We start from the raw sequence: 57,671 nt of genomic DNA, 5'->3' as shown, positions 1-57,671 counted from the left end.
TGAGTCAATGTCCATGTATTTTGGTACAACTAAGCCGATTTTTACACCTTCCATACTGATGGCTATGTCTTCAAATTTCCCTTCAAACTTTGCAGCATAATCAGCATGTGTTACAGGAAGCCATCCAGCTAAGAAGAAATCAACACTCCCGTCTGCTACTCCCGTCCACATCGGTCCAGCCTCAACCTGTCTTTGTGTAACTTTATAGCCTAAATCTTCTAACACACTGGAAATGACAGCAGAACTTGCGATATTACTATCCCATGCAACAAGTCCCATCGTTACTTCTTCACCATTTCCTTCTTCAACGCCTTCAGTCCATTTTGCAACCTTATCGGAATTTGCTTCGATCCACTTTGCAGCTGCATCTTCTGGCTTTTCACCATCTTGGATATCAACCATGATACCTTCCATATCCGCTGCTTCCCATTTAAATTGAGTGAGAAGCTGATTCACACCCGGAAAATCTTCTTTTAGACCAAGTCTGCCAATACTATGAATAAACTCCTCCCCACCATATACGCCTTTTGGGTCCTCTAGATATTTTAGATCAAAGGCTGAGAATTTCCAGTGTGGAGTCCAACCAGTAATGATAATCGGTTCTTCCTTGTCGTATGCCTTCTTAAGTGCTGCTGTCATCGCTGCACCAGAACCCTCAACTAATGTCCAATCCTCAAGACCGTATTCTTCAATTGCTGAAGCTGTTGCCTTCATGATTCCTGCACCTGGGTCAATTCCGACAATCTCATAATCTACACTTTTTCCAACAGAAGCTGCTGTAGAATCTGTTGTAGTTCCTGCTTCCTCAGAATCTCCACCACATGCAGCAAGTCCTAGAGTTAATCCAATTGCTAATGATGTTGTTAATACTTTTTTAAACATTAAGCTGTTCCCCCTTGTTTTTTATTTCCTATATTTTGAGTAATCCGGTCAAGGATGATTGCAACAATGACAATCGCTAGACCAGCTTCAAAACCAGTTCCTGTTTGCAGCTGTGTAACTGCTCGGTATACATCTGCTCCTAATCCTGGCGCACCTACCATTGAGGCAATTACCACCATGGATAGTGCAAGCATGATGCTTTGGTTAATACCAGCCATAATTGTTGGCATGGCTAGTGGTATTTGAACTTTTAACAGTCTTTGTTTTGTTGTTGACCCGAAGGCCTCGGTTGCTTCAATTAAATCCTTAGGCACCTGTGTGATTCCCAGAATTGTAAGTCGAATTGTGGGAGGCATGGCGAAAATAACGGATGCCACAACCCCTGGTACAACACCGATATTAAAGAAAAAGATCGCCGGTAATAAATAAACAAAGGCTGGCATAGTCTGCATGAAATCTAGAATCGGTGTGACGATACTGCCCACTGTCTTACTTTGTGATGCCCATATTCCTAAAGGAATCCCAAGGATGATGGATATTCCGACAGAGGTTATTACAAGGGCAATGGTTTGAAGCATATTGTCCCAGTAACCTAAATTATCGATTAATAGTAATCCTATTAAAGTAAATAAAGCAATTTTCCAATTGCAAATCTTCCAGGCTACAGCGCCTAAAATAAGTGCTAATAAAATAGATGGAATAAATCCTAATCCTAAAACAATTCCTTCTACAAAACCTTCAAGTCCATTTGCAATACCTTCAAATAAGAATTCGAAGTTATTGACTAACCAGTCTGTTAAACGATCAATCCAATCAGCTATTGGCAGCTTTGGTAATAAACCTTCCATTATAATGCCTCCCTTTCGTTACTCGGTGGGAGTTTTTCAGCCCCAAAGTCATTAATATAAGTGTCATTACCAGCGAGTGCACCAATCACTGCACCTCGAATGACGATTCCCTTGAGTCGATTTTTCTCATCAACAACAGCAACTGGAATCTGCGCTTGTGAAACATCATCAAATAAATCGACAAGTAATGTATTCGTATCAACGGTTTTAAGATTTGTTTCCATTACATCCGCTAAGGTCAGACTTTGCTCAACCGCCTTTGATGCTTCCATAGCGCTAACTGCGCCAACCAGTTTATGCTGTTTGTCTACTACATAAACAGTGGATAAACCGCTGTCCTTCATAATTTTAAGAGCAAGTCTTGCTCCTTTATCAACCTGAACAATCTCAGCGCGTTTGACGATATGTCCTGCAGTTAACACCTTGGATAAATCAACATCCTCCACAAATCTTTCTACATATTCATTAGATGGATTCATAAGAATTTCTTCGGGAGTACCGATTTGTACGATGTTTCCGTCCTTCATTAAGGCAATACGGTCACCGATTCGTAATGCTTCATCAAGGTCATGCGTGATAAAGACGATTGTTTTTTCCATTTTGCTTTGTAACTCAATAAGTTCATCCTGCATGTCCTTTCGAATCAATGGATCCAAAGCACTAAATGCTTCATCCATTAATAAAATATCCGGGTCATTTGCTAAAGCTCTCGCGAGGCCTACCCTCTGCTGCATACCACCGCTAAGTTGTTCAGGATATTGATTTTCATAGCCTTCAAGTCCTACTAGATTAAGAGCTTCTAATGCTTTTTGTGAACGTTCTTGCTTTGCTACACCTTGGATTTCCAGGCCATATTCAGTATTTTGAAGAACGGTCTTATGTGGGAATAAAGCGAAGCGTTGAAACACCATGCTCATTTTTTTCCTGCGAACTTCACGAATTTCTTCTTTATTCATGGAGACTACTTCTTTTCCATCGATTAATACTTGGCCGGCAGTTGGTTCTATTAATCTATTTAAAAGACGAACCAAGGTAGATTTCCCACTTCCAGACAAGCCCATAATGACAAAGATTTCACCGGGATATACCTCAAAGCTTGCTTGATTCACACCCACTGTGGATCCCGTACTCTTTAGGATTTCTTGCTTTGTTTTTCCTTCTTTTAATAGTTGAATTGCCTTTTTGTGTTGACGCCCAAATATTTTCGTTACATTGGACACCTTTATTTTTGCTTGCTTTTCACTATCCATTCTGTCACCTCAAATTTCTTGATGATTTAACCCGTGCCTTTATTTGTTATTTATTCAAAACCAATAAAATACCGTTGCAGGAAGCAATTAGTAACTATGACCTATTAATTGTATAAATGATTTCCAAATTACACAAAGCGGAGAAAACGTGATATTCATCCGTAAAGTTTGTAAAGTTAAAACTGTACGTACTTTACATACTTTATGCTTAAAATTCCTCCAAGATGCTCCAATATCCTTTTATCAGCTCCCCTTTACATTCAATGTGCAAATATGTAGGCTATATATATTAAACACTTTGTGTAGGATGTGAATCTATTTGCAAGACATTGACAAACTAGAAAAAGCCCGAGAACGTGTAATTGATGCAATTGCTCAAAATATGAATTTATATGGGGTAACTCCTTCGGTAGGACGACTTTGGGGTCTCATGTATTTTCATGATGAGCCAATGACGTTGGATGATATGAAACAAGAGCTAGGTATGAGTAAAACAAGCATGAGTACGTCTGTTCGCAATTTAGTGGAGTTAAAAATGGTCGACAAGGTGTGGAAAAAAGGGACTCGAAAAGATCTTTATGAGGTTGAGGAAGATTGGTATCAAACCTTTATTGATTTTTTTACAATAAAATGGAGAAACGGTATTTCAATGAATGTTAGTGCCATTCAAAAATCATTATCGGAACTGAAGGAACTTATAGAAAACGAACAAACCACCGATGACATAAAAACCGAAGCCAAGAGCGACATTGTAAAGTTAAACAGTGCGTTAGAATATTATTTCTGGCTCGACCGGTTAGTAGACAGCTTCGAATCACATGAAATCTTTACATTTATTCCAAAAAAGTAACGTTTATGAACGTTGCTTTTTTTCATTTAAAAAGAGATTACATTTTACCTGAACACTTCATCGATTTTGTCCGATTCACATACCCTACAATATGGGGGTGAAATTATGCCGTTATGGGGCTGGCTTTTAGTCTTTTTTGGCGGGCTACTTCTCGTAGGGTTTGTTGCTGATCGGATCTCAAAAAAGAATCGTCCTTCCGACTCCCGCAAAATTCAAAAACAAGTCGATGAAGTGAAGAACAACCATTCTGATTATCATCATTTCTTATAATAATAATAATAATAATAATTAAAGCAGCCCAGAATTTCAATTGGGCTGCTTTCTCATAATATAGTTCTAGGTGTCTTACACTTTGAATATTACACCTGAGCTTCTTGTGATTCTGGGTAGTCATTGTCTACCCATGCAGTATCTTCCGTTAATTGATAACCTGCAATTGTCACTAATCCAAGCATGAATAACAGCATTAATTTTTTCATTTTCTCAGCTCCTTTTTGAAGTTCTTTTTTATTGATTTAAATGACTATGTTCTTTCAAAGCCGAAAATGCCTTTGAAAAATAATAGCTTGCTAACTTATATTTATGATTCTCTTGATAGATTTTCCCGAGTTTCTCCGCATAATAAGCTACAAGGAGATGATGTCCAATGCCTTCAAAATATGGCAATGCATCTTTTTCGATAAATTTCGAAAGGTTTTCGGATTTTTGAAGTAAATAATCATAATAGATGAAATGAATTTTAAAATCGGGAAGGTCTTGATGCTTCTCTAGCATTGTAAATCCATCAATCAGCCAATTTCTACAACTATCATAATCCTGGATTTTATAATATTCTTCGATTAAACCATGGATTGAGCGCAGCCGCCCAATGACCATATCTTCTTCTTTATTCTCAAGGCTACTTAAAAACTGTGCTATAGCTTCATTAGACTTCCCTAGTTTTGAATTCAGGACACCCTGGTTATGATAAATCAGACCCAATAAGGACTGGTCATTAATCCCTTCCGCTAACTTAGTTGCAAGCATATAATTCTCTTCTGCCATTTCAAACTCATCAATTTTTTCATAACAAATGCCTAGTAAGATTTGACATTCGGCACTTCTTTTTAAATCGTAAAGAGATTGATAGATAGCAAGTGCTTTCTGTATATACACAATACTTAAGGCTAATTTCCCCATTCGATTATTATTTAGTCCTTTATAGTAATACAGATCAGCCGTTTCCCAACCTTCAAAGTGAACACTGCTTGTTAAAATCTCTTCCGCTATCTTGAAATGTTCCATAGCAACGGAAAACTTGCTTTTAAAATAATAAAATTGACCCACAATTTTTTCATAAAAATAATTCATCCGGATATCAAATATATCTTTGTATAATTCAATTTTCTTTATTTGCTCTTCGGCTTTGCTTAATTGTTTTAAAAAAATAAAATATCTTAGCTCAAAGAGTACGAAAAAAATGGCAACTCGTGAATCATTAGTATTCTTGCATTCATATGATTCATAAAACGTTATGGCTTGCTCACGTTTCCTGGCAACCATTAGGTGATACCAATCATAAAGCTCCTTTAATTGTTCATATTCTTCACTTTCTATCAGCTTGATACCCAATCGATTACATAATAATTCGAGAACTTCAATACTTGCAGAGGTTTGGTTATTTTCAATTTTTGAAAGATAAGAAATTGAGATAATTTCCTGTGCTAGCTCTTCTTGTGTCATATTGTTTTGAATTCGAAAGAATCGTATTCTGCTTCCTATCTCCATATTTCATACCCTCTCATAACTGGTTATATACTTCTTTCTAGAAATATGGAAAAAACCCTTTTTTAAAAAATAGGTAAAAAGACTCATTTTTTCGATATGATGTGGCTAAAAAAGAGGGTGCAGTAGTGAGTGGCGTTCTTAATCTTTAACTAATCCACTAAAATACTATGCTCTATATTTCCTATATATGTAAAACCACGACTAATTAAACAATAAGTACTATATGAAAAAACGGCCCCAAATCGGGACCGTCAGCTTATTTTTTCTTTACTTTGGCAAGTTCAGTTGAAGCGGCAGTTGCCTGTCCGCTTCCAATCTTCTCAAATGTTTCAACAGCATCAAAATTAGTAATGACAATTGGTGTGATGGTACTAGCCGCTTTTTCTTTCACTAAATCTAAATCAAAGGTAACAAGATTCGTTCCAACTTCAACCTTGTCTCCTTCTTTTACATGAGTTGTGAAGCCTTCACCTTTCATGTTCACTGTCTCTAGACCGATATGAATAAGTAGTTCTAAACCAATTTCTGTTTTGATTCCAATCGCGTGTTTCGTTGGAAAAACCTGAATGATTTCACCATTTACAGGCGAAACAATTTTTCCTTCTGACGGCTCAATCGCAAGTCCATCCCCCATCATTTTTTGTGAAAATACTGGGTCTGGTACTTCTTCTAAAGCAAGGATTTTACCAGTTGCTGGAGCAATTAATACTTCTTCAATTTTTTTATCTTTACCACCAAATAATTTCTTAAACATAATAAGCCTCCAAAATAAAAGATATGTTTAGTTGTATCATACCCAGAACAAGAAAAAAAGAATAATGAATCGTATCAATTACTTTTACATTTTTCCGAAATATTATTTAAATGCCAGTTATCATGATGAAGGATTATTGAAGATAATGTCGAAATATACAAAGTAGTATTCAGAGAATTTTGATTAAGGGGGTGTTGCAAAATTGCTTGATCATATTGGACATGTTCTCTATCATGTTTTGATCGTTATTTTTCCTATTCTTCTATATTATTTGCTTGTTATTCAGGATCAAAGCTCTACACCAAAGCTCCACTCGAATAAATTACTTGGAATGATTATCGTTATCCTTCTATTAACAATGTCATTTCCAGTATCCTATGCGAATGGATTTTCGTATGATTTCCGGATTATCCCAATCTTCGTCACATTATTTTACATTGGGTTATTTCGCGGAATGGCTGTTATTTTGATTATGCTAATTTATTCACAAATTCTTGGGGATTCTGGATTATTCATCATTTCAATGAATTACGTAATTATTGCAATCATTTTTTATTTTCTATTAAAAAAATATCATTCTCTTCTATTAAATAAAAAACTGATGGTCCTTTCGGCAATATACGGTTTTATTGTCGTAACGAGAACAATCACCCTTGTAAAAAATAATCAATCTGATCAAATCCTAGTGATGTTCATTTTCTCAACAATCACATGGATTACATTACTATTGGTAGTATTGTTAATTGAAAACGTAAACCAACAAATCCTATTACAGAAAGAACTCAGACACTCAGAAAAAATGAATGTGATTAGCCAGCTTGCGGCTTCCGTTGCCCATGAAGTTCGCAATCCATTAACAACAGTAAATGGTTTTTTACAGTTAATTATGCGCGATGATAATATAACTGAAAAACAGCGAAATTACATTGATATTACCCTCTCTGAATTATATCGTGCGCAATCGATTATTAATGATTATTTATCCCTTGCAAAGCCCAATAACAGTAGTACTCAATTGATAAACATCAGTGAAGAACTTGCTAAAACCGTGGAACTAATGACATCCTATTCAAATATCCAAAACATTGAGGTTAAAACCTCAATTGAAAACTTTTTGTTTATCAACGGAAGTAAAGATGAAATAAAACAGGTTCTAATTAATATTATCAAAAACGCAATTGAAGCAATTGGTAATGACGGACTACTAACAATTGACGCTTTTTCAAAAGATCATGAAGTTGTCGTAGAAATAACTGATAATGGTCAAGGGATGACGAAGGAACAACTTTCAAAAATAGGTACACCCTTTTATTCAACCAAAGATAAAGGAACTGGTGTTGGACTTACGATTTGTTTTCAGATCATTGAACAATTAAAAGGCTCTATTGAAGTTGAAAGTGCCGTTGGCAAAGGTACGTCCTTTATAATAAAGCTTCCAACATATCATACACCTTCAAATTCAAAATAATATGTTATAAATACCGACTGTAATCCAATTGGATTCAGTCGTTTTTTTGCTTGTCTATCCTCATAAATTCCCCTTATTTGGAGAAAACTAAAATGATTTACCATCACTGGATAGGAGTATATGTAAATGAAGTTTGGCCATTTGACATTCGAGCTCATTCTTGGCTTTTTCCTATTATTTATTATCGTTAAGATTGTTGGGCGTAAAATGATCAACCAAATTACCCCGTTCACCTTTATTGCTGGAATTGTCTTAGGCGAATTATTAGGGAATGCCTTATACGACCGCAATATTAATGCGTTATATATTGTTTACTCGATGTGCCTGTGGGGTTTTCTTTTATTCATCGTAGAGTTCCTTGGCCAAAAGGTGTTATTTATTCGTGGGATTTTTGAAGGAAAACCGATTGCCCTAATCAATAATGGAGTGGTTGATAAGCAAGCCCTTAAAAAAGCTCGGATGAATATTAACCAATTACAGAGCCTCCTTCGTCAAAGCGAAACCTTTTCCGTACGTGAGGTTGCCTTTTGTTATCTTGAGGGAAACGGTTCTTTAAGTATTTTAAAGAAGACAAAGTATCAAAAAACCGTACAAGAAGATTTTAACCTTCCTGAAAAGCCAGTTTTCGTTCCAGTTACAGTCATACGTGATGGGAAGGTGCTGTGGGATGAAATAAAGGATCTAGGATTTAATGAATCTTGGTTAATGAATCAACTTCACTCACAAAGCGTTTCAGATTATAAAGATGTCTTCTTAGCAGAATGGCTAGAAGGCGACGGCATTTTTGTACAAACCTATATATAAAGATATGGAGGGATTTGTTTGAAGAAACGATTAATCACATTACTTATTCTTTTCATCACAGGTACATTAATTGGCTGTGCACCTCCAAAAGATAAATCCACTCACGAGAATACGAAGCAATCCGAAGAGGATAAAGAAGATAAAAAAATAAAAGTCAAGGTAGCTGACGAAGAAGATGACAGAAAGGAAAAAAAGGAAAAATAACCTGTTGAGGTGATTTTACATGGATTTCCCTACAATACATACAAATTTTTGGGATGCAGTACTCGCGGTGCCTCTCGTTATGGTCATAACACAAATTGTAAAGGTCATTTTTAAAATACCAAAAAAATACATCCCCACTCTCGCAGTTATTTTTGGATTGTTAATTTCTGTTTTTTATAGTCATAGACACGACTTAGCTGCTGGTTTATTCATGGGATGGTTTTACGGATCTGCCGCAATCGGCTCATATGCTTCCTTAAAAACAACTATTTTGGCATATCGAAAAACAAGGGAATAACTGCTAGTGTTTTAACATTCTAATAGCATACAAAAATTGAAACTCTATGTTAAAATAAAGTCTATATACCCATAAATATAGGCTTTTTTTGTGTTTCTTTCCATTAACAGTAAAGAAAAGGTTTTTGCCTCATTCAGCAATTTTTATTTAATTGAACATTTTCCTAATAAAATTATTTCCATCTTTTAAAATTAATACACAATTGACAATTTTCGTGTTAAACTAACAAATATTATATTATTCTTATAATATTCATTTTAAGCAGCAAAGGCTGTGGGCAACCATGAAAAAGGGGGAAAGACTATGAAAGAAATGTTTCATAAATGGAATCAAATTAGTCTTGTCAAACGTATACTTGTCGGTATCGCCGTAGGTATTCTATTGGCTTTACTGGTTCCAGAAGGAGCTAAATGGGTTTCCATCTTCGGTTCTTTATTTGTAGGTGCATTAAAAGCAGTTGCACCAGTACTGGTCTTATTCTTAGTTATTGATGCAATCGCTAAACACCGAAGTGGAACCAAAACGAATATCAAATCAATTATTGGGTTATATGCGATCGGAACATTCCTAGCAGGACTTATTGCAGTTGCGGCAAGCTTTATCTTCCCAATTCAGCTTACACTCGTAACAGGTGCAGAAAACTTAGCCCCGCCGAGTGGAATATTAGAGGTACTTCAAACATTGTTATTTAATGTAGTGGACAACCCTATAAGTGCATTAATGAATGCAAACTACATTGGAATTCTTGCCTGGGCAATTGTATTTGGTATCGCATTGAAAAATGCCAACGAAACAACAAAGACATTATTATCAAATGTTGCGGACGCGATTACGAAGGTTGTAAAATGGGTAATCAGCCTGGCTCCAATCGGAATCATGGGCTTGGTGTTCGATGCATTAGTCACAAGTGGACTTTCAGCATTAATGGAATACGGCAAAATCCTAGCACTCCTACTAGGCTGTATGTTCTTTATTGCATTAGTTGTGAATCCATTGATTGTTTACTTCTACATTCGCCAAAATCCTTATCCACTTGTTTTTAGGTGTTTAAGGGAAAGTGGAATTACAGCATTCTTCACACGTAGCTCGGCAGCTAATATTCCGATTAACATGAACCTATGTGAAAAGCTCGGTCTAGATAAAGATACGTATTCAGTATCGATTCCATTAGGCGGTACTGTTAACATGGCAGGTGCCGCGGTAACAATCTCTGTCTTAACCCTTGCAGCTGTTCACACTCTAGGAATAGAAGTTGATTTTGCAACTGCTCTGATCCTTAGCATTCTATCAGCAATTTCGGCTGCTGGTGCATCAGGTGTTGCGGGTGGATCCCTTTTACTTATTCCATTAGCAGCGAGCTTATTCGGAATTCCAAACGATGTTGCCATGCAAGTCGTTGGAGTTGGTTTCATCATCGGTGTCCTTCAAGACTCTTGTGAAACTGCCCTGAACTCATCATCTGATGTCCTATTTACAGCAACTGCTGAATACGCTAAAAAGCGGAAAGAAAAGAAGAATGTTGTGATTAAGTCAGCGTAAATACTTAGCAAAAAAGACAAAGGAGAAAATTCCTTTGTCTTTTTTACAGTTGTCATTTATTTTTTATTAACTTTTCTCTATCATCAGCCTGTGGAGGCAACTCCAACCACCCATGCTTAATCATAATTTTGGCCCCATCCTCGGCGTACAATGAGATTTCAGGAATTAACGATGCATATTTTAATGCTAAATCTCTTCTAGGGCTTGCTGCCATGGCCATTCCAAGATTTAAAAAATCCTGCTAACTTCAACACCAAAAGGAGCATTTGTTCTTCCATTAGGATTACCATTTCTATTCTTTATAAAAATCATATCTCTTAGCACCATTTTTGTTCTTTCAACTATAAAAAGCACATTTCATTTTGAAATGTGCTTTTACCCTATGATCCGAGAGGGATTCGAACCCCCGACCCCATCCCTGTCAAGGATGTATTCTCCCACTGAACTATCGGATCGTTATAGAAATACTCTACCCTGTCAAGGTAGCGCTCGCCCAGCTGAGCTACGGAATCACTATGTATGAATAATTTATAATATACATTCGTTTTAGTAGTTTGTCAATAAGGTTCTAGTATTTTATCGGGTTCGTTACAAAGTATATGTTCCGAAGGCAATAATCGTACCAAAGTATTATTTACAAAATGTCGAAATATATGGTATAAATATAATATTAAGGCAAATTACAACAAAATATTCGCTGAATTCCCAATTTGGGAAACGGGGGAACCATATTGTGCAATAGTAAATGCACTCGGGGTGAATCCTTTTCAACTTTATTCTGCTAGGCTGAATAAAGTTAAAACCTCTGACGGATGCCACGATTTTTTAACGGAAAGTTTTCGAGCTATCTCGAAAAAAATCGGGCGCAAATCCGCCAAGGCGAATTTGATAAGGTAGGATATTACTCTTCATCCGAATCCGACAGCTAACCCCGTAAGCATCAGGAGAGAGCATTGTTGCGCAAATCAACTTGTCGGCCACGAGCCCTACTCTCGTGGCTTTTTGTGCTCCAAAAGTATGCTTTTCATCGCAATTTTCGTATTTCCCTTAAGCTGCCAAATTACACAATCTACTACAACTTTAAGGAGGTTACTTATGTCATTAACTAAAAAGATTTTACTAGGTTTGGGTTTAGGTGCAATTGTTGGCCTTATTTTAAATTTAACATCACCTGCCGCTTTCGATGTCGCAAATACCTACGTATTTGTTCCATTGGGAAAAATCTTCTTGAATTTAATTAAAATGCTTGTTGTTCCAATTGTCTTAGTATCTATTACTCTAGGAGTTGCAGGACTAGGCGATCCTAAGAAGCTTGGAAGAATTGGAGCAAAAACAATCACTTACTTTTTAGCAACAACGACTATCGCCATTACAATCGCAATCGCGCTCGCTTCAATCTTTAAGCCAGGTGCCGGTGGAGGTTTTGATGTAGAGGGAGCCACCTATGATGGTGCAACTGAAGCACCTCCTGTTATGGAAACGTTAATAAATATCATTCCAACAAATCCATTTACTGCAATGAATAATGGAGATATGCTTCAAATTATTGCGTTTGCTATTTTTATAGGCTTAGCCTTAACTGTTTTAGGTGAAAAAACTAAAGGAATATTAAATCTGTTTGAACAAGCGAATGAAATCATGATGTATCTAGTTAATCTTGTAATGAAAACGGCTCCATACGGAACGTTCGGTTTGATTGCTACTGCAATCGGCAGCCAGGGGTATGCTGCAATTAAAGCCATGCTGGCATATTTCCTGATTGTGCTTGCTGCGCTACTGATTCATGCCGTTGTAACATATGGCGGTACGATTGCATTATTGGCTAAACGCAGTCCAATTGAGTTTTTTAAAGGTTTTGCACCCGCAATGACAGTTGCATTTAGTACATCTAGCAGTAATGCTACACTTCCAGTTTCAATGGAAACTGCTCAAAAAAATCTAAAGGTTCCTGAACCAATAAGTAGCTTTGTTCAACCATTAGGTGCAACAATAAATATGGATGGAACAGCCATTATGCAAGGTGTTGCAACCATCTTTATTGCCCAGGTATATGGGTTTGACCTTTCACTCTCTCAAATTTTAGTCGTTATCTTAACTGCCGTCCTTGCAAGTGTTGGTACTGCTGGTGTTCCAGGCGTTGGGTTAATCATGCTGGCGATGGTACTATCTGCGGTTGGATTACCACCAGAAGGGATTGGATTAATCATTGGTATCGACCGATTACTTGATATGACAAGAACAGCCATCAACATCACAGGCGATGCTGCATGTGCAGTATATGTTGCAGAATCCGAAAAGAAACATATGGATGAAGCAACTGCCTAATTAATTTTCGGAGCGGCAGGGATATTTCCTGTCGCTTTACTTTATTAAACGTTATAATGAGTGTGTAAATTGTTTATTTGGAGGATTTTTATAATGGCGATTAATAAAGGTACTGTTAGGGAAATGACTATACATAGTACTATTTTAGATGAAGAGCTTGAACTGATTATTTATTTGTCTGCATCTTTCTCCCCCCTTTATAAATACAATATTCTGATTGCCCAGGATGGACGCGATTATTTTAATCTTGGGAGAGTTGTCAGGGTCGCCGATAAGCTATTGGAAACTGGTGAAATCAGCAATACCATTATTGTTGGGGTTCCTTATAAAAGCGTAGCAGATCGCCGTAAAAAATACCACCCAGATGGTGAGCAGCATCATTTATATAAACGCTTTTTAGGGGAAGAATTGGTGCCATTTCTTGATCAGGAGTTCCCAACCTATCAAATCGGGCAAGGTCGTGCGTTAATTGGGGATTCACTGGCAGCGACTGTCTCGCTTTTAACAGCACTCGAATACCCGCATACTTTCGGAAAAGTGATCATGCAATCCCCGCTTGTGAATGAACATGTTTTAAGTCAAGTTGTGAATTTTGAGACACCACACCTTCTTGATTTATATCATGTCATTGGAACAGGTGAAACTGAAGTGAAAACGACAAAAGGTGATATTGAAGATTTTTTAACACCAAACCGAGAATTACATGAAATCATTCTAAAAAAGGGTTTTCCATATTTTTATGAGGAGTTTGTTGGCAACCATACATGGAAGTATTGGCAGCCTGATTTACCAAGAGCCCTTTCAAAGATGTTAAAATAACCAATTAGGCATTCTATCATTTTCAGATATTTGATATAATTGTGTTATTATTTTCGTAAAACCACATTAGGTACTTCAGGTTTTGATATATTAATCCATTAGGAGGGCAAAACAAATGAAATATGGCATTGTTATCTTCCCGTCTAAAAAACTTCAAGACACAGCTAATTCGTATCGCAAACGGTATGACCCGCATTATGCATTAATTCCACCACATATTACAGTAAAAAATGCATTTGAAGCATCCGATGACGAGATTGTGGATATTACAAGGGAATTAGAAGCGGTTACGAACCAGGTTGAACCCTTTACATTAAAGGTATTAAAGGTTAGCTCCTTTTCCCCTGTTAATAATGTAATTTACTTGAAAGTAGACCCTAATGAAGAATTACAAAAACTACAAAATGCACTTCACTCTGGTTATTTTGCAGGAGAACCTGAGTATGCGTTTGTTCCCCATATTACAATCGGGCAAAAACTATCCAGTGATGAGCACTCAGATGTGTATGGTCAATTACGTATGTTAAAAATGAACCATGAGGAGCAGATAGACCGCATCCATCTCCTGTATCAGCTAGAGAACGGTTCTTGGACCGTTTATGAAACATTTCGATTAGGAAAGGAAAATTGAACACAGCATGGAAGTAAGAATTATAAATAACAACAAAGAACTAGACGATGCCTTCACCATTAGAAAAGTGGTCTTCGTCGATGAACAAAATGTACCACTTGAAGAAGAGATTGATCAATTTGAGGAAGAAGCTACACATGTGGTCCTTTATGATGACAATGAACCTGTTGGGGCTGGACGTTTTCGCGTGCTAGACGAATACGGAAAAGTGGAACGTATTTGTGTTCTCGCTTCACACCGTAAAAAAGGTGCAGGGAATCTGATTATGCATAAAATGGAGGACATTGCGAAAGAGCAAGGTATTTCAAAATTAAAGCTCAATGCCCAAACGCACGCCGAAAACTTCTATAAAAAAATCGGATATGAAACCGTATCTGGTTTATTTATGGATGCCGGTATACCTCATGTCACAATGATCAAAAAATTATAAATATTAAAAGGATGTCAAAAAATAGACATCCTTTTTTATATGGATAAAAAATTCAAAACCTGCTCATTCTACCATAGAGGGGTGAGTAGGTTTGGATTTTTTTAAAATTGCCATAGATTTAGTGGTTGGCCTTTTAGGGTTACTCATACTTACCAAAATCCTGGGAAAAACACAAATAACCCAAATTACTGCTTTTGATTTTATTTCTGCCTTGGTACTAGGTGAGTTGGTAGGAAATGCTGTTTTCGATCGAGAAATCGGGATTTTTCAAATTCTTTTTGCCATCTTAGTTTGGGGAATATTGATTTATGTGATTGAAATAGTCACGCAGAAAATTCGCAGGTCGAGGCCATTCCTTGAGGGGAAATCCTCCATTATTATTCATAAAGGAAAGATTATAAAAGATCATTTAAAGAAAAATAAACTGGATATTAACCAATTACAGCATCTTCTTCGATCGAAGGGTGTTTTTTCAATTAGAGAGGCCGAGTATGCCATTTTAGAAACGGATGGCTCCATCAGCGTCCTTAAAAAATCTGAATATGAACCACCAACCCGCCAGGACTATAACATGGCGGAATTAAAGGTACGTCTTCCGATTACTCTGGTAAGTGATGGTGTGTTAATTCAGGAAAATTTAAAGGAAAGTGGTTTTTCAGAAGACTGGTTACAATCTGAATTAAAAAGCCAAGGTGTAGCCACTTATAAGGATTTACTTTATGCGGAATGGCGTGAAGAGGAAGGCTTGTACGTTCAAGAATTCTAGCCTTCCTTTTTTAGATGGACTCGTTAAAAAGCAACCCTTTGCCAGTATATTGCGCGCGGATATTATCAATATATTGGCTTTGTTTTTTTGTGATTGTTTTTCGTTCTGTTTGGTGTAAGTCGTAAGAACGCTGACTAAAGTTCATTGACGTTGGATTCACTTGATGAAGTTTTACTTGGGTTGTCTTATAAGTAGTCGTACGATGTACATATTGATTGTATTGGTCATTATTGATGGGTAATATATAGCCCATATTTGTTCCCTCCTCTTTTTTATTACATATGTATCGTTTTGTTTTATTATTAATAAAATTCGGAGCATGCTTTGTTTATATTAGGGTAGGTATAGAAAAAGGTCTGACTATTGCGTCAGACCCTTTTCCTTATTTTTTGTTAATCATTTTTGAGATGGTGTTAAAGTCCATTTTTTCTTTGCCATTTACAATACTGTTCACAATTTTGTCTTCCATTTGTTTGGATACTGGCTTATTTGCAATTTTAGAGACCTTTCTAATTACATTACGAACTGTAGCCTCATCCTTGAAATTTGCGTTTTGCAAAGAGTTTGCTAGCTTGAATACCTCCTGCATATCAACGCCTGTTTTCTTTCCAATATTATTAAAAAAGTTATTATCCATTTCGAAGCCTCCTTACATTGTGATATATCGTATGACCCGCGCCTATAAGTGGTGCGCAGGTTATGGAAAAAACTATTTCTTGTTTAAAAAATGGCGAAAGTACGAGCCGATTGACTCGTACTTCTATTTGGAGAATGTTGTGATTAGTTGTAGAAAGAAGCACCTACAATAATTAATAGGATGAACAGTACGACGATTAATACAAAAGTTGATCCGCCGCCGTAGCCGCCACCACCATAACCATAGCCGCCATAGCCGCAACCACCGAATCCGTAGCCCATATTTAGCACCTCCTCTTAAAAAGAGTACATTATAAAATATGTTTTGAAGGTCAATTTGGTGAGGACAGGAACACAGGGCAAACGCGGAAATTCATGAGAAACTACCCCTCTAAGTTTTTGTCTAACTCTTTTTGTTTTTTAGAAAACCATTGTTCCATCTTTTCCATCCTTGTTTCAAGCTCTTTTTCAAATTTTCTAGCCTCAGTATCCAGCTGCCTTAACCCCTTTTCATTTTCTGCAGCCCATTTATCAAGATTTCCTTTTGCCTCATCATGATCTTTATAATAATCCGCAACAAATCGTTCAATTTCTTTTTCAAATTTACTCATGGCTACACCTCCTGAAAATCTCTCCTAACAAGATAAGTTAATCATTTTCATCTTATGCATTAACATAATTGTCGAGTGCAACATTTATATAATTATTAGCGTAAAAATAAACCCGAGAAGTTGGTGTTAACCAGTGAATAATTATGAAAATGAAATTATAAATAATATAAGGTTAGGATACTTTCAAACCGCAATCGAACTTCTAAATAGGTCAGAGAAACAAAATAAAAATACCCCAATCTTTTATGCATTGCATGCATGTGATTTTTTGCAAAAAGGAAATATTCAAAACTCATGGTTATGGACATGGAGAGGACTTGATCATTTCCCTAATGAACCGATTTTAACTGAGTTAATGGAAAGGATTTGTAAACAAGAATTTCATATAGTAGATGCAAAAACTCACTCAAATGTAAATTTGCGTGTCCTTCAGGGAAGCATGGAAATCGCTAACCAAATGAATACTTTATCTGAAGGTTTAAAAAAACAGGCAGTAGTCTCACATACAATTAATTATTATCCTTATTATTTAAATTACGATTCTAATTACACCTGGTCATTAATTGGACAGCGGAGCTCACCACCTATTAATGAGAAACTAAGAGAATTAACGAAGGAACTCCTTCCACATTATGACCTCTTTCACTTTCATTTTGGAACAAGTTTGACGCTAGACTGGTCAGATTTTCCCTTATATAAATCATCAGGAAAGCCGCTTCTTATGCAGCATTGGGGGAGTGATGTAAGGATGCTCTCTAAAGCTACTAAATTAAACCCTTATGCATTAGTAAAAAATAAAAATGAGCAACAAATAAAAACAAGTTTAACTCGACTATCTGAAAACATTCAAAATTGTGTAGTGTTTGATATGGAGCTTTACGAGTATGTTAAGGATTTCTATGAAAATGTCCATATCATTCCTTCAATGATTAATTTAGATAATTACCAACCTCAAACGAAATTAAGTCCAAATAAAAGGGTCCTAATTGTTCACGCCCCTACATCCCCAGAAATTAAAGGCACCCACTATATACTAAAAGCAATTGAATCATTAAAGGACCATTATAATTTCGAATTTCGACTTGTCAAGGGATTGTCCCATGAAGAGGCAATGCGAATTTATCAAGAAGCAGATCTAATTATTGACCAGCTTCATATAGGAAGTTATGGACTATTCGCTGTGGAGGCTATGGCAATGGGCAAACCGGTTATTTGCTGGATTAGCGACTTTATGAAAGATCATTATCCAAGCGACCTGCCCATTATTATTGCAAATCCTGATACTATAAAAGATACGATAGAAAATGCTCTCAAAAATATCGATATGCTGCAAGGAATTGGGTTGAAGGGGAGGCAATATGTTGAAACTAATCATGATATGGTAAAAAATAGTCAAAAAGTGCTATCACTTTACCAATCTTTATTGCATATATAAGCAGAGATTTCTTCATAATCAGTGGCTAGACATTGTCCAATCACTGATTATGAAGCAAATTTAAAAACATTTTTGGATGCCGTTCAAGCCCCTTTGTTGATTCCAAGTTTGTCTTCTAATAGCTTTTTATTATGAAGAATTCTATGATCATTTGGTCTATACTTGGATGCTTCTTGGTTATGAACATAGGATTTTTGGAGTTCACCTAAATTATAATAACAAACGCACATTTGAAGATGAGGATACCATGTATAATAGGCTGGATAGCTAAAACTCCATTTATTGGATTCTGGATGTAACCCAGTTGCAAGATTATACCAGAATATTGCTGCCTTATAATCTCGTTTTCTCTGATAGTTATATCCGATTCTGCTGCATGTTTCAGCGCGAGGGGTCTTCGAAAACTCGAATGATTGAAATAATGATCTTAATTCGTTTTCTAAATCTCCAATAAATCGGTAGCAATCTGCTTTATTTATACAAGCATATACTTTATCCTCTATCCAACCTTCTTTTAGTGCAATATTGTTATCGTAAGCCTCGATTGCTTTTTCATAATGTCCGTTTTCCCTAAGTTCATTTCCATAATAGAAGTAGTCTCTTGGAGAAAATGTATCACCACGATCAATTTTCATTTGATAAATGTTTAGGTTTCTTCCAACTGAATGTCTTATTTTTTTATGAGTAACAGATATCTCAGAATTAATAATGGTTCCATAAACCTCTAAATACTGGTGACAATCACCTTTCCATACATAGTTTTTTACTCTTTTCACAAGTCGGTTACGCCGGTAACGCAATGTTACATTACCAAATTCATCTGTACCTGCATCATAATACATAGAAACAGAATCAACGGCAGGATCCAATGTTTCTTTAAGTTCCATAAGTTTTTTTCGATCCTCTTCTAGCAATACATCATCTGCATCAAGATAAAGAATATATTCCTTTGTGGCATACTTAAATGATTCGTTTCGTGCAGCAGCAAAGTTTCCTATCCATTCAAAGAAAAATACGCGGTCTGTATACTGCTTTGCAATTTCGACCGTCCGATCCGTTGATCCGGTATCTACAATATTAATTTCATCCACTATGTCCTTTACCGTTTCTAGGCACCTTGCTAGCACTTCTTCTTCATTTTTAACAATCATACATAAGCTTATTGAAACCAATATAGGAATCCCCTTTCAAAAAAGAGATGCTTTCTGAAAGCATCTCTTATAAATTATCTTGAAAATCTTTTTGGTTACTATAATGTGTTATACGATACACCAATCATGGTCCCGTTGGTCCTGTTGGTCCAGTTGGTCCGGTTGGTCCGGTTGCTCCGGTTGCTCCTGCTACTCCCGTGGCTCCGGTGGCTCCCGTTGCTCCTGTGGCTCCGGTTACGCCTGTGGCTCCTGTTGCTCCGGTGGCTCCTGTGACACCTGTCGCTCCTGTGGCTCCCGTTGCTCCTGTTACGCCTGTGGCTCCTGTTGCTCCTGTGGCTCCTGTTACTCCCGTGGCTCCGGTGGCTCCGGTGGCTCCCGTGGCTCCGGTGGCTCCTGTCGCTCCTGTTACTCCCGTGGCTCCTGTGGCTCCTGTGGCTCCGGTCGCTCCTGTTACTCCCGTGGCTCCGGTTGCTCCAGTTACGCCTGTTACTCCCGTGGCTCCGGTTGCTCCGGTTGCTCCTGTGGCTCCTGTTGCGCCTGTGGCCCCTGTTGCGCCTGTTGCGCCTGTTGCGCCTGCGCCTGTGGCTCCTGTCGCTCCTGTTTCTCCCGTTGCTCCTGTGGCTCCTGTTGCGCCTGTGGCCCCTGTTGCGCCTGTTGCGCCTGTTGCGCCTGCGCCTGTGGCTCCTGTCGCTCCTGTCGCTCCTGTGACACCTGTCGCTCCTGTGGCTCCGGTTGCTCCTGTGGCTCCGGTTGCTCCTGTGGCTCCGGTTGCTCCTGTGGCTCCGGTTGCTCCTGTCGCTCCAGTTACTCCCGTTGCTCCTGTGGCTCCTGTTACGCCTGTGACTCCGGTTGCTCCTGTTACGCCTGTGGCTCCGGTTGCTCCTGTTACGCCTGTGGCTCCAGTTGCGCCTGTTGCTCCTGTTGCTCCTGTCGCTCCTGTTACTCCTGTTGCTCCTGTTGCTCCTGTGACTCCTGTTGCTCCTGTGGCTCCTGTTGCGCCTGTCGCTCCTGTTGCGCCTGTCGCTCCTGTTGCGCCTGTCGCTCCTGTCGCTCCGGTTGCGCCTGTCGCTCCTGTTACTCCTGTTACTCCTGTTACGCCTGTCGCTCCGGTTGCGCCTGTGGCTCCTGTCGCCCCAGTTACTCCCGTTGCTCCTGTTGCTCCTGTTACGCCTGTTACGCCTGTTGCGCCTGTTACACCAGTTACACCTGTGGCTCCTGTGGCTCCTGTCGCTCCAGTTACTCCAGTTGCTCCCGTTGCTCCTGTTACGCCTGTGACTCCGGTTGCTCCTGTTACGCCTGTGGCTCCGGTTGCTCCTGTTACGCCTGTGGCTCCAGTTGCGCCTGTTGCTCCTGTTGCTCCAGCTGGTCCTGTTGGTCCTACTAATCCTAGAGCCTCTGCGTCTAACAATTCTACATCATCTACTAATACATCAGCACTGCCTGCTTGTGGTAGCTTTGTAATGATTACAAGTGCTTGTGTAGTACCTGCCGGGGCTGGTGTGGTATTTTCGTAAATCTCAAGCCAAGTATTGTTTTCTACATTAGGTAGTCTGTTCGCCGGAATATTGGTGATCAGTCCATACCCAAGAAATGTAAGAGCAGCATCATAAAATATAACAGAGATGCTAATCAGCGGACTTTGTAAAGCTCCGATTTTTGCAAATGAAGAGAGAAACTCATACTGCTCACCTGCTCGAGCTGGAACAAATTGACCAATAAAAGCAACAGAGTCTGCATCTGTTAATCTGACAGAAAAGAAACCAGAATGTGAAAACTCACTAGTTAATTCAGCATTCATCCCAAACCAAGGGGCAAGAGAACCATTCTCAAACCCACCATTATCAATACGGTCGATGATAGACAAATTTTTCACCTCCTATGTTTCTAGCAATTTGCCTCTTACCAAATGTAGAAGCATACTGTATTCTACGTAATCCCTATTGATTTGACAGGACTCTTTCATCTGGCAAAAAGCACATTTATCAACAGAACGATAATTTGTAATTTCCTAGAAAACATATAAAAACAGGCTATTCGAGCCTGTTTTTATTGTTTACTAAGGTATTCACTATCAAATTATTTTATTATTCTACCTGGGTTGCCGACAACGGTTCTATTTGGAGGGACATCTTTCGTAATAACACTTCCGGCGCCAACTATCGCATTCTCACCTATTGTAATAGCAGGTAAGAGTGTCGCATTATTGCCAATTTTGACACCTTTTTTAATAATGGGTCCTCGATGTTCAAAATTCCCCATCCCCATATACTTATCATTTGAAGATGAACAGCATGGACCAATAAACACCTCATCCTCAATCACCATATCCGCTGTAATATAACAACCCGTTTGAATCGTTACTCGATTTCCTATTGTAGTATTTGTCTCAACAATTGCATTGCGACCGATAATGCTATCTTCTCCTATTACTACCTTTTCCCGAATACTAGACAAATCCCCAACGAAGACACCAGAGTTTAGCCTTACACCTCGATATAATACACTGTTACATCCAATAACGACATGGTCATTGATAACAAGGGGATCTAATGCCTTCCCCGGCTTACGCGCCATTTTTTTATTAGATGATGTGGGCTTTCCTAGAACTGTTAGTTCACCTATTTGAACAAAGTTTCCAATCTTTGTATCTTTTTTTATTACTACATGATGCCCTATAGTTACATTGTCTCCTATTGTCACATGTTCTTCGATTACTACATTATCCCCAATCGTAACATTAGCACCTATTATTGCTGATGAATGGATCATACACACTCCCCTTTCGTAGGTCAAAATAGGTTTGGGAGACACTTCCTTTACTAGTGCTCCTGCTATAATTCCTTATAGATACTTAACAGATCTTTCGTAACTCGTTCTGCTGAATGATAGGATTCAACATACTTTCTACCTGCCATTCCAAGCTCATGGCGTCGAATTGGATTGTGAATCAACTCATCAAGGACTTCGTCAAGATTGTTCGGTGTTGCTTGAACAATCGGAAGATCATCAGGGAATTTTTCGCGAACATCATCTCTAATAAATGCAACGACCGGTTTCCCCATTGCCATTGCCTCTACACTCAGCATTCCATAGGTGCCACAGAGGAGCTGATCGATAATTATATCTGCTTTCATATATTCAGAAAGTGCTTTCTCATGGCTCATTTTTTCAAGAATTTGATAGGTAAATGGACTACCTTTATCACGAAGTTTATTCACCGCAGCTTCTACATAATCGGATCCTTTAAATTCACGATTTGTTGGTGCATGAATAATAAGAGGATTGTTATTTTTAACTGAAGGATATGAGACTTTAAAGTCTTCAACATTACAAGCTAGTGGAATAACATATACATGTTTATAATAATCTTTTACATAGTGATAGGCTTCATAATCCTGCACAATTGCGGTATCAATATTGGCTGAAATAATGGTTAGCTGTCTGTGAATTTCTTCGTCAGTATAATAGGTTTCTGGAAGAGGATACGGATTCATGTTGCGAACCATTTCTGCTGTCCGTACATCACTCCCCCAATGATGCATTACCATATTCTTTCCTTTTCCCTTAAGTAAAGGGAGGTCAGCAAAATCCTGAAAAAATGTGTTCGCATTATGGAAATGGAAAATATCAACATTCTCTACAAGAAATTCAAATTCTTTCATCACTTCAAATGCGTCTGTATTTAAGATATCTCCTTTATAATTCAAGTACGTGTGAAAGCCGTTAAATCCCGCTGCATGATGACCTTGTTTTCTAATCTCCTTACAAATAATTCCCATCTGTCCCGCAATTTCAGTGGGAGCATGAACAATTTTCATAAAAATATCTCTCCTTTCCTTTCCTTTCATATCATATTCAAGAAAGATAAGTTGGTTATGCAAATCTTGTAAAATGGGGGTATGCGGACACACTTTATACCTAATGTGCTCATATACTATAAAAGACATTTATGAAAGGTGGGATATTTTTGACGATTAATGATTATATGACAGCTGAAGAACTTGGAGTGCAAAACCATATTTGCCTCCTACCGTATGGAGAAGAACACGAAAATGGTGTTAAAAATTGGACAGCAGAAGACTTAAAGCCATACCAAAGTTATCTTGTAAATAATGAAGCCGTTGATACGATGTTCAATGGATTAATCTTCAATCCGATTAATGGAAGAAAAGATTGTTATCTTTATCCAATGTTTTCTGACTTTGGTAGTTTACCACAAAGAAAAGATTGGAAGGTAGCATTAAAAGGGCTGTTTAAACGTAAACAAAACTTCGATGCTGCAGCAATGAACACAAATGCAGGAAAACAAACAGATGTATGGGTTACACTCCCATACCCAATGCTTACCCAAGAAAATTTCGGCAAAGTAGACGATCTTGTTCTAAATTTTAAAAATGAAGATGATAGATTTACTGCAGTTCAATGGTGGATAACCAAATTTTTATCAAAATGGGAAGATGCTGATCACCTTCATAAGAAATTGCAATTTAGAGGATTCGTTTGGCCACGTGCATCCATTGATGAGCGCGATGAAAATCTTGTCAAAAGAGTAACTGCATATATTCGTGAAAGAAAATTGCTTTCTCTGTGGCTTCAGCAGTACGGATCTACAGGATGTGTGGAATGGAATGAATTTGGGTTTGATGCTGCTTGCACGCACCCCAACTATTATGGAGAGACAGGGCCGGATTATACTTGGATTGCTAACTCGACTGTATTTGCAAGACATTTCCATACCGGAATGCAAATCACATTTGGAAAAGGGTTACTTTTTAAGGAGAACCATTTACAAGACTATTTAAATTTTGGCTACTACAACGAATATATGAATAAGAGTCTAGTTGTCTATCAATTTCCTAATCAAACAATGCGGGATATTTATGAAAACCACTTAACTGAATATAATCACCTCTACTCCTTTATTAAACAAACCTATACGCCTGTTTACCCAACTGCAGCTTTCCCTAATTAATCATTACGTTTTTAGCCGGTAAAGAGAACCTGCTCTTTTAACCGGCTTTTTATATGGAAAAAGAAGCTATTTTAAAGAGACTTCTTCAAATAGCTCCTTATGAAGGCCAACATTGATCATAATTTTGAATAAATAGCCATCAATCGCTCAACAACTACCTCATGAGAATGATATTTTTCAACATATTTTCTCCCTTGCATTCCATGTTCCCGTCGCAGCTCTGGAATTTCAAGCAGCATTTCAACCTGTTTATATAAAGTATCAGGATTGCTATTGATAATAGGTAATTTAGCTGGAAAGGTTGGAACAAGATCAGGGCGAATATAGGTTAAAACAGGTTTTCCTAAAGCCATTGATTCCACACTAAGTAATCCATAAGAACCGCATAAAACCTGATCGATGATGATATCAGCATCTGCATAAAGGCTGATTACTTCCTCATGGCTCATTTTCTCAATTCGTCTATAATCAATATCGTATTTTTCCCTTAGTTTTTCTATCGTTTTTTCGACATAGGTTGTTCCTTTAAAATCAGGATTTGTTGGTGCATGCAGGATAAGAGGCTTATCCTTATTAATAGCCGGATAATGAGGTTCAAAGTGAGTAAGATCAATCGCAATCGGCAGCACATGAACCTTTTCATAATAGTCTTTTACATATTCATAAACCTCATAATCTTGAACAATCGCTTCTTTAATATATTCTGTGATTTTGATTAATTTTGCATGAATTTCCTCATTGGGTGGAGAATCGCCGGTATATACATAAGGATTGTTGTTCCTAGCCTGTTCATGAAACCTTACATCATTTCCCCAATGATGCATAACCATTTTTTTATGCCTTTTTTTAAGTTCCGGTAAATCTGAATACTCCTCGCAAAGAGTAGTATTATAATGAAAATGAAAGAGATCAAATTCATTTATAATTTCATTATATTTTTCATTCAATCCTTCCTGGTCGGTATTGATCAAATAATCTTTATAGCCAAGATAGGAATGAAATGTATTATAACCAACCGAACAATGCCCCTTCTTGTTAAGGGCACTGCTCAAGATTCCCATTTGTCCTGCGATTTCAGTCGTACCGTGAAAAATTCTCATGATCCATTTCCTTTTTTCAGCCAGTTATAGGTTTTTACTATCCCCTCTGCCAAAGAATGTTCAATTCTCCAATTCAATTCCGTTTGAATTTTTTTTGAATCAATACATCTTCGTTGGACTACATCAACTTTTCGTTTCGGCATGATTTGAAGCTGAATTTTCTTTCCCCCACTAGTCTCGTGAATAACTTGTGCAAGTTCAAGAACACTTGTTTCAATTCCTGTTCCAACATTATATACATTACCTATAGCGTCCTTATCCAAAGCTGTTATAAGAGCGGCATCTATTGCATCTTCAACATACGTAAAATCCCTTGTCTGATTTCCATCCCCAAATATAATCATTGGTTTTTGATTCATTGCTGCTTCAAAAAACTTTGCTACTACCCCACAATAGGGATTTTCAACAAGTTGTCCCGGTCCATATACATTTGAAAATCTTAGAACTGTTATTGGAAGTTGATACATTTGATAATATACATGACAGTAATGCTCCATTGAAAATTTACTAGCGGCATAGGGTAATTTAATATTATAGTAGGATTCGGGTGTGGGTATGATTGGTGCCTCGCTGTATATAGAAGTAGTGGACGCATAGATAAACCTTTTTAAATCTTTACAACATTCCTTTGCCTTTTGTAATAGGATATAGCCTCCATATAAATTCGTTTCGAAATCACTATTTATGTTTTCAACTGATAAGACTAGATTTTTGCATGCAAAGTGGAAAATATAATCAACCTCTGGAAGAATTTCTTCCAGCAAATTTTCATTTGTAATACTTTCTTCATAGAATGTGATCTTATCAGAATTCGGAATAGCAGATCTTTTTCCCGTCGATACATCATCAATAATATAGATATGTTCACTTAAGGGCATCAGGTTTCTTACAAGCTGCGATCCTAAAAAACCCGCTCCCCCTGTTACAACAACCTTACCTAGATTCATGTGATTTCCACTTCCTTTCTTTCATGTCTGATGTGGAAAAAGAATAAATTGGGAACTCAACGGGTTGCTTAGACAATTCCGATTGGTACATACCGAATATAATTTCAAGGGCTTTTTTTCCTTCTGTTCCGTCTAGTAGCACACCCTTATTCTCAGACTTTACGGCTTCAATAAAATTATCATACATATAGATCTCTTCATTCCCATCTTGAAGTAGGGAATCCAATTCTTCCATATCCGTATTCTCACCTTCTATATACCAACGACCAATGTTTTTAAGAGATGGTCCTTCAATGCAAATGGTCCCCTTTTCACCGAAGAGAGACAATGAGTATCCAAGATTATTTGGCTGGGTGACAATATTTGCCTCGATAATACCCTTTGCCCGGGATTTAAAATCCAAAATACCTAAAGCAACATCCTCTGTCTCTTTTACAGTGGATTGGTAACCTATTTCACCGTAAACTGAATGTACCTCTCCAAGAAACCACTGAAGCAAATCAATAATATGAATTCCTTGATTGATTAACATTCCTCCATCCGTTTCCCATTTACCTCTCCACGGAGCAGAAGTAAAATAGTCAGGCGACCTATTGATCCTTATCGAAGCAACCCCTAAATAAATAGTTCCGATTTTTCCATCATCAATAATCCCTTTAATTTTTTGCATGATTGGCCGGAAACGAAGTTGATGACAAACCATCAGCTCTTTTTTTTGTTTCTGTGCCAATGCGATCAGTTCATTGGACCCGTCAATGGATAAAGCCATCGGTTTTTCCAAAATGACATGTTTATTAAATTGGAGAGCTTTTTTAGCCATCTCCGCATGTAGTCCAGAAAATGAAGAGATAATGACTGCATCAAGCTGCTGATCCGCAAGCATCTCTTCATAATCCTTAAAATATTTGATTGGATGTGTAAGGCCTGACTGTGTTTGATAAAAATTCCTTGCTTCATCCATTCTCGATTCATCTAAATCACTTACTGCATGTAAATGTGCATCATCAAACCTTGACAATGCATGCAAATGTTTCTTTGATATATATCCACAGCCAACTAAACCAAATCGAATCACCACTTTTAGTCCACCTCTTTTTGAAGTAAGACCGAAATCACTTCATCTTGTTCAATTTCTGTTAGCAATGGATGCATTGGAACGGCAAAAAGTCTCTCCGATAACGATTCTGCAATCGGAAAATCACCTTTTTTATAATTAAGAAACGAGTAAACCTCTTGTAAATGAAGACATTGTGGATAATAGACACCTGTTTGAATATCAGCAGCCTCAAGCCTATCCATAATCTCATCTCGATTCTCAGAATGAATGCAATATAGATGGTAAATATGAGATCGATTGCTTGCCTCCATCGGTAATTGTAAATGTGGTGCATCTTTTAAATGTGTCCTGTACCGATCTGCAAGCTTTCTTCTTTGCCCGTTCCACTCATCTATTTTCGAAAGATTTACTAGTAAAATCGCGGCATGTAGCTCATCTAGTCTGCTATTATAACCTATTAGGTCGTGATAATATTTTCTTGTTGTTCCATGTGTTCGCAGTTTTCTTATTCTAGTTGCTAGGTCCTTATCTGAGGTTGTAATAATTCCTCCATCCCCCATTGTACCGAGATTTTTAGTTGGAAAAAATGAAAAACAGGCAGCATCTCCTAAATTCCCCACTTCTAGATCCTTATAGGAAGCTCCAAATGCTTGACAAGCATCTTCAATTACATAAAGTCCGTATTTTTTTGAAATTTCCAGAATGTCATCCATTTCAGCCGGCTGCCCGAATATGTGAACTGTAATGATTGCCTTAGTGGCTGATGTTATCTTTTTCTCAATTTCTTTTGGATCAATATTATAGGTAACCGGATCAATATCAGCGAAGACTGGCTTTGCTCCAACACGTGATATCGCTTCGGCGCTTGCAAAGAATGTAAATGGCGAAGTAATTACTTCATCACCCTTGCCAATCCCATATGCATCAAGCGTAAGAACAAGTGCGTCTGTACCATTTGCAACAGATATTGCTTCTTGAACTCCAATTCTTTTCGCTATTTTTTTCTCAAGTTCCATAACTTTTGGTCCCAAAATGTATTGCCCACTATCTATAACTTCATTTATTGCATACATGATCTCATTTTTAACACTTTGAAACTGTCTCCTTAAGTCTACAAGATTAATCATTATCTATTTCTCCTTCTCCTCTCTATTAAATTTCCTTTGAAAATGCGTTTCCATCCTAATCTATGACTACATTTTGATAAAGGAACGGCTGAAGACCATTAAAAGATTAGATTTTTTCAAGTTTCATATTGAAGAAATCTACATTTTGGAGTGAGTTTTTAGTTAGAATAAACAAACTATTATATCTGTCCTTGATAAAAATGCATATTTTAAAAAATTAAGGTGATTGTCCATTTCAATCAATTCGCAATCGCATATTTTAAGACTGTACTTAATTTTTACAAGACGAGGAGAGTAAATTAATGAATAACGAGAATTCACAGAGTAAAAATAACAAAATTGCAGTGATTGGTCTAGGCTTCGTCGGTCTTCCCTTGTCTGTCATGCTTGCTGATAAGGGGTTCCAAGTGGTTGGTGTGGATAAAGATCAAGAGAAGGTTAACAAACTCAAAAACTCTAAAAGCTATATTGGTGACATAGACGACAATAGACTAAAAAAGGTGATTGACAAAGGAAGTTTTTGTGCGACAACAAATTTTGATGAGTTAAAAAAGGTAGATTCAATCATCATTTGTGTACCAACACCACTTACCAAACAAAAAACACCAGATTTAAGCTTTATCATTAGTGCGGGAAATGAAATTCAAGGAAGACTGCAGAAAGGCCAGCTAGTTATATTAGAAAGTTCAACATTTCCCGGAACGACAAAGGAAGTATTATTACCAATTTTAGAGAAAAGCGGGTTTCAAGTTGGCATTGATTTCTATTTGGCAAATTCGCCGGAGAGAATCGATCCGGGTAATAATAAGTATTCAGTTGAAGAAATCCCGAAAGTAATTGGAGGTACGACTGAAAAGTGTCTAGATGTAGGATATTCTCTTTACAAAAATATCTACCAAGAGGTCGTACCTGTTTCCTCAACTGAATCTGCGGAGTTAACTAAGCTACTTGAAAACACATTCCGTTTTATTAATATTTCCTTTATTAACGAGATGGCCATACTTTGCGAAAAATTAAAAGTTGATATTTGGGAGGTCGTTGATGCTGCTTCTACCAAGCCTTACGGTTTTACCCCATTCTATCCGGGACCAGGGATTGGCGGCCATTGTATTCCAGTTGACCCCTTTTATCTTCAATGGAAACTACAACAATTAGCGACGAGAAGCGAATTTATTTCGACAGCTGATATTACAAACCAAAGAATGGTCGAACATATCGTAGACCGTACGAAAGGGCTACTGAAGTCTAATAAATCTCTGACTCAGGCAAAAATTCTTATTTATGGGATTACCTATAAAAGGGATGTAGCAGATACACGGGATTCAGCTGCAATAGAAATTTTAGAGAAGTTTAACGAAGAGGGTACCAATGTTTATTACCATGACCCATTTGTACCATCAATTTTAATTGGAGACCATTTGTATACCAACACAGAGCTTTCGGAAGAAATATTACGTGAGATGGATTGCATCATCATTTTAACCAACCATTCTGCAATACCACTAGACCTGATTTTAACCTTCAGCAATCTTGTTTTCGATACAAGAAACGTGACTAAAGGTCATCAGGGTTCAGCTCAAGTTGTTCGACTCGGTGAAGGATTCATCCCATAAGATTTTTCGTCACACCCCAATTAGAAAAAAAATAGCAGATTTCCATATGGTCATCTGCTATTTCTCATAACCTTTCATCACTGTACAACACTGATTAACGATTACCAATATTATTAACGTACCTTTTTACACCCACAGCCACCGGACTTCTTTACTGGTTTATTTTTTTGACTGGAAGAAAAAACCTTAGCACCTGTGAGATTGTTCTTTTTATTCACATTCATAATTATTCCTCCATAAATTGGTATAATGTTAGTATATGTCCTTATTGCTCATATTGTTTTCCACGTTCTGCTTATTTTTTATTTTTTTCATGGATGAGATTGTTAAAGAACCATTCATTTATCATACCATCAGATTCTTTATTTATTGGACGTGATTTTTGGATTTTGCTGATGGGCTCAGCAGACTTTTTTTGTGTTGTTTCGCGATTATTAGATGAAATAAACTGTTGTTTTAGCAGCTCATTTTCGGAACGTAATTGGTTGATTTGTTCCCTTAACTTTTGATTTTCGAATAGTAATTTGTCTTTTTGAATTGATTTATATTTTGATAACTCCGCCTGTAAATGGATAATTTTTTGCTGTAAAATCACTGGATTACTAGAATTACGATTCACTTTTAGCCCCTCCTCATATCTTCCCTTTACTTTATATAAAGTATTGATTCTACATATCATATGAGCAAAATTCCGCTAATGTCACAGCACACTTGACTATCTAAAACATACTATACAGTAGCCCCAATACCCAAAGGGTTATTACAACAAAAAGGAGGAACACACAAGTGGGTTCAAAACATCATAACCATAATAGAGACACAGAACGAGTTTGTATACTAACAAGAAAAATTTATGACTGGATCACTCGCCAGATTGAGGTAGATCTTACATTCACAAATAATAGCAATCTTCCTGTAAAATTCAAATGTCATGGTCAAACAGAGCGCACACTAGAGGAACTTTGTAATTTTCTAGACCAATTTGATGACGTTTCAGTTAATTGCTTCTTAAGCGACAAATTTGGTCATCCGATTGAAACCGGATTCCAAGAGAATCATCAAGTTTCAGTAACAGAAATCGGGCAACGCCAACCAGTTACGGTCACATTACCAAATGGTGACCAAGTCACATTACAACGAGTGAAAACTCTAGTAAGAGGCTTTATAGGAGTAGAAATTCTAGATGATATGAATCGTGTTGTATGTGAGACAAAACATCCAATTCCATTCGTAACGACTCAAACATTCTTATTATGCGCTCCTGAAGGAACAGACCTAAACGTACATGTATCATTAGCTGAATGCGATGCAACATTAATTTGTGAATCAGATATCCACCAACTAGACATCAGCCTTACTCTTTGCCTAGAGGTTCAAACCGAAGCTGATGTGAAGCTAGAAATTGAAGCTAGACACTGTCATCCACGTGAAGAAATCCTAGAAGAAATCGTATTATGTCCAACAGAAAAATTCCCACCACAATGTCCAGAAGTTTTCCCAGCTCACTAAGAAGCACTGGTTAAACTAGACTGTTGAATCATCAACAGTCTAGTTTATTTTTGTTAGGTCAAAAAACACAAATTCATTGTTACTTACATAACTTGTAGAGGAGAGGAGGGATACCTTTTGAAACCAAGACAGCAGCAAGGTCGTCAGGAAGACAGTATCCAACTGAAGCAACGAATCATTCATTATCAATCTGAAATTACATCCTATGAGCATAAACTGAAATCCCTTCAAGGAAGTATCGAAAAAGAAAAAGTCCGGAATCAATATTTACAGGAGAAATTATATAAAATTGAGGACCAACAAATTGAGACCTATCAGAAGGAAATATATGAATTAAAGGAAAAGATAACCCAGCTTGAGGTCGAGCTGGAGGAGGAAAAGAAACGCACAGCACAGCTTCAACAAAAAGTTGTTTCAGCTAAACCGATTGCCGTGGCACCAAAGGAAAAACTTGTCGAAGCCTTTGCGAACATTCAAGCCCATTTTGCTTATTCAACCATTTTACCGTCTACGGAGGACGATGATATTACCATCATTGGTGATTTCATGATTAAAAATACAGGGACAAAAGCGTTACATGATATTATCGTTTGTATCAAATTAGCCCCTCGAGAATCAGGCACCTTAAGTGGAAAAATTGTAAATAAAAAATCACAAAGCTTTATTGAATCCGAAATTGATTGGGTCTTTTTACATGAAAACTGGAAAGAAAAAATTAAGGAGAACGGAGAATACTGGATTAAATATGTAGATCCAAACCCGCTCCCACCAAACGATACCATCATCTTCTCTCAGTTTGATATTAATCTACCCAAGAATGAAGACAGTCATTCGGTTGTGGTAGATGGGTTTGTATATAGCAAAGAGCTGCCGAAGGGAATCTTTTCACTTAATAAAATCATAGTAAACTATTAAAGGGCTCTTGGAATGAAGGACGTTTACTAGTTTCATACTCTTGGATATTCCCTTCATTCCTTTATGGAGGGCTCAACAAAAAGGACAGCGGTGAGCTGTCCTTTTATGGTTTTGAGTGAAGGGGTCGATAGCGCGATTTGATAAAGTCCCGGATCAGTTTATGGAGAACCATATCTCTACGACATACCAAATAATCAACAACTTGCTTTTTCTCCTCTTCCGTAATTCCCCAGTCTTCTGGTGTGAAGTCAACAATTTCGTTTAATAAGTGGATAGGAATTGATTGAATGATAGATAGCTGGTCATAGAAATCCTTTTCATCCTGAATGAAGTCTGCGATCAGTTCATGTGTTGCACTTTTCATAAGCTTCCTGCAATAGGTTGAGAGATTTGTACTATCCCAGGCAAATGAGCCAAATAGATCAGCATGATCAATAATATAAAGTTTGTGATTTCCCCCGGCAACTTCTTTAAATAGTACGTTTTTCTTCGTCCGATCAAGATTATACAGCCAGTAATCCATAATAATGATTCCTGCAAGCTGTTTGCGATTGATGACATTCGGAGAAGTTAGTTCATGAGCATTTTGGCAATTTGGGATATACTCAGTTGCGAACTGTGTGTTTGTCTCTTCAACAAGCTCTCCATCGGTAAGCTCACTAAAATAGGTTTGCGGGATTTGTACAAAGCGGCTTGGTGGAATTGGAAGTTGTAGATAGCGTGCAATGGAATAGCCAACCCATTCATTAAACAACACCTTTTCTTGGCCTTCCTTTAAAAATTTCACGATGTACTGTTTTCCATTATCAAATGAAAAGAGATGGGCGTTATTCGATTTTCCTTCAAATAATTGATGATACTTAGTTGGTTGGATGCTCATCACCCCCAGTCAATTCCCGAAGTAATCTTACATAGCTTTTCGCACATTTTTCGATGGAGAAGCTTAATTCTACACGTTCGCGGGCATTAGTGGATAATGTTTGATAATACTCAGGTGCATCGATAATTTGATAGATTTTTTTCGCTGCATCTTGTGCATTTTCTTCAATATACAACAATCCTGTCTTCCCATCCTCGACAATTTCAGGAATGGATGAGATGCCTGGAGCGACAACCGGTACACCACAGGCCATTGATTCAATAAAGGTATTTCCGAACGACTCTCCCTTTGTCGTGGCTATTGTGCATCCTTCTGATTGTCGAATCTTTGAGTACATATGTGGCATTTCTTGATAAGCAACCACCGGATACCATTTTATGATATCTGTTAATCCGTGATCTTTCCAATAAGTCTCAAATTCATCTCTTTGTGCACTATTGGCTCCACCAATAATCCAAATTTCAATATCATTCCGTTCACTTTTGATTCGATGTGCAATCTCCATTAAGAGTTTCCAGTTTTTTCGACCATCTAATCTGCCGATATAGGCAACTACCTTTTTCCCTTTTGGAATAATAGGTTCCTTTTCTAAGTGGGTTTCTTCGGGATTAAGTGGTTTGAAAAACTCTGTATCAATTCCGTTATAGATCACCTCATAAGGTGCATTTGAATCGATTAGAATGGATGCGAGACGCTTTTGGTGATGAGAGGGAACGATCATTCGGTCTGGCGTGACCTCGTCAAAATCAGGAAGATGACGAGTTAGCTTAAGAATTTCTGGAGTACGGGCCTCCAGTATCAGAGGCCCCTTATAGTTTGCTTTTCGAATCCATTTATAGCCCTTTTTCGTGTCACAAATAATAATCACGTCATATTTGTTTTTTTGAATAATATCCACAATTTCTTTTTTATCATTTGTTAGATAGACGGTCGCAACATCGTCCATGATGTGCATCCCACCAAGGTCTTTCACATACATAAAATCCGTTTCGATTCCATATTTTTTAAAATAAACGGCTCGATTTCGCCAGCCTGCGTTCACGCCCCCAACAGTTAATAAACGCCATATCACTAAAACCTTCAAGTTTAGCCTCCTTTCTGTACATTTTTTTATTTATATAACTACACTATTTCTTTTGTTTTTTCTTTTTAGAAGATGATGTGTAAATCCTTGTTTTCTTCTTATCTTCCTTATTGGATAAGGAACTTCCCTTTTTGTCCTTATTATCCTTTCCATAAATATATTCCCGTTCAAGCTCTTTTGCATTTGCCTTAACATGTTCAATGTCTACTCCTCGTGCTGTTAAAGCCTTAATCCATTGCTCTTTGTGAACCTTTCTTACAAGATCTTCAACTTTTGAATCCCACTCTTTTTTGCCTGTTAATAGTATTTTTTCTTCTTTTTTGAGTTTCTTAAGCTTAAAATTTTCTTTAGAAAAGTATTTCTCATGTAATACTGTTGCGTATTTTTCCATCTGGATATATTTCTGCCACTCATCATAAAGTGTGGGGGCCAATTCTTTTACATGTTCTAAAAACATTTCTTGATATTGATTTCCTAAGCTATTTAGTAGTTTTCTGGGATATGGATAGACCCGATTTCTCCACACCGTTGTACCCACATCAAGAACCTTTAGATTTCCATCCTCTTGCACAAAAATATGGCGTTTATGATGATCAATTCTTTCAAGTCCAATTTCCTTATAGGTGGTTAATAAATGAATTAACTTTACAGATAAGTTTTTTGTTAATGGTTGGGATTGTAAATACTCCCGTAGATCGATTCCATAAACCATTTCCATGGCAATATATTTTGCTCCACTACAGAATACCTTTGGGAAAAGATCTGTGTGTTGGCCAAGGTTTAGTGCGTATAGCTCTCGCGAACAAACATCTTCTTCCCCATATACCTTAACACAGACACCCTCATTCACTTGAAATACAGCTCCATGTACACCCTTTCCTATCATTTCAAGTGCTGTATTATTATGGACTGTAACTTCCGCGTTTTCGTGTGCTTGAACAGTAATGCTATTTACATAATTCTCTATTTCCATACAGTCGACTATATGATTCAATTCGATTTCACCTCGTAACGTTTTACGTTGTATTTTATCAAGAATCCTTAATATAGATTTTTATTGAAAAAGACTATCAATATATCATATTCCTAGGATTTCAGCTCGTGTAGGACATATTAATTAGAAAACCCAAATTTTTACGGTACTTTTTAAAAAGCCTCAGTATAATAATTCAGTTCCGTTTACTTTTTGCTTCAAAAAAAACGAAGGCATCGAATTGATACTTTCGTTTTTTTTGTTATGCCTCTTGGGCAATTTAGTAGAATTATTCACGTCTGCTTATTTGATCTAAGACACTTTGAATATCGCTAATGCTAGCGTTTGGGCCAATTGTAATGTTCAAGTCACTCATTTTTATATCCATACCCAATACCTGAATGGATACGCCACCTGGTGCATTCAAATTCAATACATTCTCTGTATTTGAGCGTACTTGATTTAAACTGTTATTATTGTTTTTAGATGATTCACTTTTCCCCATATTCTCACCTCTTTACAGTTCCTAATTCCTACTATATGGAAAATGTCTATCTTCTGTATGGACAGGAGTGTAATTTTAGGAAAATGTGTATTTTACCTAGAAGACTAATTTAATAGTCTCGTAACACAGGTTTCGATGATGGCAGCAAGACCAGCGATTGCGAAAATAACAATAAGCGGTTCTGAAAGGGGGGTATAAAATACGTAAAGAAGATAAAGAAAGCCCGTTGCCCAAATTCCGGTACACCAATAACAACTCAAGAGCTCACCAATCCATCTTCTTAACCCGGTTCCTTTAAGCTGAATATATTCTTCAACAGTTCCATCTGGTAGCTCTTCCTCAATCATCTCGTGAAATGGTCGCCGAATAAATTCTGTAATTTTATCAAACACTAATAATCTTGTCAGGCGAAAACTGGCTAAGCCAAGTAGAATAAACTCAAAAACTGTCAAATGTATCTCCTCCTTTTCAGGTAGAACCGCGATTCAAAACTTATAGAATACCTATATTAATAAAATATGGTCATCATGTTGATTGCATGATGACCATTTTAGGTTATGGCTTTCCAATACCTTCATAATTAAATCCGAATTTGACAAGTTCTTGTTTATTTAGAACATTTCTTCCATCAAAAACGTATGGTTGCTTGACAGTACTTTTCACCTTTTCCCAGTCTAATTTTAAATACTCTTCCCAATCTGTAATTAGTAATACTGCATCCACTCCGGCTACTGCATCAAGTACGTCCTTACACTGCTTCACATAGGGATTAGAGAGTGTCACGATTGGATCATGTACCTTCACGGAACAGCCTTTACTTGTCAGTTCATCAAGTATAACCAAGCTAGGTGATTCCCTTGTATCATCGGTCCCCGGTTTAAAGGCTAATCCCAAAACCGCAATACTTTTATTATCCAAACCGCCTATTACTTTTTCAACCTTTTCCAAAAAGTAAAATGGTTGTGATTGGTTAATCGCTTTCACTTCTTCTAGAATGGATAAATCCATACCCTCTGCCTTTGCTATCGTAATTAACGCACTGACATCCTTAGGAAAGCATGAACCACCATACCCAATTCCCGCTTTCAGGAAATGTGGTCCAATCCGGTGATCGAGACCGATTCCTTTAGATATTTCGTCAATATCCACCTGCATGTTATCACAAAGCCTTGCAAGCTGATTGATAAAAGAAATTTTCAATGCAAGAAAGGAATTCGAAGCATATTTAATGAGTTCTGCTGCACTTGGGGTTGTTTCGATAAATGGAGAGTTTTCCGCTGCATATAATTGTCTCATCATTTCAAGGGCCTTTTTACTAGAACTTCCAATTACCACTCGATCGGGGTGAAGGGCGTCATAGACGGCCGACCCTTCTCTTAAAAATTCAGGATTTGATACAACATCAAACGGGACCTTTCCATTTTCAGCTTCAATGACTGTTGTTACTTTACTTGCTGTTCCAACTGGAACTGTGCTTTTATTGATAACGACCTTATATTTGTTCATATAGGTCCCGATCATTTTTGCTACTGAATATACTGCATTAAGATTTGCACTGCCATCCTCGTTCTTAGGTGTTCCTACACAAATAAAAATAAGGTCATTCTGCTCTATTGCCGTTTTGACATCTGTTGTAAATGAAATATTCTTTTCGGTAAGATGTTTCTTTAATAATTCGGGCAACCCTTTCTCATAAAAATGAAGCCTTCCCGCCGACAATGCCTCTACTTTTTTATCATCAATATCTAAGCCTGTTACAATGTGGCCTTTTTCACATAATACTAAGCCGGTTGTGGTTCCAACATAACCTGTTCCAATTACCAAAACATTCACGTTACTCCCCCTGCTCCCCATGCTTTAATGTATATATCTTTTGTACAAGCTTTATATATTCAGCTTCCTTTGCAATATCAAAACGCTCACTTGCAATCTCAAGGCCATAGGCGGGCTCTGATTGGAGCATGAGCTTTATAGCGTCTGTTAACTGAACTTCCGAACCAACACCTGGTTTGATTTTTTCTAAGCATGAAAAAATGTTAGGCTTTAAAATATATCTTCCTGTTACAGCTAGGTTAGATGGTGGATTATTTTGCGGTTTTTCAACAATATCATAAATTTTATATAGGCGCCCTTTTTCTCTTTTCTCTACCTTAACAATCCCATAACTATTTAGGTGCTTATCAGCAACCTTTTGCAAGGCAATAACATTTTTTTCATAATTTTTATAAAAGTCTATTAACTCTTCTAATGGATTTTCTTTGTTAGAAAGATAGATTTCATCCGGAAGTAAAATGGCAAACGGATCATTACCAACAAATTCCTTTGCTAAGGATACAGCATCCCCTAATCCCTTCGGATAAAGCTGCCTCGTATAATAAATTTTCACCTTTGGAAGTTTCAATGCGTCGAGAAGATGTTCTTTATTTTGCTGTTCTAAAAATGCTTCTAATTCTAAGGATCGATCATAATAATCAACAATTAAGTTTTTTGTACGTGAGACAATCATGAGGATTTGCTCTATACCCGCATTCACAGCTTCTTCAACAATATAGTCAATCGCTGGGCGCCCTCCGATAGGGAGCATTTCTTTAGGAAGTACTTTCGTCATTGGCAATCCCCGTGTACCAAACCCTGCGGCAGGAATAATAGCCTTTTTAATCATTTAGTTGTCTCCCCCCTTCTGTTATTATTCAATTTATTCACGAGTTGTCTTAGAGGAAGTTGTCCAGCTTAGAAAGGGCGAGTAAATGGGTAAATGCATAAGTGGTTTTATTGACAAAAAAACCACGGAATAAGTTCCGTGGTTTAAGATTTAGCCTATTTACTCATTTTTTGGAATAAAGAATCTGTCCGAATCCGCTTAGGCGGTTTAATAAAAAACAAGACAAGAATGGCTGCAAAGGCTGAAATACCTGCGACTGAAAAAAACAAAACATCATGTGAAAGCTTCATTAAAATGGCAAAAACAGGTGGCCCAACAGCAACACCAATAAACCGTGCACTACTATAGATTGAAGTAATTGTACCTCTTTCATCTTTTTCAGTACCATGCGTGATCAATGCGTCTAGGCTTGGAAGTGCAATCCCAATTCCAATGCCACAGAAAACAAGACCAACGAGGAAAACATATAAGTTTTCCGTATAACAAATCGCAAAGACAGCTGCAGTGTCAAGTAAAAATCCAAAGAAGACAATCCATTTTATCGCATTTTTATCATCGCCAAGTTTCTTTCCCGTGATAAATGAGGCGAGGCAAAGAGCTCCAAGTGGAATAGCCAAGATGAGTCCCTTAATAACCCCGTCGATTCCGTATTTATCTTCTAAGATCGATGAAAGGAAAAAAAGCATTCCAAACAGAATATACATACAGATTGCACCGACGATAAATATACAGATCAGCCAACGACCTTCTTCTTTTAATGTTCGCTTTATTTTTTTTAGAAAATATTTAAATTCAGAGGTGTCAACCTCGTTATCCTTTGGCGTATGCACCATAAATTGAATCAATAGGATTGAAATCAAACAAAAAATCGGAAAAGCAAAAAAAGGCATATACCAAATCGTAGCTGCTAAAATGGCACCTAAAATAGGGCTGAGAACCTTTCCAAATGTATTAGATGTTTCGATTAATCCAAGTCCTGTATTCACATCTTTCTCACTTTTACACATATCCCCTACTAATGGTAAAACAATCGGAGAAGCACCCGCAGCTCCGACTCCTTGTAAAAGTCTCCCTATTAAAATTAGGATATAAGGACTTTCAAAAAGCCATGAGGCAAGACCTGCTATTAATCCTCCAATTGCCGCAATGATCAAACTTGGAATAATCACTTTTTTCCTACCAATTCGATCAGAAAGGAAGCCAGCAATCGGGATTAAAATAATGGCAACAACAGAATAAATCGTAATAATCAAGCTGGATTGAAATGATGAAATTTCGAGTTCCTTTTCCATCATTGGTAAGACTGGAATCAGCATAGAATTGCCCAAGGTCATGACTAATGGGATGGATGCAAGGGAGAGCACGCCCCATTTTTCTTTTTTACGCATTCTCCTATCTCCTTCGGAATTCTAAATAGGTTATATTACAATTAACTTATCCTTAAACACCTATAACTATGCAAAGAAGAAGAGTATCCTTAAAGGATTTCCCTATCAATTCCTATATCGTATTAGATTAAATTCATTGGGAATTATAAATGTGAGTAAAAACTTCGGATTCATTTCCAGTTTATTCAATGGTTCAATCGTTAACAATTCTGTCACCCAAAGGTCGATTACAACGGAAAAGAAGCAGTCTCTAACTGCCCCTTTGAATTGCTGTTACTCATTTTTCAATCCTTGGCTAATTCCTTTCGGTTTGCAGCCGTTGGTGGTTTTTCTAACCATTCATTTTTTATCATGATGTTTCGTACATCTTCTGAGAATTTCATAACTTCTGTTAGTAGCCGCGAATAATCAACAATCAAATCGCTTCTTTGGCTCTCCGATATAGATACCCCATAATTCCCTATGCCTGCATATTCCATCAAGCTAAAGTGAAAAAGCATCAGTCTATCAGAAAATGGAGCTTCGGTTGAATCGGTTACCCCTTGATCAATTGTCATCGGCACTGGCAAAGAATTATTCGTTAAATAATCACCAAAAACTTTTATATATGCTTATTTGCAATTTCTTTTCCCCTCAAAATATAGTCACGAACCTTTTTCGAACCAAGCACTTGCTATTAGAAAAAGGAATGGCAGTCCGTCCCCCTTATATTCCTTATCCGAAAGAAATTGAATATATTCAAAAACAATATTTTGTTTTAGAGGGACTTGGGAATGGCCGCCCTCTAACAGGCATAGAAATTGCGAATCTATATGGTAATATACAAACGAACCAGTTAGGAGCTGGATTAGCTACTGCTTTTAGCCTTTGTAAAAAATAGTGGCACATCAAAAAAAAGCATCCAGAGCGCTAAAACAGCCCTAAACTCATCATTTTCCATATGAATACGAAAAAGGCTTTGCAACTAATCACAGCAAAATATCTTATATTACATAAAACCACGAGTGGAAAATTGAACAATCTAGTTGCCCATTGTTATAACAACTTCCAACCCTGTCGGTTTTTCAAATGGTAATTTATATTGTTTAAAAACCAACTTAAGTTCAGAAGGATCGTCGGGTAAGGCTGGTGATACTATGAATGTAAAAGATTCATGCCCCCTGGAGCCCCCACCACCCTCGTTGCGACAATCATAATCAATCACTGTGCCTTCTATCGAAAGATTAAAGAGATTAGGTTCATGAAGCCTTCTCGGCATATCATCATCAGTATCCTCCCTATCAATATTAAAATGAACGATGCTGGCATTTTCATATTGACGTACGAAAGTTACCGAATAAAACACATCATCTAATTCAAATGATTTTAAAATTGGGATATTCCTAAGGAATCCTTGTGGCTCCACAACAGGTCTAAAAATTTCTTCATTTAGGAAATGGGCAAAAACACTATTTAAAAAGTCATCATAAAAATTATATTTTTCTGCCCAGCTAGAAATTAATTTTTTTGTTGGAAAACCAGGATAATTATTAGAAAGCACTTTCCGTTGTTGCATTAATTTACATATTTGTTCATCGATTTCTTCAATTCGTTTATCATAGTGATCTGTTGGTGGTTCAAATGGTAGTCTTTTCATTTTAAGCCTCCTTGGTAATTTTATTTGAATTCAAAACTTATCTTTTACCTAACTGCACCGGGTTTCTGCACAAGTCAATTTTAACATGTTTTTCCAAATTTAATACTATACATTTAATTGTTATTATAAGCTGAAAATACTCTTGATTTATTATATTTCGGGAGGAATACAAATGAAATATATTGTTGTCGCTATAATTAGTGTTCTTGCTGTTGTATGTAGTTCCTTTTCAACAAGTGCCGCTTCAATAAAGGAACTGCCGGTAACCCAAACCTCTGGCCACTGGAAAGTAACCCTTGGAAAAGCTGAGACGGATCAAGTAAAAGAGGAGAAGGATGTTTTCAACCTATATAGTTTTGATATTAAAAATGTCGGCGAAAAGGTATATGATCTAACTTTCGAAATATATCGTGATGAGCCAAACTCCAAGACGATGCTTGGTTTAAGTGATGTTTCGTCATCAGACCAGGACTTCTATCATCATACAAACCAACCGGTTTCGATAGAAGCAAAGCAAATTGAAGTCATCGTTACCTGGATAGAAAAACCGTATGAACAGTTAACTGATGGTAAAAAAGTAGCTGGACAGAAATATAAAGAATCATTTATATTTTACCAAGAATAGAAACAAAGCCCCTTTATTGGGGCCTTTCGATCTTATAACAAACTATTAATCTATCTAGCTCTGTTGGGTCATTACATATTTCAACCTATCCTTTAATCCATAAATTCTGATTGATCAGTAGGCTCCCAATTCCATAGTTCTACTTCACCTAATTGTTCCCCTTGAATAAATGATGCCTCTTTTAGTTTTAATAATTCTTTAACAGGACCTGTTACAACAGCACCATATACGGTAAAACCTTCCTCTTGTAAATATTGATATTTTTCCTTTAAATGCCCAAGACCCAGGAACCGCTCATAATAACTTTCTGTCTTCCCTAGGAGTTCTTCCATGTTATCTAACATTAACTGTTTACTTTCCTTTACTGAACTTTCATCTAACCTGTTTATCCTTAGCGTTTGATGAAAATTTTCGTCATGATCAATTCCACCTGTTAACCCAATTACATCTGAAACCATAATCAAATTATTACTACCGCTCCAACCGTATGGCTCGAAATTTACAAATTCCCCTGTGTATAAGGGCATCCACAAAATATGAATATCAAATTCCCGTAAATTCGCAATTAGTTTTTCTGATTCCATAAAACTATCAGTGGAAAATGCTAACTCTCCAACTGTGCCTTCAGGTAGCATCTCTAATGATCCCCACACATGAGGTGATGTATTAGCGTCTAGCTTCCTATTTGTACGTGGGTCTTCAGGGAGAGAAAAGGAAAATTCACTTAATTGTTGTAGACCGGGATGTGAATAGGTAATATTGGAATAATGACTGGATAGACGCTTTGTTACTTCTGCCTCACCGATAACAAGGTCCTTAATCCCTACCTTTTTAAGTAAATTATAGGACAATCGCTTTGTACCGAATGAAGTCATTTCCTCTTCCTTAATATCGAAGTCCCCACGTACATTTGGAACAGTCCACTCAAGTGCAAGACTTGAATAATACATAGCTTCCTTTCCCACATCCATTTTATCAGCAATTATATTTACAAATATCATATAGATAGCATATATGAACAATACCACTAGCAATATACGGATAATCCGGAACGCTAAGGTGAACCTTGACTTTTTTAATATTCGTTTTTCTAAATCCTTATTCCACTCTGTCATATTCCCACCCTTTCTTTTTAGCAAGAAACGACAAACGCTTTCTTGCTCGATAAAGTGTTATTTTCACTTGTTCTTCTGTAAGTTGTAATGCTTCCATTATTTCTTGATAACTAAATTCCTCAAACTCACGTAAATAAAGGATTGACCTATATTGTTCGGGCAAAAAGGATAACAAATCCTCAAGCTGCTTATGTTGTTCTTGCTTTAATAGAGTTTCTTCCGGTATCCCATACGGACTAACCATTTCTTCTTTCGATGAGAGAATGGATAAAAAAGGAATAGACTTCCGTCGATTTTGCTTTCGCCATTCATCCAAATATGCGTTCCGTGCTACCTTAAACAGCCAAGCACGTGCTTCTTCCCCATCATATTTATGTAAAGATATAGTTGCACGAACGAAGGTTTCTTGCGTTAAATCCTCTGCAAGCTGTGCCGATCCACTTAATTTTAAAAGGTAAAAATAAAGAGGCTTTGCATACTGTTTATATAAATTTGATAATTTTAATTGATTTAGCATCTGACCCCCCTCTTTATCCTTACACTATTTACACGTTTACCTCTTGATAATGTTACAGTATTTTTATAAAATTTTAACAAAAATATATTTAACCTGCGATATTTTCCATTTAGAGGAAATTCACCTTTTAATAAAATGATTTTTACAGGATCGGAGAGAGAAACTATGTTAGAGGTAAAAACCATCGAACCAGAAATGACCTATCATTTAAGACAAACTGTTTTACGTCCAAATCAATCAATTGATGAATCCAAGCATGATACAGACCAGGGGGAATATGCATTTCATATTGGTGCATTTTATCAAGAAGTCCTAATAAGCGTTGCATCCTTTATTCGAGATAGAAATCCTGATTTCCCTATTGAAAGTCAGTATCGTTTAAGGCAAATGGCAACCCTTGAAGAATTTCGGAAGTTGGGAGCAGGAAGAGCAGTTGTTACCTACGCAGAAAATATTATCAAAGAACGGGGGATTTACTTTTTATGGTGTAAAGGCAGAACAAATGTACAAGAATATTATAGTAAGTTAGGTTTTAAAGCACATGGTGAAGTTTTTGATTATCCGCCAATTGGTCCACATATCGTGATGTACAAAAAAATTACATAACTATCGTTCTACTATCTAGTATGGCGATTGGATCCTTTTATTTATATACACTTTGTTATTTTAAAGTATTTTTTACATTCTCAACTTATATCTTTTGCACACTGAAGGAGAGACAAATGGAAACTATTACTCAAATTTCTTATAAAGTTAATGAACCAATTAAAGCGGAAGAACTCTCAAATGTATTCAAAACATCTGGAATAAAAAGACCGACTGATGATTTGAAGCGACTTCAACGAATGATTGAAAATTCTAATCCTCTGATTACCGCTTGGGATAATGGCCAACTAATTGGTGTTGCTAGAGCTATTACCGATTATAGTTATTGTTGTTATCTATCCGATTTAGCAGTTAATAAGAATTATCAAAATAACGGCATAGGTAAAGAACTCGTAAGATTACTACAAGAACATATCGGAGGAGAAGTTGCTTTACTTCTTTTGTCTTCCCCTATTGCAATGGAATACTATCCTAAGATAGGTTTTGAAAAAATAGAAAATGGTTTTAAGATTCCAAGGAAAAACTAGCAACTCAGGAGTGGCGTTTAAGTCACTTCTTTTTTGCTTACTCCTCTTTACTAAATAAAATCTCTCGTATTCAAGAAAAGATTTTTCGCCAAAGACCCCTTATTTTTCGCAGCAGAAAATAAAAGATTTGGTGTCTTCAGCTGCATGTTTAAACTCCCAATCCCCATACACTTGGATATTCGAAAATCCTGCTTGTTGCAATGACTCATAGAATTCTTCCTGTGTTCGGAATTTTAATTGCATTTTTTCATGAATTATTGTTTCGTTTGTATCTGTATTTTTCACAGTTTCATAAAACGTGTAAATACCTTCTACAAACCCCTCGTATTCTGTCCAAATTTCAAGTAGCTCACCAGTCTTCTGATTTTTAGCAATATCAGGCGTCATATCTTTTTCCCATTGTTCCCGCACTCTTGCTAATGGGTTGCGTGTATCAAAAATAAAATATCCTCCTGGTTTTAATGCTAGATATGCGTCAGAAATGACAGATTGCCAACTTTTATCTGTAAGGAATACTTGTGCAACATTTGCGGTCATTATAATAGTATCAAACGTATTTGTATGTAAATTTGAACTATCGCCTACAAGCCAAGTCAAGTCGCCAGGATACTCTTTATTTTTCGCATATTCAATTGCTTCTACATTCGGGTCGATAGCTGTAATACGATAGCCCACTTTCGCAAAATGAGAAGTCAATCTGCCTGTTCCACAGCCCAAATCAGCTATTTTTTTTAATAGAGCTAAAAAGAATTCATCGTCTTTACCCCATTGATTAATTTGGTCATATACTAACGGAATCATTAATTTACCTACTTTCTATATCCTAAAAAATTAAAAGAATGAATGGGCTGGCTATCTTTAGTAGTGTAATAATCAAACGCTTCTCTTTTTGCTGCGTCTTCTGGGGTTTCCCCATTCTCGACACCTCCACCAGGAAAAACATAATATGCTGAACCATGCCTAATCCTCTGAATTAATCCAACCTTACCATTTTCAATTATTACATCCGAGCCTCTATTTCTCATATTCCTTCCCTTCTCTACATTCAAGCTTTTTTGAAATCTAGCCCCACCACATTACACAGACAAATACTGACCATAGAGATACAAATATCCCTAACATGCCAAAAATTAATATGTAGAAAGGAATAAATTTATCATCCATTTTTTCAAACTTGATCATCAAATATGCTATTAAAGGGGTAACGAAGTAAATGAGGATACTACTAACCGTAAACGCGGTTAAGTAATACACAGCATTATTGGTATTAGTTATGTTTTCCAAAAAATAGGCAAGTGATTGCCCGTATATACCAAATGTCGTAGCAATAATTATTAAAATCCAAATAACATAATGACCTTTATACAATGCCGACTCCCCCATAATAACCACAAGTTAATTCATTATTAGTGTAATATTACACTAATAATAACAAATAACTCCACAATTGGAAATAGTCTTTTTTAAACTAGCCATCACCATTACTTTAGATGAACGTAAAAAAGACCGCTAATCAAACGGTCTCATAATCTACTAAAAAGCATTATTTTTTTATCCCTTCTGAATTTCAATATTTTTGCTAACAATACATATACAAGTAAAATTGAAAAGTAGGAAGATAAATTCATTAAAGGTAACAGTAAATTGAAAATAGTTAAAGTTGTAATAAAGTAGAACACAAAACTAAACATCAAAATACTGATTACCAGTATAAGATTGTATTTGAAAAACACCCATAATTTGTTGGTGATAATAGAAAGTATACCCATAACAACAAACAAAATTATTGAAGAGATTTCAATTCTCTCTGACCATTTTCCATATTGCATAATACTTTCTATATTTTCTGGAGTTAATGTGTCTGCTTTTGCCATCCAGACATCAGACATTTTTATTCTATAGTTCATTAATAATACATAAGCAGTATAAATAACTAACATTAAGATTAAGTAGATGTGGAAATTTCTATTGACCTTACTTCCAGTTAATTTTTGAATTAAACCCAAGTGAAGCCCCCATTATTGACCATATCTGTTTAATTTTATAATAACATTATTCAATTTTCTGTCAATTATCTTTATTATTCATATCTGTTGAAAAGCAACAATCTTTTAGAAAATATCCTTATTGAAGTAAAAGGAGGTTTACAAGAGAACGAGGTTTCATGGGGCCTTTCATATCCTTACCGCAGTTTAACACCGTAGTGCCTCATCGATTTTGGTATTCCTTTTAACTCAAGGACCCCACTATAAATTAAATGCCGAATTCTATACTCTAAAAAGAAAGCATTGATCGATTCGTTCGTCCCTGAAAGGATTTCTCCAATCACCATTCCCGCCTTGATAAAGTCCTTACTTTCCTGCCCATGATGCAACATTTCAATGGTTTTTATGATCAGTGGATCATAGTTATTTTCATTAACTTCTGCTATTTCATGGTCCCTCCATAGACGCAGGACTTCCTTCGATTGTGACAAGGATATCCATTCCTTATGATATTGATTTATATCCTGATCAGATAAAGATTGGGACTTGCTGTTTTTTTCGTAAAGCCATCTTAAATCTTCAGGTTCGATGTGTCCTGTATGGAGTACCGTTTGACCATTCAAGTTAGGCGCTATATATCTTTCATATAGTTCGGTGGAGTTGATAAGATAAATAACATTTGTTTTATTCCGCAATAAATATAGAAGGAACCTCAGCCCAATTTGTTCATCGGCATTATTGCCATACCAAATGTATATAGGATTTTGCCCGGGAATATCTTCTATCTCGCGCAATGCATTGGCAAATTTATTTTCATATTCATAATCATCCCCTTCATAATTGATATGTTCATATAACCATTCATTTCGAAACGTTTGTCCCACTTTTTCATCTAACTTCCACAATGGTCCAATCGAAAGGGAGTCAGGAAATCCAATCACAACCTTGGGTCTTTCAAGTCCAACTCTTAAGATTCCTGCTGCTGATTCCGAGGAAACAAGATGTACCGTACTAGTTTTATAACCTGCCTCATCAAAGCCTGCTGAAAAAGTATGTAATTGGCGATATTTTTGTATGTATTTATTAATTTTTTCGACCATGAGGGTCATATCGCTTTGCTGCATAAGATAACCTTTTCCTTCAAGTGGAGCGCTATTTTCATGGGTAAATGTCTCAAACTCATCTTCATGATTTAATTCAAACGTTTGCAACTCCCCACTTTCAATCCAATCCGAAACAGTTAAATAATGATTTGTTTTCATTTTATATACGAACACGACATTAGGTTCCATCAAAAAATAGATAAACGGATAATTAACTTTAGTCTTTATTGCAGCCAGCCCCTTTGAAATCCACTTAGAACAACCAGTATTAAGGCCATCCAAGCAATTGAATTTAATCCAAACAATAAGGTTACTAGTGAAGCACAAAAATGAAGAGTATATCAAAATCTTTCTCATATTCTTTTCAACTTTCACCGAAAACCTCGAACTGATTACTCCACCAAATATCAATCCAAGAAAGAATGCGGTATTAATATAGCTCCACCATGCTTCTGTAACATGTAGCACTTCATTTACAAATCCATAAAGAATAGCTGCCACCCATACTACATTTGCAATAGCTTCAATAAAAAAGATGACATGTATACTGCGAAAGATAGGATTTTTCCAAATTGTATGCCAGCCTTCTTTTAAAGCTTCTCCTGTACTCTGCTTCTCATTTTTAACCCGGAAAGGCGTTTCGTCTACAATTCCTTGCATAACTATTGTAGATATTACAAACAAGGCAAAGGTTAACCAAACATTATTCTACCCCTTTATTATCAGTTTTTAAAATTTTGATAAAAAGGGAATTTTACAATGGACAAGCCCCCTACTTTTTAATTTACTCATAGATATCTAATTCTTTACTAATTCGAAGTTACTTTTAACAAAAGGTTCCAACTCTCTGGGTAGTTATGAAAAGGGAATATTCCAAGCCAATTCGCTATAAGCCATATTAACATTTCAATGATTTCATTGTATCAAATCATCTTCACTACTTGCACCTTTCATCTCCATAAAAAAGAAGTATAGCCAACTTTCTTAATTGAAAGTTGGCTCTGCCCGAAATTAAAGTTAAGGGAAATGCATTGTTTTCCATGGTAAGCTCAATCAAGTAATAATTCCGTCTTCTAAGTTTCTCCACAGATGATGGGCTTCCCTAGCTATATGTTCCAACAAATCAGGTGAAGATGTTGTGGCAATTGCACATCTTTTGATAAGGTCATCCAGTTCTAATTTAAATTCTTCCAGACTTCAGTCTCATAATGGCTAATTTCCCTGTCAAAAAATCGACCATGATCAAAATCATTCTGGCCACTAAAAATTTTATTATCTATGCAAGTTGCCGCGGAAACCCTCTTGGGTTAAAATAAAATTGATTTAATTAGCATCAGATACTAAAACCAGGTATAATAAATAGAGAAGAATTAATTATTGATGCAGTCATGGAGGTAACAATGGAAGATTTAATTCAATTAGATGGAAAAAATATTGTTGTTATGGGCGTAGCCAATGAAAGAAGTATTGCGTGGGGGGTTGCTGAATCACTATATAAAGCTGGAGCAAAAGTTATCTATACTTATCGTCTAGATCGTTCACGCGAAAAGCTTGAAAAACTATTAGAGAAATACAACTACCCGGCTGAAATGATAGTTAGATGTGATGTGAATAGCGACGAAAGCATCTCACAAGCATTTACTGAAATCGGTGAAAAAGTAGGTACTATTCACGGATTGGTACACTCTGTTGCATTCGCCAATGCAGATGACCTAAAAGGTGATTTTATCGATACATCTAGAGATGGATATGCATTCGCACAGGATACAAGTGCCTATTCATTAGTTGCTGCAGCAAAAGCAGCTCGTCCATATTTAGCAGATGATGCTTCTATCATCACAATGTCTTACCTAGGTGCTGTGAGAGCTCTTCCTGGTTACAATGTAATGGGAATCGCGAAAGCATCGCTTGAAGCATGTGTCAGATACCTTACATTTGACCTTGGAAAAGATGGTGTTAGAATCAATGCGATTTCAGCTGGTCCAATCCGTACATTAGCTGCCAAGGGTGTACCAGGCTTCAATGACATTATGAAAATGATTGAAGAAAAAGCACCACTTAAGCGAAATGTCACAAAAGAAGATGTTGGTAACATGTCCGTAGCCATGCTAAGCAATCTTTCACGCGGAGTGACTGGCGAAGTGATTTACGTGGATTCAGGATATAATATTGTTGGCTAAACAAATGAGGGCGACCATTTAATTGGTTCGCCCTCTTACTTTTAGAATTCTAAATCCACCTTCAACTCATCCACATACTCCCTAGAGCCGGTCACAATTAATCGGTCACCTAGCAGAAGCTCTGTATCCCCATGTGGAACAATAGAATCTTTGCCTCTAAAGATTCGAACAAAGATGACATCTCCAGTAAACGGGAAATTCCGAAGCATAGTTCCATCATAAAGACCATTGTTCATTTCAATCTGATACAAGGAATTTTCCTGATTTGTCAGGATCGTCATAATACCTGGTGCCTCAATTAGCGCACGAAGTAATGTATTGGTAGACATTAATAACGAAAATACATCAATATTTTGTTCCTTGAGTTCCTCGCCAAGTTCACCCGATTCAATCCGTGCGATAACACGATCAACACCACTTTCCTTCGCGAATCTTGCAATTTCAGCATTTTGTTCATCAGACCCGGTTGTAATAACTAGAATATCCACATCAAACACATTCGAACTTTGAAGACTTTCGATTGAATAATCTTCGAGCCCGACAATATCAAACACTGAATCAGAATGTTTTTTATCAATTTTATCCTGCGTCGTATGATAAATCGTCGTATCATACAGTTTGGAGTTCAACTCTCGAATCACAGGTAATGACATTTGGTTTGCACCAATAAAGGCGACGCGAATAACAGGCTCTTCGTCCAACTGCTTTGGAAAAAGCTTTTTAAACCCAATTGGTGAAACAATACTGGCAATAACCGCAACTAAGATTAATGCACCCGACATTCTATCATCAATGATTCCCATTTTCTCCCCAACAGTTGCTGCTGCAATGACAAGAGATAATGTTGAAGTTAATAAGGCTCCGGCTCCAATCGTGGTTCGCCAATCATACCAGCGCTTAATATATAGGATTGGAAGCATTTTTGAAATCGCTAAAGCAATAAATAATAATGGGATGAGCAATAAGATTTTTGGATCTTGGAAAAGCGCCCATAGATCGAGCTCAACCCCAATCATTACAAAAAAGATCGGAATTAAAAATCCATAACCAAATGAATCAAGCTGCTGCACCATTTCATGATTTGGTGATAATAATGATACTAAAACACCGGCTAAAAACGCCCCTAAAATATTCTCTGCACCAATTGTTTCTGAAAGAGCAACTAGGATCATGATTAATGCAAAAATTGCCCTTGTTCCAATTTGAACGGTTCCCTTTGACATTGTTTCAAGAAAGGAACGATTCTGAAACCTCTTTCCTACTAAATATAGGAGTACCCCTGCACCAAATAAGATTAACAGGAGCCACATATTGCTTTCCCCGCCTCCATAAATGGAAGCAAAAACAGCAAGTAAAATCATCGTCACAAGGTCAGCTACTACTGCAACAAGTAAAATAATCTGACCAATATTCGTTTTCATAATTTGGGCATCCTTAAGGGTTGGCACGACAACCCCTAAAGAAATCGTAGAAATGATCAATGTCATTAGAAAGGCATTATCAGTAAACCCTGTCCACACAAATATATATGATAACAGAAGCGATAAAATAAAAATTCCTGCAAAAACAACAATTGAAACAAGGAAAGTACTAGGAGCTTTTTTACCACTAGGTAGCTTTTGTCCCTTTTTTCCACCTGCAAAAGCTTTAAAGTCAATTTCAACCCCACTTAAAAACATTAAAAAGATAAATCCTAAAGTTGAAAGGGTTTCAAGCCACATATCAGGTTCAACCACGTCGAACCCGCTTTTTCCGATAATAATCCCCATGATAATTTCTGCTACAACGACAGGAATAACGCGAAGTTTAAACCTATGTAATAACAGTGGTGTCAAAAAAGCCACCACCATCACAATTACTAACGATGTTAATGAAGCGCCATGTTCCATGTTTTACCCCCTTAAAAGATATTTTTAAATTATCAAACCAAATAACCCATAAAAAAGGTTGCTAATCCAAAATAAATTAAAATACTTATAATGTCATTAATTGTGGTGATAAAAGGTCCCGATGCCACCGCAGGGTCTACCTTTAATCGATGCATAAGCAACGGTACAAGTGCACCAGCAAGAGTTGCCACAATCAATGTGATTAAAATTGAAAACCCAACTAATAATCCTAGAAAGAAATCACCTTTCCAAAAATAAACTACGAACATTATTACCGTTCCACATACGGCCCCAGTTATTACACCAGTCCCGGCCTCTCTAAGGATTAATAGCCATTTATTTTCTTCCTCATCCTCACCAATCGCAATTCGACGAACAGCAACAGCCAATGCTTGTGTTCCAGTATTCCCAGCCATACCCGCAATTAACGGAATAAAAACGGCTAAAATTGCAACCTGATCTAAAGTCGCTTCAAATCGCCCAATTAAGCTTGCGGTCAGCATTCCAAGGAAAGACAAAATAATAAGCCACGGCAATCTTTTTTTAGCCGATGTAAAAATATTATTATCAGTAGAATCCACATCTGAAATCCCCGCAAGCTTGGAATAATCATCAGATGCCTCTTCATCCATAACATCAATAATGTCATCTACGGTTATGATCCCTAATAAGTGATTTTGAAAATCGATAACCGGAACTGCTAAGAAATTATAATCCTTCATCCTCCGGGCGACCTCTTCTTGATCTTCGCTAACAGACACAGATACAACACGGTCATTCATAATTTCATGGATCATTGTATCGTCATCACTTATGAGCAAATCACGAATTGAAATGACACCAACAAGTCGTTTCTCTTCATTTATTACATACACGTAATAAATTGTTTCAGCACGTGGAGCTTCCTTTTTTAAGATGTACATAGCTGATTTCACAGTTTGATTGGCGTGTATTGCAATAAATTCGGTAGTCATAATACTACCGGCTGTATATTCCTCATAATGAAGAAGCTGTTTAATTTCACCTGCTGCTTCATCATCCATAATGGTCAAATAACTTGCGACCTGCTCTTTACCTAATTCATTCAATACGTCAACAGCATCGTCTGCATACATCTGTGAAAGCATATCCGCGACAAAGGTTGGGTCCATCTCAGATAAAAGCTCTTCATATTCATTCTCATCGATCTCAAGGTTTTCAAAAACCTCTGCCATTTCAGCCGGAGACAAAAAACGATATACGTGCATTCTAGCGTCTTTTGGCAATTTTGCATAGAATTTTGATCTTTCATATGGATGTATATCTAAAAATATAGTCCGGAACTGGTCAATATTCTCATTTTCCAGAGCTGTCAGTAATTGTTCAGTTTCTAACTGCTGCTGCTCTTTTTCATTTATCTCTTGTTGCAACATATTCTTTCTCCCCCCTTCTAAATAATCGAAAATAAAAATTTTAACATACAATTCATAAAATGTAACATACGACCATTTACTTTTAGTAGCAATTTGTATATTATTAATTTTTTAGTTTGCACGATGTAATGATTTGCAATCAACCAAAAATAAGCTAAGATAGAATTGGCTCTTTATAAATAATTTGATATTGAATAATACCCTGTTTTCTATGATATAAAACTCGTGCTTGATTAGAAAGGATTTTTTGATCCATGAATAAAGAAAATACTCCACAAAAAATAGATTATACATTGTTGTTTATTTTATTTCTTATGGCCATCGTTAGTGCCATCGCTATTCAAAGTGCACAGCCCTTTTTACCAGATAAGCTTAAAAACATCAATTTCGCAGCCCAACAACTTCAGTGGTATGTGATTGGAATTGTTGCGATCATCGGAACAATGGTTATCGATTTTGACCGTTTTAAAATGATTTCCTGGTATTTATATGGCTTCGGGTTATTTTTATTATCGGGTCTTTTTATCGAGAAATATTTTTTTCCTGTACCCTTTGCCGAGAATATAAAAGGGGCAACCGCTTGGTACCGTTTTCCAGGTTTAGGAAGTTTCCAACCATCAGAATTAATGAAGATAATTTTCATCATTGTGTTAAGTAAAATTATTGCAGATCACCGAGAAAAGTATCCAATAAATAATGTAAAAGATGATCTTCTACTTATCGGAAAAATTATGCTTGCGGCTGCTCCGCCGATTGGATTTTTAGTGTTACAGCCAGATATGGGAATGACCATGGTCTTTATGTCAATCATCGCAACAATGATTCTTGTTGCAGGTATTAAATGGAGAATTATTTTTTCCGTTGTTTTTACAGCGATTTTTATAGTCTCCTTAGGTGTATTTCTATACTTTTATTTTCCTGATTTTTTCTTTAAATATGTTATTACAGATCAGTACCAAATGAACAGATTCTATGGCTGGTTAGCTCCTTACGAAACTGCAGGTAATGAGGGGCACCAATTAGTTCGCTCCTTGCTAGCAATTGGGTCTGGACAATTGCAAGGTAAAGGGTTCCAGGAATCTGAGGTTACGATTCCTGAGGGTCATACCGATTTTATCTTTGCCGTAGTTGCCGAGCAATTTGGTTTCATTGGTACAAGTATTATTATTTCCTTATTTTTCTTATTAATCTATCGAATGATTCATATTGCCCTAGAAAGTCACGACCCCTACGGCAGTTACTTATGTGCCGGTGTTATCGGAATGATTACCTTTCAGGTATTCCAAAATGTTGGAATGACAGTTGGTATCTTACCGATTACAGGGCTTCCATTGCCGTTCATTAGCTATGGAGGAAGTTCCCTTGCCACCTATATGCTCGCTATCGGGATTGTCCTGAATGTTCGTTCAAGAACGAAGAAATTCATGTTCGATTAAATAAGAAATAAAATCACGTTGTTTTCCCTATAATAGGGGAGTGACGTGATTTTTTTGTGTAGAGGTGCTTTATTATGAAAATAGATGTAATCGGTGACATTCATGGGTGCTATCAGGAGTTTATAGAATTAACAACGAACTTAGGTTATTCCTGGAAGAGCGGGATTCCCATACATCATGACCGTATCTTAGCATTTGTTGGGGACTTAACAGATCGCGGTCCAGAGTCATTGAAGGTAATTGAAACTGTGTTTAAGTTGGTTGTTCAGGAGAAACAGGCCTATTATGTTCCTGGTAATCACTGTAATAAGCTTTATCGATTTTTTCAAGGGAACAAGGTCCAAACGACACATGGCTTGGAAACAACTGTGGCCGAATTTGAGTCCATTGATAAAAAGAAACAAGAATCAATTCGTAATCAGTTCATTAAATTGTATGAGGCTGCTCCGCTATATGAGAGATTGGATGATGGGAAACTTGTCATTGCCCATGCAGGAATTCGTGAGGATTATATTGGCCGGAATGATAAAAAGGTGAAAACCTTTGTGTTGTATGGGGATATTACGGGCAAGAATAATCCAGATGGTACGCCAGAACGACGAGATTGGGCTAAGTATTATAAGGGCTCTCCGTGGATTGTCTATGGCCACACGCCAGTGAAGGAGCCAAGATGGGTAAATTATACGCTAAATATCGATACCGGTTGTGTGTTCGGCGGTAAATTGACGGCTCTAAGGTATCCAGAGATGGAGACAGTATCAGTGCCTTCGTCAATGCCAATTGTGGAAGAGAAGTTTCGGTAGTTTGGGTAGTGGTTTTGCTTTTTAATCGATGACATTTGCGCTATACTCCGGCTAATTGCGTTATATTTTCGATAATTGCGCTTTATTCCGGTTAATTGCGCTATAATCTCGATAATTGCGCTTTATTTCGGTTAATTGCGTTATCCGAATAATTGAACAATATTTCTCACTACCTGCAATAAATAAAAAAACATTCCGTCAACACAAAAGCGACCTCAAAAGGTCGCTTTTTCCAACAGCTCTTTCATATCATCCGGCAGCTCCGCATAGAAAACTACCTCTTTTTTATCCATTGGGTGCAAAAATTTAAGCTCACAGCAATGGAGTGCTTGTCTTTTTATCTCTCCAACCATGCCCCCATACAAATCATCCCCGACAATTGGATGACCGATATAAGAAAGATGGACTCGAATTTGGTGGGTTCTCCCAGTCTCTAGCTGAAGCTGCACATGTGTACAATCACTATGTTTCTGAATAACACGAAAATGGGTCACCGCCCTTTGACCGCCTTCTCGAACTTGGCGCTCGATAATACTATCGTCCTTCCTCCCAATTGGGGCATCAATGGTCCCAGAATCCTCCCCTAGCACACCATGCACGATGGCCTCGTACGTCCTCTTCAAACTTCCAGCTTTTTGCTGCTCGGATAACAGATGATGGATGTGACGATGCTTTGCTACTAGTAATAATCCAGAGGTATCCCGATCAAGTCGATTAACTAAATGAACCGTTGCATTAAGACCAGTAGATTGATAATAATGCAAAAGTGCATTCGCGAGACTACCAGTCCGGCTTTCGCGCGATGGGATTGATTGTTGGTTTGCAGGCTTGTTCACAACCAACATAAATGGATCCTCATATACAATCTGTATAGGCAGATTTTCGGGCTTTAGCTCTAAACTCGGTTTCTCATGCGGGAATACCACTTTTAAAACTTCATCTTCGTTTAAGCGGTGGCGAACCGTAACAGGGTCTTTATTTACAAAAATCCCGCCACCTGCGAATTTTATATCAGTAAGAGCCGTTTTTGAGATGTTCTGCTCTTTTATAAACTCTCTAACTAATTTTCCTGTATCTTGTGATGATATTTTCCATTCTAATGTAAAAGCCGCCACTAGCATCTACCCCTTCATCAGTCCGAAATAAACGAATCTCGTACCCTTTTCCAAAACGGAAAGGGGCGGAATCGGGCGAATCGCACTTTTTCAGGTGCCACACGACATTGAATGGATTTCACGTCCTTGTGTAAAAGCGTTAAATGGTCAATCGTAATGTGAAAGTCAACATCATTCACTGGCTTCATTAAAATTGTATGATGGTTTGGTAAAATTAAAGGTGAACCGACTGTTCGAAATACCCGATTATTAATCGAAGCCATTTCCGCTACCTGAATTGCTTCAATCGATGGATGTAAAATGGCACCACCAAGAGCTTTGTTGTATGCAGTGCTTCCTGAGGGAGTTGAAATACATAACCCATCTCCACGGAATGTTTCAAAAAGCTGCCCCTTAATTTCAAGGTCCATCACAAGTGAGCCCTCTACACTTTTTACCGTACATTCATTTAAAGCAAGATATCTTGATTCTCGCCCACCATTGATATAACGAATATATACCTCGAGCAATGGGTATTCAACC

The 57,671-nt window shown here is 37.1% G+C and carries 63 protein-coding genes, 1 tRNA gene, 1 pseudogene and 1 riboswitch (2 of these 66 only partly in view); of the genes and pseudogenes, 24 read left to right on the top strand and 41 right to left on the bottom strand.

All coding sequences use genetic code 11. From position 1 onward, the window contains the following. The 3 genes in view from LKW28_RS01960 to proV are tightly spaced (each overlapping or abutting the next) and all read right to left on the bottom strand, a layout consistent with a single transcriptional unit that may run on beyond the window. Nucleotides 1-882, bottom strand: partial view of a glycine betaine ABC transporter substrate-binding protein gene (locus tag LKW28_RS01960; protein ID WP_229138638.1) — the 5' portion only. The gene continues 21 nt to the left of window position 1, outside the view; 882 of the gene's 903 nt are visible here — the first part of the coding sequence; the start codon lies at nucleotides 880-882; the stop codon falls past the left edge of the window. Further along, a complete protein-coding gene (locus tag LKW28_RS01955; RefSeq protein WP_229138637.1) occupies nucleotides 882-1,730 on the bottom strand; it encodes an ABC transporter permease in 849 nt (282 codons plus the stop codon). Before LKW28_RS01955 ends, LKW28_RS01960 begins: the two co-directional genes overlap by 1 nt. Then, complete coding sequence (proV, locus tag LKW28_RS01950) at nucleotides 1,730-2,980, bottom strand: glycine betaine/L-proline ABC transporter ATP-binding protein ProV (RefSeq protein ID WP_229138636.1); 1,251 nt, start codon at nucleotides 2,978-2,980, stop codon at nucleotides 1,730-1,732. The genes LKW28_RS01955 and proV overlap by 1 nt, the downstream gene beginning before the upstream one ends. A gap of 319 nt (nucleotides 2,981-3,299) precedes the next feature. Between proV and cudC the strand changes: the two genes are divergently transcribed. Both cudC and LKW28_RS01940 read left to right on the top strand, forming a co-directional pair. After that, the gene (gene cudC, locus LKW28_RS01945; RefSeq protein ID WP_229138635.1) at nucleotides 3,300-3,830 is read left to right on the top strand and encodes a choline uptake/conversion transcriptional regulator CudC; all 531 of its coding nucleotides are present in this window, start codon (nucleotides 3,300-3,302) and stop codon (nucleotides 3,828-3,830) included. A 105-nt stretch (nucleotides 3,831-3,935) separates the two neighbouring features. Next, entirely contained in the window at nucleotides 3,936-4,100 is a 165-nt protein-coding gene (locus LKW28_RS01940; protein WP_229138634.1) for a hypothetical protein, read from the top strand. A 237-nt stretch (nucleotides 4,101-4,337) separates the two neighbouring features. On the opposite strand, the gene LKW28_RS01935 is transcribed toward LKW28_RS01940, so the two are convergent. Next, complete coding sequence (locus tag LKW28_RS01935; RefSeq protein ID WP_229138633.1) at nucleotides 4,338-5,597, bottom strand: helix-turn-helix transcriptional regulator; 1,260 nt, start codon at nucleotides 5,595-5,597, stop codon at nucleotides 4,338-4,340. A gap of 256 nt (nucleotides 5,598-5,853) precedes the next feature. Further along, nucleotides 5,854-6,351, bottom strand: a complete 498-nt coding sequence (locus LKW28_RS01930; RefSeq protein WP_229138632.1) for a PTS sugar transporter subunit IIA — start codon at nucleotides 6,349-6,351, stop codon at nucleotides 5,854-5,856. A gap of 202 nt (nucleotides 6,352-6,553) precedes the next feature. Between LKW28_RS01930 and LKW28_RS01925 the strand changes: the two genes are divergently transcribed. From LKW28_RS01925 to sstT, 5 genes are all read left to right on the top strand, one after another. Next, complete coding sequence (locus LKW28_RS01925; protein ID WP_229138631.1) at nucleotides 6,554-7,819, top strand: ATP-binding protein; 1,266 nt, start codon at nucleotides 6,554-6,556, stop codon at nucleotides 7,817-7,819. Nucleotides 7,820-7,945: 126 nt separating this feature from the next. Continuing rightward, nucleotides 7,946-8,623, top strand: coding sequence for a DUF421 domain-containing protein (locus LKW28_RS01920; RefSeq protein WP_229138630.1), 678 nt, complete (start codon nucleotides 7,946-7,948; stop codon nucleotides 8,621-8,623). Nucleotides 8,624-8,641: 18 nt separating this feature from the next. Continuing rightward, nucleotides 8,642-8,827: a hypothetical protein gene (locus LKW28_RS01915; RefSeq protein ID WP_229138629.1), complete on the top strand. Its 186-nt coding sequence runs from the start codon at nucleotides 8,642-8,644 to the stop codon at nucleotides 8,825-8,827. A 19-nt stretch (nucleotides 8,828-8,846) separates the two neighbouring features. Then, a complete protein-coding gene (locus tag LKW28_RS01910; RefSeq protein WP_229138628.1) occupies nucleotides 8,847-9,125 on the top strand; it encodes a hypothetical protein in 279 nt (92 codons plus the stop codon). A gap of 303 nt (nucleotides 9,126-9,428) precedes the next feature. Next, nucleotides 9,429-10,664 carry a serine/threonine transporter SstT gene (sstT, locus tag LKW28_RS01905; RefSeq protein ID WP_229138627.1) on the top strand — a complete coding sequence of 412 codons (1,236 nt, stop codon included), beginning with the start codon at nucleotides 9,429-9,431 and terminating at the stop codon, nucleotides 10,662-10,664. 52 nt (nucleotides 10,665-10,716) lie between these two features. Here sstT and LKW28_RS01900 read toward each other — a convergent pair whose 3' ends face one another. Both LKW28_RS01900 and LKW28_RS01895 read right to left on the bottom strand, forming a co-directional pair. Beyond that, nucleotides 10,717-10,884 (bottom strand): DUF3231 family protein, encoded by a 168-nt coding sequence (locus LKW28_RS01900; RefSeq protein ID WP_267497827.1) that lies wholly within the window; start codon nucleotides 10,882-10,884, stop codon nucleotides 10,717-10,719. Nucleotides 10,885-11,047: 163 nt separating this feature from the next. Then, nucleotides 11,048-11,119, bottom strand: a tRNA-Val gene (locus LKW28_RS01895). A gap of 230 nt (nucleotides 11,120-11,349) precedes the next feature. Further along, a riboswitch (cyclic di-AMP (ydaO/yuaA leader) is annotated at nucleotides 11,350-11,620 on the top strand. Nucleotides 11,621-11,759: 139 nt separating this feature from the next. Here LKW28_RS01895 and LKW28_RS01890 point away from each other — a divergent pair. The 5 genes from LKW28_RS01890 (at nucleotide 11,760) to LKW28_RS01870 (ending at nucleotide 15,635) form a co-directional block, all read left to right on the top strand. Next, nucleotides 11,760-12,989 carry a dicarboxylate/amino acid:cation symporter gene (locus LKW28_RS01890; RefSeq protein WP_229138626.1) on the top strand — a complete coding sequence of 410 codons (1,230 nt, stop codon included), beginning with the start codon at nucleotides 11,760-11,762 and terminating at the stop codon, nucleotides 12,987-12,989. Nucleotides 12,990-13,082: 93 nt separating this feature from the next. Next, entirely contained in the window at nucleotides 13,083-13,808 is a 726-nt protein-coding gene (locus LKW28_RS01885; RefSeq protein ID WP_229138625.1) for an alpha/beta hydrolase, read from the top strand. A gap of 115 nt (nucleotides 13,809-13,923) precedes the next feature. Then, on the top strand, nucleotides 13,924-14,439 hold the full coding sequence (locus LKW28_RS01880; RefSeq protein ID WP_229138624.1) for a YjcG family protein: 516 nt from the start codon (nucleotides 13,924-13,926) through the stop codon (nucleotides 14,437-14,439). Between the two features lie 7 nt (nucleotides 14,440-14,446). Next, nucleotides 14,447-14,869 carry a GNAT family N-acetyltransferase gene (locus tag LKW28_RS01875; RefSeq protein ID WP_229138623.1) on the top strand — a complete coding sequence of 141 codons (423 nt, stop codon included), beginning with the start codon at nucleotides 14,447-14,449 and terminating at the stop codon, nucleotides 14,867-14,869. Between the two features lie 91 nt (nucleotides 14,870-14,960). After that, nucleotides 14,961-15,635 (top strand): DUF421 domain-containing protein, encoded by a 675-nt coding sequence (locus LKW28_RS01870; protein ID WP_229138622.1) that lies wholly within the window; start codon nucleotides 14,961-14,963, stop codon nucleotides 15,633-15,635. Nucleotides 15,636-15,645: 10 nt separating this feature from the next. Here the strand turns inward: LKW28_RS01870 and LKW28_RS01865 are convergent, their stop codons facing one another. The 4 genes from LKW28_RS01865 to LKW28_RS01850 form a co-directional block, all read right to left on the bottom strand. Then, nucleotides 15,646-15,888: a hypothetical protein gene (locus LKW28_RS01865; RefSeq protein ID WP_229138621.1), complete on the bottom strand. Its 243-nt coding sequence runs from the start codon at nucleotides 15,886-15,888 to the stop codon at nucleotides 15,646-15,648. 129 nt (nucleotides 15,889-16,017) lie between these two features. After that, entirely contained in the window at nucleotides 16,018-16,272 is a 255-nt protein-coding gene (locus tag LKW28_RS01860) for a stage VI sporulation protein F (RefSeq protein WP_229138620.1), read from the bottom strand. A 143-nt stretch (nucleotides 16,273-16,415) separates the two neighbouring features. Beyond that, nucleotides 16,416-16,553, bottom strand: coding sequence for a YjcZ family sporulation protein (locus tag LKW28_RS01855; protein WP_229138619.1), 138 nt, complete (start codon nucleotides 16,551-16,553; stop codon nucleotides 16,416-16,418). A gap of 101 nt (nucleotides 16,554-16,654) precedes the next feature. After that, nucleotides 16,655-16,882, bottom strand: coding sequence for a hypothetical protein (locus LKW28_RS01850; RefSeq protein WP_229138618.1), 228 nt, complete (start codon nucleotides 16,880-16,882; stop codon nucleotides 16,655-16,657). 133 nt (nucleotides 16,883-17,015) lie between these two features. On the opposite strand from LKW28_RS01850, the gene LKW28_RS01845 reads away from it, so the two are divergent. Then, nucleotides 17,016-18,317: a glycosyltransferase gene (locus tag LKW28_RS01845; protein ID WP_229138617.1), complete on the top strand. Its 1,302-nt coding sequence runs from the start codon at nucleotides 17,016-17,018 to the stop codon at nucleotides 18,315-18,317. Between the two features lie 83 nt (nucleotides 18,318-18,400). On the opposite strand, the gene LKW28_RS01840 is transcribed toward LKW28_RS01845, so the two are convergent. The 4 genes from LKW28_RS01840 to LKW28_RS01825 form a co-directional block, all read right to left on the bottom strand. Beyond that, complete coding sequence (locus LKW28_RS01840; protein WP_229138616.1) at nucleotides 18,401-19,489, bottom strand: glycosyltransferase; 1,089 nt, start codon at nucleotides 19,487-19,489, stop codon at nucleotides 18,401-18,403. A gap of 103 nt (nucleotides 19,490-19,592) precedes the next feature. Next, nucleotides 19,593-21,326: an NTTRR-F1 domain gene (locus tag LKW28_RS01835; protein WP_420708789.1), complete on the bottom strand. Its 1,734-nt coding sequence runs from the start codon at nucleotides 21,324-21,326 to the stop codon at nucleotides 19,593-19,595. 218 nt (nucleotides 21,327-21,544) lie between these two features. Next, the gene (locus LKW28_RS01830; RefSeq protein ID WP_229138614.1) at nucleotides 21,545-22,237 is read right to left on the bottom strand and encodes an N-acetyltransferase; all 693 of its coding nucleotides are present in this window, start codon (nucleotides 22,235-22,237) and stop codon (nucleotides 21,545-21,547) included. A 62-nt stretch (nucleotides 22,238-22,299) separates the two neighbouring features. Then, complete coding sequence (locus LKW28_RS01825; RefSeq protein ID WP_229138613.1) at nucleotides 22,300-23,286, bottom strand: glycosyltransferase family protein; 987 nt, start codon at nucleotides 23,284-23,286, stop codon at nucleotides 22,300-22,302. A 149-nt stretch (nucleotides 23,287-23,435) separates the two neighbouring features. Between LKW28_RS01825 and LKW28_RS01820 the strand changes: the two genes are divergently transcribed. Beyond that, a complete protein-coding gene (locus LKW28_RS01820; protein WP_161974888.1) occupies nucleotides 23,436-24,440 on the top strand; it encodes a DUF4855 domain-containing protein in 1,005 nt (334 codons plus the stop codon). Between the two features lie 116 nt (nucleotides 24,441-24,556). Here LKW28_RS01820 and LKW28_RS01815 read toward each other — a convergent pair whose 3' ends face one another. From LKW28_RS01815 to LKW28_RS01800, 4 genes are read right to left on the bottom strand one after another with little or no spacing between them, the layout of a single operon-like run. After that, nucleotides 24,557-25,540 carry a glycosyltransferase family 4 protein gene (locus LKW28_RS01815; RefSeq protein WP_136379997.1) on the bottom strand — a complete coding sequence of 328 codons (984 nt, stop codon included), beginning with the start codon at nucleotides 25,538-25,540 and terminating at the stop codon, nucleotides 24,557-24,559. Then, nucleotides 25,537-26,487: an NAD-dependent epimerase/dehydratase family protein gene (locus tag LKW28_RS01810; RefSeq protein WP_136379996.1), complete on the bottom strand. Its 951-nt coding sequence runs from the start codon at nucleotides 26,485-26,487 to the stop codon at nucleotides 25,537-25,539. Before LKW28_RS01810 ends, LKW28_RS01815 begins: the two co-directional genes overlap by 4 nt. Continuing rightward, the gene (locus tag LKW28_RS23095; RefSeq protein ID WP_136379995.1) at nucleotides 26,474-27,565 is read right to left on the bottom strand and encodes a Gfo/Idh/MocA family protein; all 1,092 of its coding nucleotides are present in this window, start codon (nucleotides 27,563-27,565) and stop codon (nucleotides 26,474-26,476) included. Before LKW28_RS23095 ends, LKW28_RS01810 begins: the two co-directional genes overlap by 14 nt. 2 nt (nucleotides 27,566-27,567) lie before the next feature. Continuing rightward, on the bottom strand, nucleotides 27,568-28,671 hold the full coding sequence (locus tag LKW28_RS01800; RefSeq protein ID WP_136379994.1) for a DegT/DnrJ/EryC1/StrS family aminotransferase: 1,104 nt from the start codon (nucleotides 28,669-28,671) through the stop codon (nucleotides 27,568-27,570). Between the two features lie 302 nt (nucleotides 28,672-28,973). Between LKW28_RS01800 and LKW28_RS01795 the strand changes: the two genes are divergently transcribed. Next, the gene (locus LKW28_RS01795; protein WP_136379993.1) at nucleotides 28,974-30,284 is read left to right on the top strand and encodes a nucleotide sugar dehydrogenase; all 1,311 of its coding nucleotides are present in this window, start codon (nucleotides 28,974-28,976) and stop codon (nucleotides 30,282-30,284) included. A gap of 295 nt (nucleotides 30,285-30,579) precedes the next feature. On the opposite strand, the gene LKW28_RS01790 is transcribed toward LKW28_RS01795, so the two are convergent. Beyond that, entirely contained in the window at nucleotides 30,580-30,903 is a 324-nt protein-coding gene (locus LKW28_RS01790; protein WP_136379992.1) for a hypothetical protein, read from the bottom strand. A 167-nt stretch (nucleotides 30,904-31,070) separates the two neighbouring features. Between LKW28_RS01790 and LKW28_RS01785 the strand changes: the two genes are divergently transcribed. Continuing rightward, entirely contained in the window at nucleotides 31,071-31,793 is a 723-nt protein-coding gene (locus tag LKW28_RS01785; protein WP_229138612.1) for a hypothetical protein, read from the top strand. 117 nt (nucleotides 31,794-31,910) lie between these two features. Further along, nucleotides 31,911-32,708, top strand: a complete 798-nt coding sequence (locus LKW28_RS01780) for a hypothetical protein (RefSeq protein WP_229138611.1) — start codon at nucleotides 31,911-31,913, stop codon at nucleotides 32,706-32,708. A 103-nt stretch (nucleotides 32,709-32,811) separates the two neighbouring features. Here the strand turns inward: LKW28_RS01780 and LKW28_RS01775 are convergent, their stop codons facing one another. From LKW28_RS01775 to LKW28_RS01735, 9 genes are all read right to left on the bottom strand, one after another. Next, the gene (locus LKW28_RS01775) at nucleotides 32,812-33,588 is read right to left on the bottom strand and encodes a HipA family kinase (protein WP_136379989.1); all 777 of its coding nucleotides are present in this window, start codon (nucleotides 33,586-33,588) and stop codon (nucleotides 32,812-32,814) included. Continuing rightward, nucleotides 33,569-34,672: a glycosyltransferase family 4 protein gene (locus LKW28_RS01770; RefSeq protein ID WP_136379988.1), complete on the bottom strand. Its 1,104-nt coding sequence runs from the start codon at nucleotides 34,670-34,672 to the stop codon at nucleotides 33,569-33,571. The genes LKW28_RS01775 and LKW28_RS01770 overlap by 20 nt, the downstream gene beginning before the upstream one ends. A gap of 43 nt (nucleotides 34,673-34,715) precedes the next feature. Continuing rightward, nucleotides 34,716-35,666, bottom strand: coding sequence for a hypothetical protein (locus tag LKW28_RS01765; protein WP_229138610.1), 951 nt, complete (start codon nucleotides 35,664-35,666; stop codon nucleotides 34,716-34,718). Nucleotides 35,667-35,934: 268 nt separating this feature from the next. Further along, the gene (locus LKW28_RS01760) at nucleotides 35,935-36,150 is read right to left on the bottom strand and encodes a hypothetical protein (RefSeq protein ID WP_136379986.1); all 216 of its coding nucleotides are present in this window, start codon (nucleotides 36,148-36,150) and stop codon (nucleotides 35,935-35,937) included. 104 nt (nucleotides 36,151-36,254) lie between these two features. Next, nucleotides 36,255-36,602 (bottom strand): DUF1360 domain-containing protein, encoded by a 348-nt coding sequence (locus tag LKW28_RS01755; protein ID WP_136379985.1) that lies wholly within the window; start codon nucleotides 36,600-36,602, stop codon nucleotides 36,255-36,257. A gap of 103 nt (nucleotides 36,603-36,705) precedes the next feature. Continuing rightward, complete coding sequence (locus LKW28_RS01750; RefSeq protein ID WP_207308546.1) at nucleotides 36,706-37,983, bottom strand: UDP-glucose dehydrogenase family protein; 1,278 nt, start codon at nucleotides 37,981-37,983, stop codon at nucleotides 36,706-36,708. Between the two features lies 1 nt (nucleotide 37,984). Then, nucleotides 37,985-38,812, bottom strand: coding sequence for a UTP--glucose-1-phosphate uridylyltransferase (locus tag LKW28_RS01745; RefSeq protein ID WP_136379983.1), 828 nt, complete (start codon nucleotides 38,810-38,812; stop codon nucleotides 37,985-37,987). A gap of 155 nt (nucleotides 38,813-38,967) precedes the next feature. Continuing rightward, complete coding sequence (locus LKW28_RS01740; protein WP_136379982.1) at nucleotides 38,968-40,200, bottom strand: MFS transporter; 1,233 nt, start codon at nucleotides 40,198-40,200, stop codon at nucleotides 38,968-38,970. A gap of 284 nt (nucleotides 40,201-40,484) precedes the next feature. Further along, the gene (locus LKW28_RS01735; protein WP_229138655.1) at nucleotides 40,485-40,763 is read right to left on the bottom strand and encodes a DUF3231 family protein; all 279 of its coding nucleotides are present in this window, start codon (nucleotides 40,761-40,763) and stop codon (nucleotides 40,485-40,487) included. A gap of 125 nt (nucleotides 40,764-40,888) precedes the next feature. Between LKW28_RS01735 and LKW28_RS01730 the strand changes: the two genes are divergently transcribed. Then, a complete protein-coding gene (locus LKW28_RS01730) occupies nucleotides 40,889-41,080 on the top strand; it encodes a DUF3231 family protein (protein WP_229138609.1) in 192 nt (63 codons plus the stop codon). Between the two features lie 141 nt (nucleotides 41,081-41,221). Here LKW28_RS01730 and LKW28_RS01725 read toward each other — a convergent pair whose 3' ends face one another. After that, nucleotides 41,222-41,836, bottom strand: a complete 615-nt coding sequence (locus tag LKW28_RS01725; RefSeq protein WP_229138608.1) for a hypothetical protein — start codon at nucleotides 41,834-41,836, stop codon at nucleotides 41,222-41,224. A gap of 172 nt (nucleotides 41,837-42,008) precedes the next feature. Here LKW28_RS01725 and LKW28_RS01720 point away from each other — a divergent pair, with 172 nt between their 5' ends. Further along, nucleotides 42,009-42,461 carry a hypothetical protein gene (locus LKW28_RS01720; protein ID WP_229138607.1) on the top strand — a complete coding sequence of 151 codons (453 nt, stop codon included), beginning with the start codon at nucleotides 42,009-42,011 and terminating at the stop codon, nucleotides 42,459-42,461. 92 nt (nucleotides 42,462-42,553) lie between these two features. On the opposite strand, the gene LKW28_RS01715 is transcribed toward LKW28_RS01720, so the two are convergent. Beyond that, nucleotides 42,554-43,576, bottom strand: coding sequence for an anti-sigma factor (locus LKW28_RS01715; RefSeq protein ID WP_229138606.1), 1,023 nt, complete (start codon nucleotides 43,574-43,576; stop codon nucleotides 42,554-42,556). Beyond that, on the bottom strand, nucleotides 43,560-44,093 hold the full coding sequence (locus LKW28_RS01710) for a sigma-70 family RNA polymerase sigma factor (RefSeq protein ID WP_229138605.1): 534 nt from the start codon (nucleotides 44,091-44,093) through the stop codon (nucleotides 43,560-43,562). The genes LKW28_RS01715 and LKW28_RS01710 overlap by 17 nt, the downstream gene beginning before the upstream one ends. Nucleotides 44,094-44,258: 165 nt before the next feature. Here LKW28_RS01710 and LKW28_RS01705 point away from each other — a divergent pair, with 165 nt between their 5' ends. Together LKW28_RS01705 and LKW28_RS01700 are read left to right on the top strand one after the other, a co-directional pair. Continuing rightward, nucleotides 44,259-44,699, top strand: a complete 441-nt coding sequence (locus LKW28_RS01705; RefSeq protein WP_229138604.1) for a GNAT family N-acetyltransferase — start codon at nucleotides 44,259-44,261, stop codon at nucleotides 44,697-44,699. A gap of 116 nt (nucleotides 44,700-44,815) precedes the next feature. After that, nucleotides 44,816-45,226, top strand: a complete 411-nt coding sequence (locus LKW28_RS01700; protein ID WP_229138603.1) for a GNAT family N-acetyltransferase — start codon at nucleotides 44,816-44,818, stop codon at nucleotides 45,224-45,226. A gap of 99 nt (nucleotides 45,227-45,325) precedes the next feature. Here the strand turns inward: LKW28_RS01700 and LKW28_RS01695 are convergent, their stop codons facing one another. The 5 genes and pseudogenes from LKW28_RS01695 to LKW28_RS01675 form a co-directional block, all read right to left on the bottom strand. Next, nucleotides 45,326-46,027, bottom strand: a complete 702-nt coding sequence (locus LKW28_RS01695; protein ID WP_229138602.1) for a class I SAM-dependent methyltransferase — start codon at nucleotides 46,025-46,027, stop codon at nucleotides 45,326-45,328. 71 nt (nucleotides 46,028-46,098) lie between these two features. Beyond that, nucleotides 46,099-46,251, bottom strand: a pseudogene (locus LKW28_RS01690) (NUDIX domain-containing protein); the annotation flags it as partial. 498 nt (nucleotides 46,252-46,749) lie between these two features. Continuing rightward, nucleotides 46,750-47,232 (bottom strand): hypothetical protein, encoded by a 483-nt coding sequence (locus LKW28_RS01685; protein ID WP_136379975.1) that lies wholly within the window; start codon nucleotides 47,230-47,232, stop codon nucleotides 46,750-46,752. Between the two features lie 176 nt (nucleotides 47,233-47,408). Next, nucleotides 47,409-48,998 (bottom strand): DUF1835 domain-containing protein, encoded by a 1,590-nt coding sequence (locus LKW28_RS01680; protein WP_229138601.1) that lies wholly within the window; start codon nucleotides 48,996-48,998, stop codon nucleotides 47,409-47,411. A gap of 369 nt (nucleotides 48,999-49,367) precedes the next feature. Further along, on the bottom strand, nucleotides 49,368-49,508 hold the full coding sequence (locus LKW28_RS01675; protein WP_267497842.1) for a DUF2935 domain-containing protein: 141 nt from the start codon (nucleotides 49,506-49,508) through the stop codon (nucleotides 49,368-49,370). 206 nt (nucleotides 49,509-49,714) lie between these two features. On the opposite strand from LKW28_RS01675, the gene fabI reads away from it, so the two are divergent. After that, nucleotides 49,715-50,494, top strand: a complete 780-nt coding sequence (gene fabI, locus LKW28_RS01670; protein ID WP_229138600.1) for an enoyl-ACP reductase FabI — start codon at nucleotides 49,715-49,717, stop codon at nucleotides 50,492-50,494. Nucleotides 50,495-50,535: 41 nt separating this feature from the next. Here the strand turns inward: fabI and LKW28_RS01665 are convergent, their stop codons facing one another. After that, nucleotides 50,536-52,383, bottom strand: a complete 1,848-nt coding sequence (locus LKW28_RS01665) for a monovalent cation:proton antiporter family protein (RefSeq protein ID WP_229138599.1) — start codon at nucleotides 52,381-52,383, stop codon at nucleotides 50,536-50,538. A gap of 32 nt (nucleotides 52,384-52,415) precedes the next feature. After that, nucleotides 52,416-53,795, bottom strand: coding sequence for a magnesium transporter (gene mgtE / locus LKW28_RS01660; RefSeq protein WP_229138598.1), 1,380 nt, complete (start codon nucleotides 53,793-53,795; stop codon nucleotides 52,416-52,418). A 254-nt stretch (nucleotides 53,796-54,049) separates the two neighbouring features. Between mgtE and LKW28_RS01655 the strand changes: the two genes are divergently transcribed. Together LKW28_RS01655 and prpE are read left to right on the top strand one after the other, a co-directional pair. Continuing rightward, nucleotides 54,050-55,231: an FtsW/RodA/SpoVE family cell cycle protein gene (locus LKW28_RS01655; protein ID WP_229138597.1), complete on the top strand. Its 1,182-nt coding sequence runs from the start codon at nucleotides 54,050-54,052 to the stop codon at nucleotides 55,229-55,231. Nucleotides 55,232-55,305: 74 nt separating this feature from the next. Further along, nucleotides 55,306-56,034, top strand: coding sequence for a bis(5'-nucleosyl)-tetraphosphatase PrpE (gene prpE, locus LKW28_RS01650; RefSeq protein ID WP_229138596.1), 729 nt, complete (start codon nucleotides 55,306-55,308; stop codon nucleotides 56,032-56,034). 215 nt (nucleotides 56,035-56,249) lie between these two features. Here prpE and LKW28_RS01645 read toward each other — a convergent pair whose 3' ends face one another. Together LKW28_RS01645 and LKW28_RS01640 are read right to left on the bottom strand one after the other, a co-directional pair. Beyond that, nucleotides 56,250-57,155, bottom strand: coding sequence for an RluA family pseudouridine synthase (locus LKW28_RS01645; RefSeq protein WP_229138595.1), 906 nt, complete (start codon nucleotides 57,153-57,155; stop codon nucleotides 56,250-56,252). An 11-nt stretch (nucleotides 57,156-57,166) separates the two neighbouring features. Then, nucleotides 57,167-57,671, bottom strand: partial view of an NAD kinase gene (locus LKW28_RS01640; protein ID WP_229138594.1) — the 3' portion only. The gene runs 290 nt beyond the window's last position; the window shows 505 of its 795 coding nt (coding positions 291-795); its start codon lies off the right edge, out of view — the gene reads right to left on this strand; its stop codon occupies nucleotides 57,167-57,169.

The organism is Bacillus sp. REN16, assembly GCF_020731355.1.
In the GTDB taxonomy this organism is placed as follows: domain Bacteria; phylum Bacillota; class Bacilli; order Bacillales; family Bacillaceae_L; genus Ferdinandcohnia.
This window is presented reverse-complemented; position numbering and strand designations above follow the sequence as displayed.

Excerpts from the sequence above, each read along its gene's own strand:
- LKW28_RS01955 (WP_229138637.1), bottom strand. The coding sequence starts at position 1,730 with ATGGAAGGTTTATTACCAAAGCTGCCAATAGCTGATTGGATTGATCGT.
- proV (WP_229138636.1), bottom strand. The coding sequence starts at position 2,980 with ATGGATAGTGAAAAGCAAGCAAAAATAAAGGTGTCCAATGTAACGAAA.
- LKW28_RS01940 (WP_229138634.1), top strand. The coding sequence starts at position 3,936 with ATGCCGTTATGGGGCTGGCTTTTAGTCTTTTTTGGCGGGCTACTTCTC.
- LKW28_RS01935 (WP_229138633.1), bottom strand. The coding sequence starts at position 5,597 with ATGGAGATAGGAAGCAGAATACGATTCTTTCGAATTCAAAACAATATG.
- LKW28_RS01930 (WP_229138632.1), bottom strand. The coding sequence starts at position 6,351 with ATGTTTAAGAAATTATTTGGTGGTAAAGATAAAAAAATTGAAGAAGTA.
- LKW28_RS01920 (WP_229138630.1), top strand. The coding sequence starts at position 7,946 with ATGAAGTTTGGCCATTTGACATTCGAGCTCATTCTTGGCTTTTTCCTA.
- LKW28_RS01910 (WP_229138628.1), top strand. The coding sequence starts at position 8,847 with ATGGATTTCCCTACAATACATACAAATTTTTGGGATGCAGTACTCGCG.
- sstT (WP_229138627.1), top strand. The coding sequence starts at position 9,429 with ATGAAAGAAATGTTTCATAAATGGAATCAAATTAGTCTTGTCAAACGT.
- LKW28_RS01900 (WP_267497827.1), bottom strand. The coding sequence starts at position 10,884 with ATGGCCATGGCAGCAAGCCCTAGAAGAGATTTAGCATTAAAATATGCA.
- LKW28_RS01890 (WP_229138626.1), top strand. The coding sequence starts at position 11,760 with ATGTCATTAACTAAAAAGATTTTACTAGGTTTGGGTTTAGGTGCAATT.
- LKW28_RS01885 (WP_229138625.1), top strand. The coding sequence starts at position 13,083 with ATGGCGATTAATAAAGGTACTGTTAGGGAAATGACTATACATAGTACT.
- LKW28_RS01880 (WP_229138624.1), top strand. The coding sequence starts at position 13,924 with ATGAAATATGGCATTGTTATCTTCCCGTCTAAAAAACTTCAAGACACA.
- LKW28_RS01875 (WP_229138623.1), top strand. The coding sequence starts at position 14,447 with ATGGAAGTAAGAATTATAAATAACAACAAAGAACTAGACGATGCCTTC.
- LKW28_RS01865 (WP_229138621.1), bottom strand. The coding sequence starts at position 15,888 with ATGGGCTATATATTACCCATCAATAATGACCAATACAATCAATATGTA.
- LKW28_RS01860 (WP_229138620.1), bottom strand. The coding sequence starts at position 16,272 with ATGGATAATAACTTTTTTAATAATATTGGAAAGAAAACAGGCGTTGAT.
- LKW28_RS01855 (WP_229138619.1), bottom strand. The coding sequence starts at position 16,553 with ATGGGCTACGGATTCGGTGGTTGCGGCTATGGCGGCTATGGTTATGGT.
- LKW28_RS01850 (WP_229138618.1), bottom strand. The coding sequence starts at position 16,882 with ATGAGTAAATTTGAAAAAGAAATTGAACGATTTGTTGCGGATTATTAT.
- LKW28_RS01830 (WP_229138614.1), bottom strand. The coding sequence starts at position 22,237 with ATGATCCATTCATCAGCAATAATAGGTGCTAATGTTACGATTGGGGAT.
- LKW28_RS01825 (WP_229138613.1), bottom strand. The coding sequence starts at position 23,286 with ATGAAAATTGTTCATGCTCCCACTGAAATTGCGGGACAGATGGGAATT.
- LKW28_RS01815 (WP_136379997.1), bottom strand. The coding sequence starts at position 25,540 with ATGAGAATTTTTCACGGTACGACTGAAATCGCAGGACAAATGGGAATC.
- LKW28_RS01810 (WP_136379996.1), bottom strand. The coding sequence starts at position 26,487 with ATGAATCTAGGTAAGGTTGTTGTAACAGGGGGAGCGGGTTTTTTAGGA.
- LKW28_RS01800 (WP_136379994.1), bottom strand. The coding sequence starts at position 28,671 with ATGATTAATCTTGTAGACTTAAGGAGACAGTTTCAAAGTGTTAAAAAT.
- LKW28_RS01795 (WP_136379993.1), top strand. The coding sequence starts at position 28,974 with ATGAATAACGAGAATTCACAGAGTAAAAATAACAAAATTGCAGTGATT.
- LKW28_RS01775 (WP_136379989.1), bottom strand. The coding sequence starts at position 33,588 with ATGAGCATCCAACCAACTAAGTATCATCAATTATTTGAAGGAAAATCG.
- LKW28_RS01760 (WP_136379986.1), bottom strand. The coding sequence starts at position 36,150 with ATGGGGAAAAGTGAATCATCTAAAAACAATAATAACAGTTTAAATCAA.
- LKW28_RS01745 (WP_136379983.1), bottom strand. The coding sequence starts at position 38,812 with ATGATTAAAAAGGCTATTATTCCTGCCGCAGGGTTTGGTACACGGGGA.
- LKW28_RS01740 (WP_136379982.1), bottom strand. The coding sequence starts at position 40,200 with ATGCGTAAAAAAGAAAAATGGGGCGTGCTCTCCCTTGCATCCATCCCA.
- LKW28_RS01730 (WP_229138609.1), top strand. The coding sequence starts at position 40,889 with ATGGCAGTCCGTCCCCCTTATATTCCTTATCCGAAAGAAATTGAATAT.
- LKW28_RS01725 (WP_229138608.1), bottom strand. The coding sequence starts at position 41,836 with ATGAAAAGACTACCATTTGAACCACCAACAGATCACTATGATAAACGA.
- LKW28_RS01720 (WP_229138607.1), top strand. The coding sequence starts at position 42,009 with ATGAAATATATTGTTGTCGCTATAATTAGTGTTCTTGCTGTTGTATGT.
- LKW28_RS01715 (WP_229138606.1), bottom strand. The coding sequence starts at position 43,576 with ATGACAGAGTGGAATAAGGATTTAGAAAAACGAATATTAAAAAAGTCA.
- LKW28_RS01710 (WP_229138605.1), bottom strand. The coding sequence starts at position 44,093 with ATGCTAAATCAATTAAAATTATCAAATTTATATAAACAGTATGCAAAG.
- LKW28_RS01705 (WP_229138604.1), top strand. The coding sequence starts at position 44,259 with ATGTTAGAGGTAAAAACCATCGAACCAGAAATGACCTATCATTTAAGA.
- LKW28_RS01700 (WP_229138603.1), top strand. The coding sequence starts at position 44,816 with ATGGAAACTATTACTCAAATTTCTTATAAAGTTAATGAACCAATTAAA.
- LKW28_RS01695 (WP_229138602.1), bottom strand. The coding sequence starts at position 46,027 with ATGATTCCGTTAGTATATGACCAAATTAATCAATGGGGTAAAGACGAT.
- fabI (WP_229138600.1), top strand. The coding sequence starts at position 49,715 with ATGGAAGATTTAATTCAATTAGATGGAAAAAATATTGTTGTTATGGGC.
- LKW28_RS01665 (WP_229138599.1), bottom strand. The coding sequence starts at position 52,383 with ATGGAACATGGCGCTTCATTAACATCGTTAGTAATTGTGATGGTGGTG.
- mgtE (WP_229138598.1), bottom strand. The coding sequence starts at position 53,795 with ATGTTGCAACAAGAGATAAATGAAAAAGAGCAGCAGCAGTTAGAAACT.
- LKW28_RS01655 (WP_229138597.1), top strand. The coding sequence starts at position 54,050 with ATGAATAAAGAAAATACTCCACAAAAAATAGATTATACATTGTTGTTT.
- prpE (WP_229138596.1), top strand. The coding sequence starts at position 55,306 with ATGAAAATAGATGTAATCGGTGACATTCATGGGTGCTATCAGGAGTTT.
- LKW28_RS01645 (WP_229138595.1), bottom strand. The coding sequence starts at position 57,155 with ATGCTAGTGGCGGCTTTTACATTAGAATGGAAAATATCATCACAAGAT.